Origin of the sequence: Legionella spiritensis (assembly GCF_900186965.1) — a bacterium.
Lineage (GTDB): Bacteria > Pseudomonadota > Gammaproteobacteria > Legionellales > Legionellaceae > Legionella_C > Legionella_C spiritensis.
Genome location: NZ_LT906457.1, coordinates 3,060,050 through 3,117,720, shown reverse-complemented (window position 1 = coordinate 3,117,720; position 57,671 = coordinate 3,060,050). Strand labels below are relative to the sequence as shown.

Here is a 57,671-nt window from a genome sequence, read left to right as displayed (position 1 = left end):
TAAAACATCAAGGAACACCTTTATATAAATACGCGCGCGCCGGCATCGACATTGAGCGCGAGCCCCGAACTATTTTTATTAAAGAACTTCAGTTGTTATCCTTTGACGGCCTGCGTTTCAAGATCAGGGTGACGTGCAGCAAAGGCACTTATATACGCAACCTGGTGGAGGATATTGGCGAACTTTTGGGTGTCGGAGCCCATGTTATCCAATTGCACAGACTCCATACGTCCGATTATGCCAGGCACGAAATGTATAGTCCGGAAGAACTTCAGGGAAAAACGCCTGAGGAACTTCATCGCTATCTTTTACCTATGGACACGGCGGTTGCTTCTTTGCCTCATGTGAGTCTGGAAGATCCCGAACTGGTACGGTTAAGGCAGGGAAAATCGGTTGATTTTTCAAATGTGGGGACAGACGATAATTCGAGTTGCTTACGGTTATATGATCGAGCCGGTCGTTTCGTGGGTTTGGGATGGCTGGAACAATCCGGAGAACTACGAGTAAAACGTTTACTCAGTGAACAGGCACTTTCGGTTGGAAGTGTTTGATGGCAAGGATATTGCCTGTGTTCACGCGCCCAAGAATTATTGCACAAATTATTAACTAATACTTGTGTATGGGAAGTTGCCTTGGTAGAATGCTCCCCTTTATAAAAAAACACTTGGCTTATTTTCAGGAGTGAACAATGTCGCTAACGAGCGCACAAAAAGCAGAAATCGTGAATGATTACCAACGAGCTGATAAAGATACCGGCTCTCCGGAAGTTCAGGTTTCATTGATGACCGGCAGAATTCAATATCTTACGGAACATTTTAAAACGAACAAAAAGGATTTTCATTCGCGCCGTGGTTTGCAGGAGTTGGTAAACAAGCGCCGAAAACTGTTAAAATACCTGAAAAGAAAAGATCAGGAACGCTATCAGACATTGATCAAGAAACTTGGTCTGCGGGATTCCTATTGATTGGTAGACTATTTCCTATGACTGGAAACTTCTTAACTATCTAATTAAAAGTATAAGGCGCAGTTTTCTGCGCCTTTTTTTTTGTTAATGCACGAATGAGGTGAATTAGTGACTAAAATCACAAAAGAAATACGGTTGGGTGAACAAACCCTGATCCTGGAAACAGGTGAAATAGCCAGACAGGCAGACGGAGCGGTTTTTGCCCGCATGGGCGGTACACAGGTGCTGGTTACCGTTGTTGGAAGGAAGGAAGGCGGTGAAAAAAATGACTTTTTTCCTTTAACTGTTAATTATCAGGAAAAAACCTATGCGGTCGGAAAAATCCCGGGTGGGTTTAACAAGCGCGAAGGCCGGCCAAGCGAAAACGAAACGCTGATTTCACGATTGATGGATAGACCGATTAGGCCGTTATTTCCCAAAGGATTTCGCAATGAAGTGCAAATTATTGCTACCGTTATGTCTCTGGATCCGGAAGCGCCTTCCGATATCATTGCCATGATAGGTGCGTCCGCAGCATTGGCGATTTCCGGCATGCCATTTCTGGAGCCGATTGGCGCGGCCAGAGTCGGTTATAAAGATGGTATTTATATTCTGAATCCGGGATACAAGGCCATTCAGGAGTCAGAACTGGATTTGGTTGTTGCAGGCACCCAGGACGCTATTTTGATGGTGGAGTCGGAGGCTCGTGAGCTGACGGAAGAAATCATGCTGGGCGCGGTGCTTTTTGGCCATGAAATGATGAAAGGTGTTATCAAGGCCATTAAAGAGCTGGCAGCGGAGGCTGGAAAACCGGCCTGGGGCTGGACCGCTCCGGCAACCGATGAATCGCTTAAAGAGCGTATCAGGGAACTGGCAACAGAACCATTTACCGATGCTTATCAGATTAAGGACAAACAACAACGTTATCAACGACTGGATGAAGTAAGACAATCGATTCTCGACAAACTGACTGCAGAGCAGGAAGAGCTTGACGCCGATGTGGCCGTCGATATGATGTCCTCTCTGGAAAAAAGCATTGTTCGTCATCGAATTTTAGACGGGGAACCCCGTATTGATGGTCGGGATAACAAAACAGTTCGCCCTATCTCTATTCGTACGAAATGTCTGGAACGTACGCATGGTTCCGTTTTGTTCACACGAGGCGAGACACAAGCCATTGTTGTCGCGACATTGGGTAATGATCGTGATGCGCAAATACTGGATGGTTTAAGTGGCGAGTCGAAAGACCGATTTATGCTGCACTATAATTTTCCTCCTTATTCCGTGGGCGAAACCGGTATGGTCGGCAGCCCGAAACGCCGTGAAATTGGCCATGGCCGATTGGCAAAGCGAAGCTTAATGGCTGTGTTGCCGAGCACTACGGATTTCCCATACGTGTTGCGGGTCGTTTCCGAGATTACAGAGTCGAATGGATCGAGTTCCATGGCTACTGTTTGCGGAAGCAGTCTGGCATTGATGGACGCCGGTGTTCCCTTGAAAGCGCCGGTTGCGGGTGTTGCAATGGGTCTTATCAAGGAAGAGGATCGTTTTGCGGTGCTGACCGATATTCTGGGTGATGAGGATCATCTGGGTGATATGGATTTCAAAGTGGCCGGTACCGAAAAAGGTGTTACCGCCTTGCAAATGGATATTAAAATTACCGGTATTACCAGGGAAATTATGGAGCAAGCCCTGGAGCAGGCTCTGGCAGGAAGAATGCATATCCTTGGGGTTATGAACAACGCCTTGTCCGAACATCGCGAGGAATTGTCCCAGCATGCCCCGCGTATCATGACCATGAAGGTCGCGGAAGATAAAATCCGTACCATTATCGGAAAGGGTGGTGCCACCATCAAAGGATTGATTGAAAGCACGGGTGTTTCCATTGATATTGATGACAGCGGTGTTGTGCAGCTTTTTTCCCCCGATATGGTGGCGCTGGAAGAAGCGCAGCGTCAAATCAAGGCGTTGATTGCAGAAGTTGAAGTTGGCCAAACCTATTCCGGTAAAGTCAGTAAAATTGTTGATTTCGGAGCGTTTATCAATTTACTGCCCGGTAAAGACGGTTTGCTGCATATTTCTCAAATCTGTAGCGATCGCAGTCAAAAAGTCGAATCCGTACTAAGCGAAGGTGTGGAGATTGAAGTATTCGTTGCTGGTGTGGACAAGCAGGGCCGCGTCAAGCTGGAATGGAAAGACAAGCCGCAGCAGCCTGCCGCAGAAGGCAAAACGGAGAACGTAAAGCAACGGGAAGGCGGTGAAGAGGAAGAGGCCGTGGTGGTCGATCTTGCTGATGAGAAGGTGCTCGAGGACGAGAAGCCGGTTGGTAGCAAAGAAGATTAACTTTCCCGCACATGCCTGGCTATGCCAGGCATGTTTCCGATTTTGTTGTAGTTCACCCGTTGTTCCCAACTCCCAAAAGCTGCTGGTATCGTTCCCATTCCAGGCTCTGTGCACAAAATGTTATTTGGCACCCCTTTTTGTAAAAGAATAGTAGCCCGTAAGGAGGCCTGCGACCGTATTGCGGGTTTCATGGTTCAATATTGTTCCATGTGAACCAGTGAGCGCCTAAATGAGCGTTATCCCGCATTTCGGCTTCGCCTTCATGACGGGCTACAGGGAGCTATTGATTGTTGTACAACAATAATCGCCTCGTTTTCGCTCGGAAAAAATTTTGGTTCACGGAACCTAGCGAATCAGTCGTAAAAATTCGTTACGACTACCTGGATTATCACGCATTTCCCCTAACATGACGGACGTGGTCATGGTTGAGTTTTGTTTTTCTACTCCGCGCATCATCATACATAAATGCTTGGCTTCAATGACAACGGCAACGCCGCGCGCATTGGTTATGGATTCCAGACATTTCGCAATTTCTGTGGTCAGGCGCTCCTGTATTTGCAACCGGCGTGCAAAAAAGTCAACGATTCTGGCAATTTTTGATAATCCCAGTACTTTGCCGTTGGGCAGGTAGCCCACATAACATTTTCCCAGAAAAGGCAAGAGGTGATGTTCACACATGGAGTACATTTCAATGTCTTTCACAATGACCATTTCACTCATGTCTGATTCGAACAGGGCGTTATTGATAATGTCATAAAGATTTTCATGATAGCCCTTGGTCAGATAACGCAGAGCATTCGCAGCCCGTTCCGGCGTATCGCGCAAACCTTCCCGACTGGGATCTTCACCAATTTCAGTCAGAATTTTTTTATATAGTTCTTGCATGAAAACAATCCTAACCCGGGGGCCATGTCATCTGACGGCCGCCAAGGATATGTAAATGAATGTGGTGAACTTCCTGCCCGCCACCGGCGTTAACATTGAAAACCAACCGATAACCAAAATCACTGATGTGTTCGGACTCCGCCATTTTTTTTGCCGTCAGCACCATGCGCCCTAATAATTGTTCATCGCTGCTATCGGCATCGTTAATCGTAGCGATGTGCTTTTTGGGTAGTACCAGGAGATGGGATGGCGCCTGCGGTCTTATATCGCGGATAACCATGATCTCCGGATCTTCAAACAGAATCGTGGCCGGTATTTCCCCATTGATAATTTTGCAAAACAAGCAGTCCATTATTATCCCGTTGGTCTCTGTTTTTTGGTGAATTATACTCTTAGTCTTGGTAGATTATAACCCTTACAGGTATAAGATGATGATCTTGATACGTAGCGGCAACGGAAAGCGATATGGCGGAGTCAGGGAACGATTATCAACCGCTTCCGGTTAGTTTTGCCTTTTGAGGGAGGATTGCGCATAATACGGCCTCTTTTTACTAATTCATGGATTATTCAAATGGGTTTAATGCAAATTACCAGTGGCCGTAATGTGCCCGATGAAATTAATGTGATTATTGAAATTCCAATGCATGGGGAGCCTGTTAAATACGAAGTGGATAAAGAATCGGGCGCGTTGTTTGTCGATCGTTTTCTGACGACCGCCATGTTTTATCCAACCAATTATGGTTATATTCCCCATACGTTGTCGGAAGACGGCGATCCAGTTGATGTTCTGGTCGTTTCTCCGGTTCCGTTAATCAGCGGTTCCGCAATACCATGCCGTGTTGTCGGCATGCTTAAAATGACCGATGAATCAGGTGTTGATGCCAAGCTTTTGGCTGTGCCAATCAGCAAATTGACAAAAATGTATGATGCGGTCAAAACTTATGCGGATTTACCTCGCCATCTTCTGTTATCTCTGGAACATTTTTTTCAGCATTACAAGGATTTGGAAGAAGGGAAATGGGTAAAAGTCGATGGCTGGGAAGGTCCGGAAGAAGCGCGCAAGGAAGTTCTGGCAAGCGTGGAGCGTTTCAGTAACAAATAGGGCTTGCTGACACGTTATTCCAGGGCCGCAAAAAGCGGTGTGGATGGATTTATTTTTTGCAGGTTAGACTGCCCATTTGGCAACCCAACCGCATGCGCCGGGGTTATTTGGTTCACAGAGCCTAGAGGCTGTCGTCATGAGATGATTTGGCTGTAAATTGAGGCTGAATCATCTCATGACGACAGCCTCTAGTATTCCCCTTTCAGATCACTTTGTAAAATACGTTCCAGTTCTCCGGCGACCTGACGGGATAAATTGATCAACTCCGCTTCTTTCTCAAAAAATTCAAACGATTTTTTCAGCGACTCTTCGTCTAATTGCAGAAAAGCTTTTGCCTTGCGGCGCAAGCTTTCGGCGTTATACCCCAGAGCGATCATAATTTCCTGGGCCATGGTTAGAGATGAATCGAACAATTCTCGTTTGAAATAATCCACCCCCGCCTTGTGCAGCTCATAGGCATGACTGCGATTACGTGCCCGTGAATAAATTTTCAGATGCGGGAAATGTTGTTTGGCCAGTTTGACAATTTCAAGACTTATTTCCGGACTGCTGACGGCAATAACCAGCAATTTTGCATGATGGGCGCCGGCATTTTTCAGTAAATCCAGACGAGACGCGTCCCCAAAATAACCTGGAAATCCAAACTTTCGTAATAATTTAATTTGTTCCGGGTCTTTTTCCAGAATGGTTGTCGGGATTTTATGCCCTGCGAGAAATCGTCCGATAATCTGGCCAAAGCGGCCGTAGCCAACCAGAATGACATTGCGGCGCTCATTAATCGTGTCGAACGGTTGGGTGGGTAACAGGCTCAGGTAACGCGGCACAATAAAACGATAATAAAGCATCATGAGGAGCGGGGTGGTTGCCATGGACAAGGCGACGACCAACGTGTAATAAGCCGCCGTTTCACTCCGGATAACATGGCTGGTATGCGCATATTGAAACAATACAAAGGCAAATTCCCCGCCCTGCGACAGCCCGAGTGCGAAGCCGAGAGTCTGGATCCTGGTTAATCCGAACTTGAGCCCCAATCCTGTCAGGATCAGGCCTTTGATGAGGATCAGCAATACAACCGTACCTGACAATTGCATGGGATGCAGGCTTAGCAGGGTGAAATTCATACCCATACCAACGGAGATGAAAAATAAACCGAGCAATAATCCCTTGAAGGGTTCGATATCGGTTTTCAGGGTTCGCTTGTATTCAGAATGAGCCAGCACCACACCGGCGATAAACGCACCCAGGGCCGGTGAGACACCGACGGCGTGCATCAACAGGGTAATGCCCACGATGAGCGCCAGAGACGTTGCTGTGAAAACTTCCCTGCGGTTGGTTTTTGCGACGATAAAAAACAGGTGATGGGAGAAATAACGGCCAATAGCGATCATCGAGCTGATGACGACGGCAATGATCAGCGGATGCGTCCAGAACGGGAACAAAGCCAACAGGCTGTCACTATGAGACTGTGTCCTTGCAACGCCGTTTATCGAGAGTAACGGCATGACAACCAGGATGGGAATAACGGCGATATCCTGAAAGAGCAGGACGGCAAACGAGGTTTCGCCTTCGGCTGTGCGCAGAAGATTTTTTTCTTCCAGCATTTGCAATACCAGGGCAGTGGAAGACAGTGCCAGAGCCATGCCGATAGCCAGGCTGGCCTGCCAGCGGTGCCCGATTAAAACACCAAGCAGACATAAAACAATGGCGGTGAGCAAGACCTGTAATCCTCCAAGTCCGATAATAGCCTTGCGCATGCGCCATAATCGGGCTGGCTCCAGTTCCAGGCCAATCAAAAACAGCATCATAATCACGCCAAATTCAGCAAATTGCATGATTTGGTGAGAGTTACCGATAAGCTTGAAGCCATAAGGACCAATCAAAATACCAATAACCAGATACCCCAGGATGGAACCCAACTTGAAGCGGTTGGCCAAGGGTACAATAATGGCCGCAGACGCCAGGAAAATAAATATATGGGTCAGCAAGTGGTTATCCATGAAACATACCCTGGTACTCCCTCAAATTCCGGCACCATCCCGGTTGGGTTGTCAATTGGGCAACCCAACTAAAAAAATGAACCAATAACAAAACTCTCGTAGGCAAAAAAACAGTTTTAGAGACGCCCTGGATAGCACGGTCTAAGGCTTATCATGCGTAGGTGTATCATTTTCCGTCGTCGTTTTCAAATGCAAGCGGCCTCGTGATATGGTGCCCAGTATTTTAATGGCGGCTATGTTATCGCCCTTTAAGGGGTTTTTATTCAATACGGTCATATCGGCAAGCTTGCCGGGCTTAAGGCTCCCTTTGTCGCCTTCAAGGCGATAGAGTCTGGCGGCATCGATAGTCAGGGCGCGCAGGGCGTCTTCAACACTTATTTTTTCAGCGGCGGAAAAATATTGGGGGCAGCGCTGGCTTATCGGATAATTCCAGGTTTGTACCTGACGACTATGGCTGTTGGCTATTATTTGCAGCGGCGAGGGCGGGGTGGCCGGTGAATCGGCATGTAAGGACGTTGTGCCGAGAATGTTGCGGGCAGTGGCCAGGGGACTGTCTTTCAAGGCCCGCTTGGGACCCAGGTATTCGTGGCACATACTTTGCCCCCAGTAATACACATGGTTCGGGAACCAATCCACTTTTACTCCCAGCAGATTCATCCGGTGTAATTGATCTTGCCGGGCGATGTGCGCATTTTTCAATATGGGTTTAAAGGATGGGTCGTTTTGCTGCTGTTGAATTTTTTGAATTAAATTAAGAGCCATATCGATGGCCGCGTCACCATTGCAATTGAGAGCCAGAGGGGTTTTGGTTTCACAGGCATTCAAAAATACGGCTTCCAGGGCTTGGGGATGCCTATGCGGCTGGCCTCGCCAGGCGGGCGCATGGTCACTGGATTCCTGGAAATAGGGGGAATTTAGATACGCGTTGAAATCACGAATGGCGCCGTCAATCGTCAGGATGACCGGTCCGCTGTGAAGACGCGGATTATCTTTTTCAGACAGGGCGAAGCGCTTGCTGTCGGCAATATTGTCCGGGCTTAAAATGACATCCACGGGAAAATCAGATCGGGCGGTGAGTTGATTATAGGTATTGAGCCAGCTTTGGTGAGCCCGGGTTTCCGTGACGGTGGTATAACCTTGCGCCGCGTAACGGGCGGCTGCAGATTGAATGGCTTGCCGCAGTGCCTGCGGAGGAATCAATGCGACGATCACCGCTTGCAACGCATCGTCTTGCACAATTCCGTCTGATTGGACAGGGACGGATTGTTGTATCTCAAGTTCTGTGATTTTATTGATGGCCGCTTGATTCAGTAAGGCTTTTTGTCCGGTGGAGTACAAGACAAGAATCGGTTTTTCCGCACTGATCTTGTCGAGCATGGTACGGTTGAGCGCTTCTCCTTTGATACGGGCGTGGTCATAACCGTTGATGATCAACCACGGTTCGCTGGTTTTTACGTTATTTTTCAGGGCGGTCAGGAATTCGTCCGTTGTTTTAACGGGTTGCCAGTTTTCACGCTGAAAAGCATTGGTTGTCGATAAATCCACGGCATGATTGGCCAGCCAGCCATAAAGCGCGAATTGGGAATTGGTATCTATAAATCCCGGGATAACGGTAGCACCTTTCATATCAATAATACGGGTGTTCTGATCCCGGCAATGAGTCATTATAAGTTTTTCACGGCCTGCGGCTACTATACGATGATGACGCACCGCTACAGACTGGGCAAGCGGTTGATCCGGATTCAGGGTGATGAATGTTGCGTTGGTGAAAATTTTATTGGCGTGGCGGCAGAGTTGATAAGAGTCCCCGGCAACGGCGGACAAGGGAATGAACAAACTGAACAGCCAGAGAGCCACTTGCATGAGCGGAGATTTCATGACACACATCCTGTGTGATGAGAATAATGATTATCCTAGCTTAAGATGCAAAGTTCAGGCAAAGGTTTTATACTGGCGAGGTGACCGGTTGTGTGCAAATAAAATAATTATCAGCAATATTTGCTGCAACCTGTTCTAATTTACAATTGTGTTGATTTCAAGTAGAGTGAATTTCATAAAGCCTGTAGCCCGTGATGGCGGCAAAGCCGCAATGCGGGATGACGATCAATCATGTATATTCATCCCCTCCGAGTGATGACATTATGGGCATAAACCCGTATGCGGCCTTCTTGCGAGCTACACATTTTATGAAAGATTGCTCTGCGCAAGGGTTTTGTTTATTTTTTAAACGATTATTAAGTTTGTCTTAAGCTTGTGTATTTATAATGTACTTTTGCCCATGACTGGAACTCACCAAGACAGAAGGACTGTAATGACGACTAGAAAGCATGCGTTAACCATTTTCAGCCTTACGATGATAACGGTAGGCTCGGTAGACAGTATTCGCAATTTGCCGGCCACCGCGTTGTTTGGCAGCCAGTTGATTGCCTTTTTTGTACTGGGTGCCTTGTTTTTTTTAATCCCGACCGCCCTGGTATCCGCGGAGCTGGCTTCAGGCTGGGCAAAGCAAGGCGGGATCTACATATGGGTAAAGGAAGCGTTTGGCAAGCGCACCGGTTTCCTGGCCATTTGGTTGCAGTGGATTGAGAATGTCATCTGGTACCCCACCATTCTTTCTTTTGTTGCCGGTACGGTCGGTTATCTGATTGATCCGACCATGGCCGATAACCCTTATTTCCTATGGTTTGTGATTGTCGCGTCGTTCTGGGGGGCTACGCTTGTCAATCTGCGCGGCATGAGTTCGTCGGCCTTGTTTAGTAATATCTGCGCCATTTCCGGCTTGCTGCTGCCCATGGCACTGATTATAGGACTTGGTTCCCTGTGGATAGCGGGAGGGAACCCCCTGCAGGTTCACTTTGATTCGCAAAGCATCGTTCCCCATCTGCACGATAAATCCATGTGGGTGTCGTTGACGGCCATTATGATGTCTTTTTGCGGTATTGAAATCGCTACGGTACACGCCAATGATGTTGAGAACCCGCAACACGCTTTCCCGCGCGCTTTGATCTACTCCGTCGTCATTATCTTAAGTACCCTGATTCTGGGTTCCCTGGCTATTGCGGTGGTGCTGCCGCAGCAGGATATCAATCTGGTGGCCGGCATTATGCAGGCCTTTGACGCCTTTTTCTCCCGTTATCACCTGGGATGGATGATGCCTGTTGTCGCCGTGATGTTGGTTATGGGCGGTCTTGGCGGGGTAAGCAATTGGATTATCGCACCAACCAAAGGCATGCTGGTTGCCGCGGAGGATGGCAATTTGCCTGATGCTTTCCAGGTAACCAACCGCAAAGGCGCGCCTCGTGTCATGTTGATTATTCAGGCGGTTATTGTGACATTACTGTCTACCCTGTTTTTGTTTATGCCCAGTGTGAATGGTTCCTACTGGTTATTAACCGCCCTGGCCGCTCAGCTTTATATGCTGATGTATCTGTTGATGTTTATTGCGGCCATTAAACTGCGGTTCAGCGCACCTGACAAACCTCGCCTGTTTCGAATTCCCGGCGGCATGGCGGGCATGTTTTTCGTTGCCGGTATTGGTATCGTAGGTGTTTTGGCGACGCTGGTCGTCAGTTTCATGCCGCCGTCTGAAATTAACGTAGGCAGTGTGACGCGTTATGAATTAACGCTTGTTCTGGGGCTGTTTTTGATGTGCTCTCCGCCCTTTATCAGTGCCTGGCTGCAGGATCGTAAAGACAGTACTGACAAACTGGATGTTGAGCCGGCTTTATGATGGGTGTTGCGTCATGAGCATCAAAAAACTGCTGGATGAATTATCGGAACGCTTGCCGGAACTGGAGTGGCAACTTGGCCATCTGGATCAATGGGTGATAAACACCTTACCCAAAGGTTTGTTTAAAAGAGTCCAGGGTGATGTTCAGAACTGCATTGATGAAATCCGAAGTGATATTCAGGCATTGGTCGAGCGAGGCGACTCGCACAGCGCGGTTTTCCTGGCAGAGCGCATCAAGCAAAAAATCAATGTCCTGGTCGTGATTTGTCATCTTCATCGCAAGACGGCGGCAGCGGACGTTGCTATCAGTTATAACGTTGATCGCCTGGCTAGCCGCCAGCAATGGCTGCAGTCACTGGGTGAGGAGATTGAACGACTCACGGCGCAACAACAGGCATTGCTGCGTGTTTTGCATCACAAAGAGCTTGGCAGCGATTCCTCCGGACAATTACAGTTGCAAAAAGAGCTTGGCCTTATTGCAAAACGCCTGACCATTGCCCGGGAAACCTACGATAAGTCAACACAATGGTAAATATCCTGTGTCATTGTTCCATTCTGTTAATTCATTGAACAGGCAAGTGTAAAATATTATTAATGAATACCCCTGTTTAATAAAAACTTAATCTTGCTCTCATATGATGACAGCAACAGTATCGTTGAGCGAGAACAGGTATTATGTCCAGACGTCCCACTACTTCATTACCGCAAGAGGCCTTGTCAGCCATCGACTGCGTGACCAGGAAAATTAACCGGCATATCGAAGATTTAAAATCAGATTTACACGCCCTGCCTAATCAAGTTGCCGTGACGGTCAATGCGTTGCAGTTGCTGACAAGAGCATTCAGGGAAATCGAGTTTGCAGACCATACGCTGTCTGATGTGTTCGATCGGTGGGCGGCTGATATACGATTCAGGAAAATACAATCGGAAACGCCGCGGTTATCCGAAGCGATTTCACAACACAGTACGATATTCAGTAAAGATTCTCCTTCCCAATTATCTAAAAATAATACGCGCGATTTTCTCAGGCAGTTACGGGATGAATATGGCGACGTATCCTGCGCAAGGGAAATACCGGTCCGTCATGCCAAACTGCCGTAATGCGCGTGAGGGTTGCCACTGACATAAGCCCAATAGCGATCGCCGTAAGACCAATGCCAGTATTCGGTAGGATAATTGATGAATCCGGCTTGAAGCAAGGCCTGACTCATCAGCCGGCGGTTGGCTTTTGCGTCGCTCGAAATGAAGGAACTGTCGGTTGGTGAAAGAATGACATCGGTATCCGTCATCCAGTCTTTAGGATGAATCCCCATATCAATGGCCCGTCCACGCTCGTCGACCAGATAGACATCAATCGCCGCTCCGGTTGCGTGGGGCGGAATATTACGGCTTCCATCCAGGTTTGTCACCGGCGATATTAATTTGGTGGTTTCCTGAAAAAGACGTTCGTGGGTCCAGGTTTGATATTTTTCAGTAAGTTGTTGATAACGCTCGTCAAACAACGCCTTTTGCAAGGACAGGCTGCGATAGCCTTCATAAAGACAAAAGCGCAGAGGAGACGGCAGCAGCCGTTGCGCGGTCAGCAAGCGTTGATAGACTTCACGCCGCATCCGGGTGTAGTCGCGATTGTCCGGTATTTCCGGCGACGGGCCGATCATAATCCTCGTGCAACCCGTAACATCAATAAGGGGATCCTGGTTTTCGTGAATCGGTATTGCGATTATCTCTTTAGAAGCGATTAATACGACGTCTGTTGTAGTGGGCATGAGACATATCAAAGGAATGACAAAGGTAACAAAATTATAGAGGCATTGATTTAATTTGTCACAGCATCCCCGGAAAGCGGAAACGAGGGATCCGGCCATTGCGGTAGTCCCTGCGGGCATCGTAGCCAATTACTGTCCGGGTAGGGGTTGTCGGCGTCGATGGCGTGAAGGGTATAAGCGTGCCGGGATTTATCCGACAGGTTGGCGTGGCTTTTATGAGGCAGGTGGCCATGCAATAGAACAAGGCTGCCTTGTTTGACTTCAAGAGAGATGCAATGTTCTTCGCTCCATGGAGTGGCGTCATACTCTTCAAAAGAAATCACATCGTCAGGAGAGCGAAACATTTTCTTTTTAAGGGGGGTGGTATGCGGAGTTGGTAAAACCTGTAAGCAGCCGTTTTCCGTTGTGGCATCCTCCAGCGCCAGCCAGAAGCCGATTACAGGGCTGTTCCGGGCGTGCAGAAACGTCGCGTCCTGATGGCAGCGGACTTCCGCCCCAATCCTGGGTTGCTTGAAGATATACATGGATTGTAACAGACATGTTTTTTTAAAGCCCAGCTGCCGGCAGATGGTTTTTATACGGGGATCGTAGGAATATTGCCGAAATACGCTGTCTTTTTCATGCAAGGCGTGGCCGACTTTGTTTAACGACTTCTCAAGCGGATGAATCAGGGTGTTGGCATTGTCAAATGCACCAGGCTCAAAGAAAAAATGAATCCTGTCACCCGAATTTAAAAAATAATCGGTCAGAGCATGTTCGTTAGTCCGGGTAGAAAAAACGGTGGCGGGTATGGTTTCTTTATGGCCGGCAATAATGTGTTCCATACGCTTCATTAACGTTTCACAGACATCACGGCTGAAAAAATTCTCTATGACGAGGTAGCCTTCCCTCAGAAAACGGTCAATTTGTGCCGGGGATAAATCCATTTTTTTCTCCTTTCTACCCGGTTTGGGGCGGAATTAGCGTCCATAAAACGCTTGCATGGTATTGTTTTTAATTGAATTTAGCAAGATTTTTGCACTTGAATAAAACCAGTTGGTTGATTATTATGTAACTAATGTCTGAAAAGGGATTATTCATGACGCCTTCTCTTTCGTTTATTACGCTGTATTCTCTGATGCCTGCTGTTTTTATGCTGGTTGGCGGTGCGATTGCCAGTATTTACCGACCCGGTAGCCAGTTAACCAGCGCCACCCAGCATTTTGCTGCCGGGGTTGTTTTTGCCGCGGTTGCCAAGGAGTTATTACCTAAAATCAGTGCCTATCATTCACCCGCCGCGCTTTTTATCGGTTTTTCAGTGGGTATTGCGGCCATGTTGCTGTTGAAATGGCTTGCAGGTACCCTGGAAGATCGGGAGCAGGAAAAAACCGGAATATCCTGGGGATTGGTGAGTGCGGTTGGCATTGATGTGTTTGTGGACGGCGTTTTAATCGGAGTCGCTTTTCTGGCCGGTGCCGAGGGCGGTATTCTCATTGCCGTGGCTCTTGCCATTGAAATATTTTTTTTGGGATTGTCAACGACATCGACGCTGGGTGTTCGCCAGGTCAGTCCGCAAAGCCGTTTTGCGGTGAGTTTCATTCTGGCCCTGTTGATTCCTGCGGGGGCGCTGCTGGGCGCCAGCTTATTAATTCACTTGCCGGTGAGTATTACGGACGGGGTTTTGTCCTTTGGTGTTGCCGCTTTGCTATATCTGGTTACTGAAGAGTTGTTGCTGGAAGCTCATGAAGTACGGGAAACTCCATGGATTACCCTGTGCTTTTTCATTGGATTTCTGCTGATTTTAATGCTGGAAGGACTGTCTGCGTAATGCGGGGATTCAAACCGGAGAGTATTATGTTGTGTTTCAAGGTTGTTTCGTGGTTTGCCAAAGCGGTTTTATTCCTTATGGCAGGGATCCGGTATGTTTAAAAAAATTCTGGTCAGTAACCGTGGGGAAATCGCTTTGCGGATTGTGCGAGCCTGCAAGGAAATGGGGATCGCTGCGGTAACCATACATAGCGAAGCGGATCGTTATGCCTTGCATGTCAAACGGGCGTCCCATTCCCATTGCCTGAGTAAAAAACCACTGGACACTTATTTAAACGGGCGTCGTATTATTGAGTGTGCCAAAGCCGCCGGCTGTGAGGCAATACACCCGGGGTATGGTTTTCTTTCGGAAAATCCGGCTTTTGCGCGGGATTGTGAGCAGGCCGGACTGGTTTTTATTGGACCTCGCGCGGATGTCATAGCGGCTATGGGCTCCAAAATTGCGGCCCGGGAAACCATGAAAAAAGCCGGTATTCCTGTCATTCCCGGTAGTGAGGGGAGTTTAAAGACCATTGACGAAGCCGTAGCTTGTGCACGGAAACTAGGCTATCCGGTCATGCTCAAGGCGACTTTCGGCGGCGGGGGGCGAGGGATCCGTCTATGTCAGGATGCCGAGCAGATCCGTCACCAGTTTGCCCGGGTTCAGTCCGAGGCGGTCAAGGCTTTTGGAGACGGCCAGGTGTTTATGGAAAAAGTCATTGTCAATCCTCGTCATATTGAAGTGCAGATCCTGGCTGACCATCATGGCCATGTTGTGCATCTGTTCGAGCGGGATTGCTCGGTACAACGCCGCCATCAGAAACTGGTGGAAGTTGCGCCTTCTGTTCATCTCGATGACGAAATCCGGAAAGCGCTTTACGATTACGCTGTGAAAGCGGCGACTACCGTGGGCTATACCAATGCGGGAACCGTCGAATTCATGGTCGATGAGAACAACCGGGCCTATTTTCTGGAAATGAATACCCGTCTGCAGGTTGAGCATCCGGTGACGGAACAAATAACCGGCATCGATTTGGTTCAGGAACAAATCAGAATCGCGTCCGGTGAGTCGCTGTCAATGCGGCAAGACCAAATCATGCGTCGGGGCTATGCGATTGAGTTTCGTATCAACGCCGAGGATCCGCAAAATGATTTCCTGCCCAGTTATGGACGTATTACTCGCTATTATGCCCCGGGAGGCCCGGGGGTTCGCATGGACAGTGCGATTTATACCGGGTACTCCATTCCGCCGGATTATGACTCGCTTTGTGCGAAATTAACGGTATGGGGGCTGGATTGGCCCGCCACCATACGCCGTGCCCGCCGTGCTCTCGATGAAATGCGTTTGTTCGGGGTAAAAACAACGATACCCTATTATCTGGAGATGCTGAAATCGGAAGAATTTCAGCAAGGTTACTGGACGACCAATCTGGTTGACGAGCATCCGGAATGGTTGCATTATTCCAATAAATCGTTGCCGCAACACAAAGCGGCGGTGATTGCCGCCGCTCTGACCATGCTTGCTCAGGGTACGGAATGATGAGGCGTCGATTCGATGAGGGCATAATTATCAATCAGACGGATCTCGTCGATCATGACCGCTACAAACCGCCTGCCGTTCTGTTCCGTCAGGTATTCGACCATGATTCCGGCCGCCTGTAATTCCGCAAGCAGATCCTCGCAGGATTTATGCGGTTGATGGAACAACCGGGCGAACGATTCCGCTCTTGTCCGTTGCGCGTGGTTTAATCGGTTGTTGCGGGAACTATAAGCCAGACCGCTGGCTTCACGTATGGTTGGACAGGCTTTGATACTGGTGGGCAGGAAGAAGGCGGCGGCCATGTCACGAATAAGCAGGTATTGCTGATAATCTTTTTCGCCAAAATAAGCCTGGTGAGGTCTTGTCAGATTAAGCAGTTTTAAAACAATGGTCAAAACACCGGTAAAATGTCCGGGACGATGTTGGCCCTCCATGATCCGGGTCAGTTCGTTTTCATGCACCTGATAGCGATAACCATCCTGGTAGATATCCTGCTCCCGAGGCAGCAGGCAATAATCCGTGCCTGTTTTTTCGAGCAGATGCAAATCATCATCTAATGTACGTGGATAATGGGTGAAATCATCCGGACGGTTGAACTGGGTCGGATTGATAAAAATACTGGCCGCGGTACGGGTATTGTCACGAATGCTTGTGGCCAGCAAAGACGTATGACCGGCATGCAAGTTACCCATGGTGGGGACAAATCCCAGGGTTACGTCAGCAGGCAGTGAATGACGAACTATCTGCCACTCATTGATATTTTGAAAAATGCGCATGGTTTATTCTTCTGAAAAATTTACTTTACTACCGTATCCATTTTGTTTTGATAGTCTGCTGTCCTTCCCGTGAAGGCGGGAAACCATCCTTGATTTGGCTTTAAGTTTGATTCATTATGGTTCCCCGCCTTCGCGGGGATGACAACATGTCAAGCATTCTGTACAACCAAACCTGTCAAAACGAAATGGAAGAGGTATTCACCTGAGGCTTCCTGAATCAAACTAGAATACGTGGTCTTCTGTTGGAAACTGAACTTGCCTTACCTGTTTTACGTAGTCGTTGATGGCGCCAAGCAGCACGTTTTTACCCTGTGCGTATTGTTTTAAAAATCTGGGCTTGAATTCGCTTTGCAAACCCAGCATGTCATGCCAGACCAATACCTGGCCATCCGTGTCAGGGCCGGCCCCGATGCCAATGGTCGGGATGGTCAGGGAGCAGGTGATGTCGGCCGCGAGTGTCGCAGGCACGCACTCAATGACCAGTGCCGTGCAACCCGCGTCTTCCAGACGTTTGGCCTGTTGTTGCAAACCGGTGGCTTGCGTTTCATCCTTGCCCTGAATTTTATAGCCGCCCAACTGATGTACGGACTGTGGCGTTAATCCGATATGGCCAATAACAGGAATGCCGGCGTTGACCAGAAAAGCAATGGTTTGACAGGTGTCGCTGTCGCCGCCCTCTATTTTAACGGCGTGAGCCCCTGCCTGCATGAGTCGTCTGACATTATCGATGGTGTCCGCCTGGGATGCCCGATGGCAGAGAAACGGCAGATCAGTGACTAAAAATTGCTGAGTGAGCCCGCGGGCAACGGCCTGGGTGTGCAGGATCATCATGTCCATGGTCGCCATAATGGTCGTGTCATAACCATGAACGGCCATGGCAACGGAATCGCCAACCAGAACGCAATCCAGATCGGATTCCGCAACGATTTTTGCACAAGGGTAATCGTAGCAAGTTAGCATGGTAATTTTTTCATGCAACCGCTTTTTTCTCTTGAAATCCGCTATTTTCATGCCAACCCTCCGATTATCCGCAAGGTTGTGTGCCGTAATACAGGTACCTGTCTCATGGATCAAGTCCTCCGAAAAATATTATTAATAACAGAGCGTGTCGCCGCCGGTTACGGGAAGTGCCTGGTTTCCTGCCGGTAGACGCTTTTCTTATCTTAATGAACGCAGGACAAATTGCAAGAAGTAAGTCGGTTTGTGGCAGGGTTTCAGAAATTAGCCGTAGTTGTCCTGAGGGTGCAACCTAATATTCCTTTAATCTTTATGTGCAATAATGTCTCAATATTGTATTGCAAAAGCAATGAACGATTAATTTTTATAGGGTGCTCTCATCATGTTATCGTTACAATCCATTCGTACTCTTATTCAAACCAGCAAAACGTCTTCGTCCGTAAGCGGGGCCCGTTTTTTTTCGAATCATCGAGCAATGTCTCATTGGTCTCATGGGCCGAGAGTGGCATCCTCACCGCAGGTAGAAAAATTATATCGGGTTGATAATGTCTGTATTTCCTCGCAGATAAACCGGCCTGCCAAGTTACATTTCAATTTTCTTGAGCTTCTTTACTTTCGCATGGCTGGGATACAGGGTACGGTTATGTCCCGGGATGTGATTCATCATCAGGGAAGTACGCGATTAATCGGTACAACATCCAGACATGAGAGTGCTTTAAAGCTGGCAAAATCGTGGTCTTCACGTAATGCTATCCTGCTCCTTAATCCACGTTTGGTACAAAAACAGTTAATTGATGTGGATGCTACAGTCAAACAAACCGGTACCGGCTTTTTTACAAAAATTCCTGAGTTCGAGCACGCATTAACTGTATTGCCTGTTTCTGCCATCAAGGAAGTGACATTGATTCAAAACGGGCAAACAATAGCTAATCCCTTGTATATTGAACCAACACACGATGTGGTCGAGGAATTTCAGACAATATTCATGACGCAAATGAAATTTCTTGAGCGGCTTTACCTGGAAGGCAAAATCATGACCGCAAGCCAGCGTCAGCGTGAACTTAAGACGGTCATTGAGCAAACGGCAGAGTTTTTTCAGGCAAGACTGGGCGGAGAAAATCCTTTTGCCATGACATTGGCGCAATATTATGAGCGTTATGGTCACGGCGATCGGTCTGATACTCCATCGAGCAAATATTCATCAGCTACTACGGTACTGGAGATGCTCCGGGTTGATGGTGATGAGTTATTTATGCAAAACGGGCATTATCGTCAGTTGCTGGGCCAGAAAGAAATTCGTGAAGCCATTGAGCGCGCCAATGAAGAAAATGGTTATGGCTCAGCCAGACACAGTTATTCTTTTGATTGAGCATTTTTTTACATCCGGTGTATTCAATTCGATGATGTTGCCGGCTTCAAAATAATTAGAACCGGGTGTATATTCTTGCACAGTCGGACAACGTCTGGCATGTTGTGGCTCCAGCACGATTTTTATATCGCGGTCGGGAACGCATCGAGACCGGATTTTTATTCGCAGTCAAACGATTATAGTTGAAAAGTACCATACTTAAGGTATTGAACGAGCGTTTTTTGGCAACTCCATTCAATGAAAGAGGTATTCATGTTATTTACGGAGCCGTTAAGCATCACGGGTGAACACCCTTTTGTGTTTCCCGGGCAAGCCGGTCAACTGGAGGGGGTTTTGACGGTTCCTTCCAACTTAAACCGGGATTACATTGCGGTATTAGGGCACCCAAATTCCCTGCAGGGCGGCAGTATGACGAATAAAGTGGTCACGACCATGGCGCGCGCTTTCCGTGAGGCAGGCATACCCAGCTTGCGCTTTAATTTTCGCGGTGTCGGCCGCTCCGAAGGGCAATACGACAACGGTTTGGGTGAGAGTGAGGATATGCTGCTGTTGAGCCGTTTGTGGGAACAGGAATTTCCCGACAGCCGTTTTCTGTACGCCGGATTTTCATTCGGTTCTTATGTGACCTATCGTACCGCCGCGCAACACCCTCATGATATGTTGATTTCGGTAGCCCCCCCTGTCCACCTTTATGATTATCAGGCGTTTAAACCGGCGCCTAAGCATTGGCATATCCTGCAAGGCGATAGCGACGAGGTGGTTCCGGCGCAATCGGTCCTGGATTTTGCAACGGAGGTGTCTTTGCCGGTGACTCGTTTTGCGGATACCGGACATTTTTTTCATGGGCGATTGCTGGAATTGAGAGCGGAGCTGATTAAAATCATTACGGAACGAGTATCCTGACTATGAGCATTATGGCGGCTTATGAGGCGGCAATTACCAGGGGTGACATTGAGGATGACGTCTTGCAGCGTCCAGTTATCACAACCATGGATAATCTGGCCGCCAGCCTGGTGAAGTCCTGTAAATCACGATTTATCTGGCGGCGTCCGCAAGCGGTTCAGGGTATTTACCTTTATGGGCCGGTTGGGGTCGGAAAAACCTTTCTAATGGATTTGTTTTTTGAGCATGTAGGCGTACGTCAGAAAATCCGGTTTCATTTTCATCATTTCATGCAGCAAATTGATGCGCAATTGCGTCGCTTGCAGGGCCATAAGGATCCTGTGCAGGTTATTGCCCGCGGACTCACCAAAACGACCCGGTTACTTTGTTTTGACGAATTTCTTGTTCATGATGTCGCTCACGCGATGATGCTCGCCGAATTACTAAAGGCGCTGTTTGCCCATGGCATCACGCTGGTCGCCACGTCCAATATCTGTCCTGACGACCTGTATCTCAACGGCATACACCGCGCCCGTTTTTTACCGGCTATCGCCTTGATAAAATCCCGTTGTGACGTAATGAGCCTGCATAACAAGCGGGATTACAGACTGGGACGAACTCCGGATCTGGAGACCTTTTTATTTCCTTTGAATGAGACGACTCGTGCCCGGTTTGCCGGACAGTTTGCACAACTTGTACCGCAGCCGGAATTACAGGGCTCTCTGACGGTTCAAAATCGGAAAATTCCCTATGTACAATGCGGGGAGCGGGCTATCTGGTTTGATTTTAATGTCTTATGCAATTTGCCGCGCAGTCAACTGGATTATCTGGAAATAGCCGATCGCTTTGATACGGTGTTTGTCAGTGATATTCCGGTTCTGGGCGAACGTGACACGGCCAGGGTTATTTTACTTATTCATTTTATTGACGTCATGTATGATCGCGGTATCCGATTGATCCTTTCAGCGGCGGTTTCTTTGCCGGAGTTATATGGCGGCGGGGAGATGAGCCAATCGTTTAAACGCACGTTAAGTCGTTTACAGGAAATGCAGTCGGAAGACTATCTGCGGCGTCATCCTCGCCGGGCTGTGCAAACCATGCCTGAATTTCCGCTGAAATGATTTTTTGTCATCCTGGAATGAGAATGATTATCGATTCGATTTATGCTAAAATTAAACAATTCTTGGCCTGTTTGAGGAAATAATGCGTCTGAATGAGTTGAATAAAGGGGATAGAGTGCGTCTGGTTGACTTCGGAGACACCCAACCGCAATACCGGCGTCGCCTGCTTTCCCTGGGGGTAACTCGCGGTACGGAAGTGTCCGTGGTGAGAATGGCTCCTTTAGGTTGTCCTGTTCAGGTTGAAGTTCGCGGTACTTCCCTGACGCTGCGTAAAGAAGAGGCTATTCATCTTGACTGGGAGCTGGTATGACACGTGTTTTGCTGGCAGGAAATCCCAATTGTGGTAAAACCACGCTCTTTAATGCGCTGACCGGTGATAATCAGCGGGTTGGTAATTGGCCCGGTGTGACGGTCGCCAAAAAAACAGGTCAATTTTTGCTGGATCAGGACGTGGTCGATGTCACGGATTTACCCGGTGTGTATTCCCTGTCCTTTTCATCCGGCAGCGGTAGTCAGGACGAACTTATTGCCGCAAGGGCGATTGTGGCTCTGGATGTGGATGTGATAGTCAATGTGATTGACGCCTGTCATCTGGAGCGGCATTTGTATTTAACCAGTCAATTACTGGAACTCGGTAAACCGGTGATTGTCGCGTTGAATATGATGGATATTGCCGAACAGAGGGGTATAACTATTGATATGGCGGCTTTGTCCAGCCAGTTAAATTGTTCGGTTTTACCCTTGCAGGCCCATAAAAAAATAGGACTCGACGCGTTACGACAGGCTATCTGTAACCTGTCGCATGCGACAGAACCTCTGGCCCTTAATCTGCCATCGTCCGCGGTATCGGTGTTTACGGCACTCAGCCGGACATTGATGGGCGACGGCCAGCTCTGTGAGCGAATCGCGCAATATTACGCATGGCGCGTACTGGAAGGTGATACCTCGCTTCCTGATGCTTTGGATGTCGACGTTACGGCCTTGCTTCATGATGCAGACGAGGATATGGATGTGTTGTTGGCGGATGCCCGTTACCGGGAAATACACCGGATTGTTTCAGTAACCCAGACAAGGCGTAGTGATGCCAGTGAGCATGTCACCGCAAAAATAGATCGGGTGGTACTGCACCGCTTCTGGGCGTTACCCATTTTTTTCGGAATGATGTATATGATGTTCCTGTTTGCCATTAATATCGGCGGGGCATTCCAGGATTTTTTTGATATTTCCACCGATACGATTTTTGTGCAAGGCAGTGCCTGGCTGTTGCAGCAATGGCATGCTCCCCAATGGTCAATAGCGTTGATTGCCAATGGCATTGGCAAGGGCATTAATACGACACTGACTTTTATTCCGGTTATGGCCGGCATGTTTTTCTTTTTATCGCTGCTGGAAGCCTCCGGTTATATGGCCAGGGCGGCTTTTGTGGTGGACAAGGTCATGCGGGCCATGGGCTTGCCCGGCAAATCCTTTGTGCCGATGATTGTAGGGTTTGGTTGCAACGTACCGGCGATTATGGCAGCCAGAACCCTGGATTCCGAGCGTGATCGATTGTTGACGGTATTGATGAGTCCCTTCATGTCCTGCAGTGCCAGATTGGCTATTTATGCGGTTTTTGTGGCCGCATTTTTTCCGACCGGCGGGCAGAATGTGGTGTTTGCCTTGTATCTGATTGGTATTTTGATGGCGGTTTTCACGGGATTTATTCTTCGTAAAACCACGCTCCAGGGCGAATCTTCGCCGTTAATTCTCGAGCTTCCGGCTTACCATAAGCCGTCCTTTAAACGCTTGTGGCGGGAAATGGGGTTGCGGTTGCGTTATTTTATCGTCCGGGCAGGTCGTCTGATTATACCGGTTTGCATTATTCTCGGTGGATTGAATGCCTTGACCATTGATGGTGGATTAAGCAGTGATGAAGCCAGTGCCAACTCGGTGCTTTCACTATTGGGTCAATGGTTGACGCCGGTGTTTTCCCCCATGGGATTGCATCAGGACAACTGGCCGGCAACCGTGGGGTTGTTAACCGGGATGCTGGCGAAAGAAGTGGTTGTCGGTTCCCTGAATTCCCTTTACGCGCAGTTAGGCCAGATAGGGCAAATGCAGGGGGCGCATTTTGATTTCCTTGGATCGCTGGCGCAGGCGGTATGGTCCGTTCCGCAAAACCTTGCCGCGTTAGGCAGCGCCTTGTTTAATCCTGTCATGGCCAGCGCGCCGGACAGCGAACTATCCCAGTCGGTTTACGGTATGATGGCGCGGCGTTTTGACGGCCAGGCCGGTGCGTTTGCCTACCTGTTGTTTATTTTATTATATATTCCCTGCGTCTCGACCATGGCTGCCATTCGTCAGGAAGCCAATCGGAGCCTGATGTGGTTTTCCGTGATCTGGTCTTTCATTATCGCCTACGTTGCGGCGGTGATTTTTTATCAAGCGGCCACCTTTTCGCTCCATCCGCAACAATCCGCAGCCTGGATTGGAGGCGCGTTGGCAGGGATTCTGTTCTTTATCGGCTTGCTACGATATCGAGGGTTACGATTGGGAGGCACGCGTGTTATTGCAAATTCTTGATTTTATCCGCCAGCAAAAAATAGCCAGTAGCCAGCAGCTTGCCCGGGAGTTTCACCTGGACAACCAGGCGTTGCAGCCCATGCTGGAGATCTGGTTGCGCAAGGGAAGGATCCGGGTCTGTGAGCAGAAAGGCGCATGTAAAAGCCGCTGTTTTAAATGCCGGACCGGGGAGCCGCCGGTTTTTTATCGTTATCTGACCGGATAGTTCCATCGGGCGCGCAAGGCGGTTGATAAAACGACAAATCCCGGGATTTATTGACGTATTTACTTTATTTTTGCTATTTTTCGCGTCTCACCGGCTGGGATCGATGGCTTAAATTGAGCTAAGATACTTATATAAGTACAAGAACAGGTTGAGGACATGGCCGAATATTCTGAAGAAGAGTTGGTGAGATTAGCTGAGGATTCGCGTCAAAGTATCATGCAGGATGATGCGGAGGATCCTGTTCTTCTTGTGGAACGTGTTTATAAACTCTGGTGGCACTGGGCGGATTTTTCATTGTTTATCGTGACGCCGACGATTGAAGCCATCACGCCGCCGGTTATCATTCCGCCGGCATTGATCCCGGGTACGGAGGATTATGAATTCGTTTATCCTATCCATGACTATGGTTACAAACTAACAACATCGAAAGCGGAAGATATGTTTGTTGCCGGTGATTCCATGTGCAAGCTTTATTATACGATTGAAAAAATGATTTATCTTCTGATTGAGCGTTTGAAATCGGGAGGCATTGATCAGGAAGCCGAGGTTCAGGTCGCTTTTGGCGGGCATGAATTATCACAACGCAAGGCATTTGAGTCGATTATTAATTTAAGTTACAACGTTGTGGTGACCAATTTTGATCCGGGCATGTGGGGGGAGCGTTTTCTGGAAGTTATCAAGAGGCTGGCTGAAAAGGGGTATGGTTATCCTTCGGAAGCGCCCAGAGAGAGTTTCCGCCAGGTTCATGGCCCTTCAACGACTATGAAACGCTAGTGCCCCAATTGTTTCCGATCGCAAACAAGGCAACTATTGTTGCCACCAAATAATAATTTCCTGTAGCCCGTCATGAAGGCTTCACTGTAATGCGGGAAAACACTCCTAATTGGCACATTAAACCCGCAATACGGCCGCAGGCTGCCTTTTCGCTTCATGTTATGGCCTGTCAACAAGCCCCAGTTTTGTGTTTGTCCATTGAAGCAGAAGCAATTGCGGGTTTTTCCACCGTATTACGGCGAACAGCCAGGCCGGCAAGGTTAATGTCAGCCGCCCTGTAATCGCGATAAAGCCCGGTCGCTGGTTTTTACCGTCGAGGATTTGAAGTTTCCAGGCCCGCATTCCTATTGTTTGTCCCCCGGCTTTGATGGATAAAGCATAATAGCTGGCCAGGGTAAGCAACATACATCCCTGGTACCAGCGTGACGCGGGCGGAATGGCATGATGACCGTTGGCCCATACGCACAGGGCGGTGACGGCCATAAGCAGGCTCAGAGCAATTAACAGGTCATAAAACAAGGCCGCAACATAGCGAAACCACATAATTTCCTCGACTATTTTCGTAAGGGCAGGATTCTACTCCGAATTCGGAAACGGACTACGATTGGAGCCGAACAAACAGTGTGTGATCCCTGGTCCGTTTTGTCAAACAGGCTGTGCGCACAGTATCCTTTACATGCCGGTCATGGCTTTTTTGCCGAAACTCACTTGCTCCAGACACGCGATATAAACCTGGCTTAAATCCATGCCGCAATACTCGTCGCCGTTTAACGCTTCCCAATGCCCTTCCTCGTAAGCGATCACAGTTGACAATAATTCACCAAGAGCGCCCTCGCGGGAAAGCAATGCCATTTTAATTTCATCGGCCAGGGTAATTTTGTCGATTAAAACGCTCATGGGACTATCCAGTAAACTGTCCAGAACGGATAACAGGCCTGTCGTATAGGCACTTTGTTCACACAGATTTTGGTTGGCGTGGGCCAGCTTTTGAGCCATCTGTGCCCGTATCAGGCCGGATTCCACAATTTCAACGGGCTTGTCCGACACATTTTTCATAGACAAAACCATCACCCAGTTTTTTAAATGGATAATGCCTAGCCGGGTGACAGCCTGCTGGATGGATTTTACAGCCTGGTAACCGGAAAACGCGGCTGAATTGGCAATTTTTAATAATTGATAACTCAATAGCGGATCCGTTTGTATCAATTCTATAATGTCATCAAGATTGACCTGGCTGTGTTGCAACTTGTCGATAAGCGTCAGCAAATTAAGTTTGTTCGCGGCAATTTCCCGGGTATCCTGTTTATGGGGCTGAAAAAGAAAATCACCGCAATAGTAATCCATGGTGAGCCCCTTGCACTGGTCAAAGCAGTTGATGTTGGCTATACCATAAGCAATGACTTTGCGTTGTTTCGCCTGACTGTATTTGACCACCCTGGTGACGTCCGCCATTGCCATCAAATGTTCGCTTAAGGCAATGTATTCCGCAAAATTCAGCCAGGCCAGTTGTTTCGGATCATCAATCATGAGTGCTATGGAATAGAGCGAGTTCTGTAACTCATCAATGGGATAAAGTTGATTAATATCGGCAGCATGCAATTTTAGAATAATAGGATTTTCAAGAGGCGGCTCAGGCAGTTCTACCAAGGTACGAAGCGCGTAGGGTACAAAAAGAGGCAAACTGGCATCGGCGTTACGAATAATGGTGGTGAAAGGTTGCAGTAGCTCCTGGGGTTCCTTCTCTTGATCATTGGCTATAATCTCTAATGCGACACATTTAAGTTGTTGATTATAAATAGGTCTTTTGATTAGCATTAGCAAGATCCTTCTACGCGCTGATACTATCTAGCATAGTACGGGAAAGATTGTGTTGCCAAAATTTTTGTTTTTTTAGCATGCAAAATGCTTAAAATATTGAAGACTGGTGTTGATGATAAATGATAGACTGCCACTCAGGCTGCTTTGCGCAAAAAATACAGAGTGGTATACTTCGCCGGTTTTCTACCGACTTGGCTATGGTGATGCCGCCAGAGGCTTGTAGGGTTTGTAGTTTTTTATGGTAGTAAACTTTTGTTTGGCCAAGGGCGTGTCGACACGTCCTGGATGTACTATATTAATATCATTTCATTAAGGGATACTTGATACCGTGAATAAAAAAAGGCCGGTGAATCTTGATTTAACGACAATAAAGTTTCCGCCTATGGCGATTGCATCCATACTCCATCGTATATCAGGCGTGGTTTTATTCCTTTTGCTTCCAGTTATAATCTATTTTCTGGACTTGTCATTACGAAACGCGGGCACTTTTTCCAACCTGCAGATGTTGTTGGAGCAGTTCCATTGGAAATTGCTGTTGTGGGTATTTTTAGCCGCGTTGATTTATCATGTGCTGGCCGGAATTCGCCATGTATTAATGGATATAGGTTATGGTGAGCATCTTAAAGCCGGTCGCCTGAGTGCGTTGGCGGTCATAATCCTTGCGGTTATTTTAACAATCTTTGCAGGAATCTGGATATGGTGAGTAATGTCACAAGTTTAACGGGAAATGGTCTCAAGGACTGGTTGATACAACGGGTTACAGCCGTTTATTTTGCTGCGTACTCCTTGTTTTTGCTGGGGTTTTTGCTGTGGCATCCCCATTTGGCCTATCATCAGTGGCAAGCCTTGTTTGCCTGTAACTGGTTTAAGGTAGCCAGTCTTATCGCGGTACTGGCCCTTTCTTTACATGCCTGGGTAGGGATCTGGACAGTTACCACCGATTACATGAAATGTACCGTACTGAGACTGGCTGTTCAAATGGCCGTTGTAACCTGGTTACTGGCTCAGTTTATCTGGGTCTTGATGATTGTGTGGGGGCAATAAGCATGGTATGTGCACGAAACAAATTTGACGCGGTAATTATCGGAGCAGGCGGCGCAGGTATGCGCGCCGCACTGCAATTGGCCAACTCCGGATTGAAGGTTGCCTTGCTGTCCAAGGTATTTCCTACCCGCTCACACACGGTATCCGCTCAGGGAGGGATCACGGCTGCTTTGGGGAATGCGGATGAAGACGATTGGCGCTGGCATATGTATGACACCGTCAAGGGAGCCGATTACATCGGGGATCAGGATTGCATCGAATACCTGTGCAAAACGGGCCCGGAAGCGGTTTATGAACTGGAACACATGGGATTGCCTTTTTCCCGTATGGACAACGGCAAGATTTATCAGCGTCAGTTCGGCGGCCAATCAAAAAATTTTGGCGGTGAACAGGCTGCGCGTACCTGCGCTGCCGCAGACCGAACCGGCCATGCCTTGCTGCATACCCTGTACCAGCAAAACCTGAAAGCCAAAACGCACGTATTCAGCGAGTGGCTGGCGCTTGATTTGGTAAAAGACAGCCATGGCCGCATTGCCGGGGTGACGGCAATGTGCATTGAAACGGGCAACATCGTATTTTACCAGACACGTATTTGCATTCTCGCCACAGGTGGGGCCGGTCGTATTTACCAGTCCACTACCAACGCCCACATCAATACCGGTGATGGATTCGGCATGGCCTTGCGGGCCGGTATTCCCTTGCAGGATATGGAAATGTGGCAGTTTCACCCTACCGGCATCGCCGGTGCCGGTACGCTGGTCACCGAAGGCTGCCGTGGCGAAGGCGGTTATTTAATCAATAAGGATGGTGAACGCTTTATGGAGCGTTACGCGCCGCGTGTGAAAGATTTGGCGTCACGAGACGTGGTCGCGCGTGCCATGGCTCTGGAACTGCGGGCCGGAAAAGGCTTTGACCCCAATGGGGTGGATCATGTGAAACTGAAGCTGGACCATCTTGGTGCCGACCTGATTATGTCCCGTTTGCCCGGCATTCGTGAATTGTCTTTAAAATTTGCCGGTGTGGATCCGATAGTAGAGCCTATCCCTGTCGTTCCCACCTGCCATTACAGCATGGGGGGCATTCCTACGAACGTACATGGCCAGGTGTTGCATCATAAAGACGGGAAAGATTCGGTTGTCGAGGGTTTATACGCCGTTGGTGAGTGTGCCTGCGTATCCGTTCACGGCGCTAATCGTCTGGGCGGTAACTCCTTGCTTGATCTGGTCGTGTTCGGGCGTGCCGCCGGTCTGCATGTGGAGGAGTTGTGGCAATCCGGTCAAATGCCGGAAATGCCTTACGTGTCTGATGAAGACATTGCGGCTGCCCTGGCCCGTTACAATCGCTGGGAGAATTCCGGTGAAGGGGAGAGTCCCGCTAAAATTCGTGACGAGATGCAACGGGTTATGCAGGAAGACTTTGGAGTATTTCGTACCGGTGAGGTTATGGAAAAAGGTCTGCATCGCCTCCAGGCACTTCGTGATCGTTTAAAGGACGCCCAATTGATAGATAAATCGAATGTATTTAATACCGAACGGGTCAGTGCTCTGGAACTGGATAATTTAATGGCGAGCGCTTATGCTTCAGCCAAATCCGCCCTGGCACGAACGGAAAGCCGGGGAGCTCACAGTCGGGAAGATTACCCGAAACGTGATGATGTAAACTGGATAAAACACACACTGTACCTTGAGGAGGGTGATACCATTAATTACCGTCCGGTTAATGAATCACCTAAATACATCAAGCCTTTTGAGCCGAAAGAACGCGTTTATTAGAAGGGGATAAGCTGTGGCTGATACTAAAAATTTGAGCCTGTCCATATATCGTTATAATCCTGATGTGGATGAAAAGCCTTATATGAAGGATTATGAGATAGCGATTCCTGAGAAAAGCGATCCTATGGTGTTGACCTTACTGGAGCGGCTGAAAGCGGAACAGGATGCAACCATTGCCTACCGCCGTTCCTGTCGCGAAGGGGTGTGTGGTTCGGATGGCATGAATATCAATGGCACAAACGGCCTTGCTTGCATCACCCACCTGTCACAATTGAAAACGGATCGTATCGTTATCAGACCTTTGCCGGGATTTCCTGTCGTGCGTGATTTGGTCGTGGATATGAGCCAGTTCTATCAACAATACGAGCGTATTGAACCGTATTTGCAAAATGATGAGGTGGCTCCCGCGCGTGAACGATTACAGACTCCCGAAGAGCGGGCGCAGCTCGATGGATTGTATGAATGTATTTTATGTGCCTGTTGTACCAGTTCCTGTCCTTCTTTCTGGTGGAATCCCGACAAGTTTGTTGGTCCGGCGGGATTGTTGCAAGCCAGACGATTTCTGGCCGATAGCCGCGACACCGCCAAGTTGCACCGATTGGAGCAATTACAGGATCCATTCAGTGTGTTTCGCTGCCGTTCCATTATGAACTGCGCGAACGTCTGCCCGAAGGGACTCAATCCTACGCAAGCGATATCGGATATTCGCAAGCAAATGTTGACTCAGGAAACCTGATAGCAATTTTCTAGCGTCCCGTAATCGGGACGTATCCCTTTGGAGAATAATGATGAGTAGCGACGACTTACAGAATCAATGGGCATCTTCCTATTTATCCGGTGGAAGCATGGCTTATGTTGATGGTCTGTATGAAGATTATCTGAATGATCCCGATTCCGTACCGGACGATTGGCGCGAGGCGTTCAATGCCTTGCCCAAGCCGGATAATGTCGCCAGGGATGTGCCTCATCGCGAGATTCGCGATTATTTTCTGAAAAATGCCGATAAAAAGCGTCTCGTTGCCAAGCAAACGGAAGACAGCAAGCAATTTCAGGTGGCTCATCTGATGAATGCCTACCGCTCATTTGGTCATCATGCAGCCAAACTTGATCCGCTCGATATGGCGGAACGGGTTCATGTTCCAAACCTTGAACTGGCTTACCATCATCTGTCGCAAGAAGACCTCAACCGGACTTTTTACGCCGGAAAAAATTTCAATGGCCCGGAAATGACCCTGGCCGATATCTACAAGGCGTTGCGGGCCACCTATTGCGGCAGTATCGGAATTGAATACATGCATATTTCCAATAGTGAGGAAACCGATTGGTTGCAGCACCGCCTGGAATCCATGCATGGCCGTCCTGATTACGAAACCGATAAAAAACTCAACATTCTCAAGGATCTGATTGCAGCAGATGGTCTGGAGCGTTATCTGGGCACGCGTTACGTAGGCCAGAAACGTTTTTCTCTGGAAGGTGGGGATTCCTTTATTCCCATGATGAAGGAAATCATCCATAAAAGCGGCAAAAATGGTGTGCAGGAAGTGGTTATAGGCATGGCTCACCGCGGACGCCTCAATATTCTGGTTAACGTCCTCGGCAAAGAGCCGGATCAGTTGTTCCAGGAGTTTGAGGGCAAGATAAAATCGGAAGAGCGGACCGGCGATGTGAAATACCATATGGGTTTTTCATCCGATATTCGTACCGAATCAGGCGCTGTTGTGCATCTGGCTTTGGCTTTTAATCCCTCTCACCTGGAAATCATTGGCCCGGTGGTGGAAGGATCCGTGCGATCCAGGCTGGGCCGCCGCAATGATTTGGTAAAAAAAGACAAGGTCATACCGGTGGTTGTCCACGGCGACGCCGCGTTTGCAGGTCAGGGCGTGGTCATGGAAACGTTTAATTTCTCTCAGGCTCGCGGCTATTGCACCGGGGGAACGGTTCATATCGTCATCAATAACCAGATCGGCTTTACCACCAGTAATCCGCTGGATTCCCGCTCAACACTTTATTGCACTGACGTGGCCAAAATGGTTCAGGCTCCGGTTATCCATGTGAATGGTGATGATCCCGAGGCGGTAATTTTTGCGACGGAAATCGCTTTTGATTTCCGTATGAAATTTAAACGGGATGTGGTGATTGATCTGGTTTGTTACCGTCGACATGGGCACAACGAGGCGGACGAGCCTTCCGTGACCCAGCCCGGGATGTATCAAAAAATTAAATCCATGCGGCCATTGCGTGAAAAATACGCGGAACAATTGATTAATGACAAATTAACAACCTCCGGTGACGTCGACAAGCTCATAGAAGAATACCGTAACAAACTGGATAAAGGACAAGCGGTTGTGGATCTGGTACAGGGCGATTACGAAGGCAAACGAGCTATTGACTGGACGCCATATAGGAATGCCAAATGGACTGATCAGGTCGATACAACCATCAGTAAGGAAACCTTGCAGAAATTATCAGGACTTCTACATAAATTGCCTGATGATTTCAAGCTGCATCCGGTGGTCAAACGTCTGCTGGCCGAACGTGAAAAAATGAGTGCCGGTGAACAACCCCTGAACTGGGGATACGCCGAAACCATGGCTTATGCCAGCCTTCTGGATGAAGGGTATGGTGTTCGTTTATCCGGTCAGGATTCCGGACGGGGAACGTTTGCACATCGTCATGCGGTCCTTCATGATGCGGAAACGGCCGAAACGTTTGTGCCCTTGACCCAAACGGCATCCAATCCGGCAAAGCCTTTTGTCGTTATTGATTCCATCCTGTCGGAAGAGGCGGTGCTGGCTTTTGAATACGGGTTTGCTTCCTCGGAGCCCTCCACCCTCGTGCTGTGGGAAGCGCAATTCGGCGATTTTGCCAATGGTGCCCAGGTGGTTATCGATCAGTTTATCAGCTCGGGAGAGCAAAAATGGGGGCGTTTGTGCGGATTGGTCATGTTGTTGCCGCACGGTTACGAGGGTCAGGGGCCGGAGCATTCCTCCGCTCGCCTGGAACGTTATATGCAGCTTTGTGCCCAGCATAATATACAGGTTTGTACGCCTACCACGCCGGCCCAGATTTTTCATTTGTTACGTCGGCAAATGATACGGAATTTTCGCAAGCCGCTAATAGTGATGACACCGAAAAGTCTTTTGCGCCATAAATTAGCGGTATCGCCCCTGGAGGCGCTGTGTAAAGGCAAGTTTCATGAGGTGATTCCGGAAATGGACAAACTGGATGCCGCGAAAGTCACGAAAGTAGTGTTATGTTGTGGAAAAGTTTACTATGATCTTTTACAAAAACGTCGTGAGGACGAGTTAAACAATATTGCCATTGTTCGTATAGAACAATTATATCCTTTTCCTAAAAAAGCGCTGGAAAAGGAGTTGGCGAAGTACGGAAAGGCGAAACAAGTGGTGTGGTGTCAGGAAGAACCGCAGAATCAGGGCGTCTGGTTTTCTTCGCAACACAACATCAAAAGCTGTTTGCGTCCCGATCAGGAATTGACATACGCCGGACGAGGCTTTGCCGCGGCTCCCGCGGTTGGAAGTCCCTTGCTGCACGCGAAACAGCAGGAAGAACTGGTCGAGCAGGCCTTGAGTAAACAATAACCGAATAAATAATATATAACCAAAGAAGGACTAACCATGTCTATTGAAGTTAAAGTTCCTGCTCTGCCCGAATCTGTGGCAGATGCTACCATCGCTGCCTGGCATAAAAAAGTTGGCGACAGGGTAACCCGTGATGAAAATCTTGTGGATCTTGAGACGGATAAAGTGGTTCTGGAAGTACCGGCGCCGGCTGATGGTATTTTAAAAGAAATTTGTTTTGCAGAAGGTGATACGGTAGAAGCCAGCCAGGTGCTGGCTCGCCTTGAAAAAAGTTCCGCAGCGGATGATGCTTCCGGGAACGATGAAAACAAATCGGATGAGGACAAAAAGAAAGAGAAATCCGACAAGGACGAGGATAAAAGCGAGCGGAATAAAGAATCAGAATCCTCTGAGGAAACAAAGGCAACCAGTCCCGCGGTGCGCAGAATGCTGGCTGAAAACGATCTGAGTGCGGAAGAAATTTCAGGATCAGGCAAGGATGGACGGCTGACTAAGGAAGATGTTCTGGCCTTTATTAAAACCAATCGTGAAAAATCAACTACGAAATCCGCCAGTGCCCAGGCAAAGCCTCAGAGTTTTGCTGCCATGGGCGAACGTGAAGAGCGTCGAGTTCCCATGACCCGTCTGCGCGCCAGAATCGCCGAACGTCTGCTGGAAGCTCAGCATAACGCGGCCATGCTGACCACCTTTAATGAGGTGAATCTCAAGGCGGTTATGGATTTAAGAGCACAATACAAGGACAGTTTTGAGAAAAAGCATGGTGTTAAGCTGGGGTTTATGTCCTTTTTTACCAAAGCCGTTGTCGAATCCCTGAAGCGTTTTCCCGCCGTTAACGCGTCCATTGATGGGCAGGATATCGTTTATCATGGTTACTACGATATCGGTATAGCCGTCTCTACAGAGAGGGGTTTGGTGGTGCCGGTTGTCCGCGATGCGGATCAAATGTCCATGGCCGATGTGGAAAAAGCCATTAATGACGCGGCTACCCGTGCCAGACAAGGCAAGCTGGCCATGGAGGAAATGCAGGGAGGGACATTTACGATTACCAATGGGGGCGTATTCGGTTCATTGCTGGCGACCCCGATTATTAATCCGCCGCAAACAGGTATTTTGGGGATGCACAAAATTGAGGACAGGCCGATAGTTGAAAAAGGACAAATTGTTATTCGTCCGATGATGTACGTTGCTTTATCTTATGACCATCGCTTGATTGACGGTAAAGAGTCTGTACAATTTTTAGTGAGTGTGAAGGAATTACTGGAAGATCCGTCTCGCCTGCTTTTAAATATTTGAAACTGATGTTTAACCGCGAGACCCGCTTGGCCGGGTCTCGCTATTTTTAAAGGTACCAACGATGAATTTACATGAATACCAGGCCAAACAACTGTTTGCCAGCTATGGTTTGCCAACTCCCAGGGGTGAAGTAGCCTACAATGTTGAAGACGCTCTGCAGGTTGCGGCGCAATTATCCACGCCCAAACTGGTTGTAAAGGCTCAGGTACATGCCGGTGGTCGCGGCAAGGCAGGTGGTGTCAAACTCGTTTCCTCCAAGGATGAATTGGCCGCCGTGACCAAATCACTTCTGGGAACTCGCCTGGTTACTTATCAAACCGATGCCAGGGGTCAACCTGTCAATGCGGTATTGGTTGAGGAAACCTGTGATATCGATCGTGAATTATACCTGGGGGCGGTGGTTGATCGTGCCAGTCGTCGTGTGGTTATCATGGCGTCTACGGAAGGTGGTGTGGAAATAGAAAAAGTGGCCCATGAAACACCTGAAAAGATTTTTAAAGTGACGGTCGATCCATTGGTTGGCGTCATGCCTTATCAATGCCGGGAAACCGGTTTTAATCTGGGCCTTGATAATGATCAGATTAAGTCATTCACCCAACTGATGATAGGACTTGGCAAGATGTTTATGGAATGTGATCTGAGTTTACTTGAGATCAATCCTCTGGTTGTTACCAAATCCGGCCAACTGCTTTGTCTGGATGGAAAAATTAATATTGATGGCAACGCCCTGTATCGCCAGCCGCATTTAAAGAGTATGCGTGATTCGACCCAGGAAGACGAGCGTGAAAACCGGGCGACGGATTGGGAATTGAATTATATCCCTCTGGATGGCGCCATCGGATGTATGGTCAACGGCGCCGGATTGGCGATGGCGACCATGGATGTGATCAAGCTGCATGGCGGCGAGCCGGCCAACTTCCTGGATGTCGGTGGCGGCGCGACCAAAGAACGGGTTAGCGAGGCGTTCAAGATCATTTTGTCTGATGAGCATGTCAAAGGTATTCTGGTCAATATTTTTGGCGGTATCGTCCGCTGTGATTTGATTGCGGAAGGTATTCTGGCTGCCGTGAAGGAAGTGGATGTGAAAGTCCCGGTTGTGGTACGTCTGGAGGGCAACAACGCACAGCTGGGCGCGGACATTTTAAACAAGAGCGACTTGAATGTGATCGCGGCGAACAGTCTGACGGATGCGGCAAGGAAAATTGTGGCGGAAGTGTCTTGAAAGCGGGTTTAAACCGCCACTTTAAAGAGCGCTTTTGTCGCTCCAAACTAATTTTTGAGGTTAGCAATGAGTGTATTAGTCAATAAAAATACCAAAGTCATTTGCCAGGGGTTTACCGGCAAACAAGGTACCTTCCATTCCGAGCAAGCCATTGCCTACGGTACTCGTATGGTTGGCGGAGTGACTCCAGGCAAGGGAGGCCAGCAACATTTAAATCTGCCGGTTTTTAACACGGTACGGGACGCGGTGAAAGAAACCGGTGCACAAGCCTCCGTGATTTATGTTCCGGCTCCTTTTTGCAAGGACTCCATTCTGGAAGCGGCTGATGCCGGGATTAAGTTGATTGTCTGTATTACGGAGGGTGTACCTGTTCTGGATATGCTGGATGTCAAGGTGTATCTTGAGAACAACACCGACGCCAGACTTATAGGACCTAACTGTCCGGGTATTATCACACCCGGGGAATGTAAAATAGGTATTATGCCGGGAGCTATTCATTTGCCGGGTAAGGTTGGTATTGTGTCGCGTTCCGGCACCCTGACGTATGAAGCCGTCAAGCAAACCACCGACAAGGGATTTGGACAAAGTACCTGTATCGGTATCGGTGGTGATCCGATTCCCGGAACCAGTTTTATTGACGCATTGTCTCTCTTTGAAAAGGATGAGCAGACCAAAGCCATTATTATGGTTGGTGAAATCGGTGGTTCTGCGGAAGAGGAAGCGGCGGATTACATCAAATCCAACGTCAGTAAGCCCGTTGTATCTTATATCGCGGGTGTGACGGCACCGGCTGGTAAACGTATGGGACACGCCGGCGCCATTATTTCAGGTGGTAAAGGCACGGCTGCGGAAAAATTTGCCGCGCTGGAGGCCGCTGGCGTTAAAACGGTTCGTTCACCGGCCGATTTGGGTGATGCGATTGCTGAAGTCACAGGCTGGTAAATTTGCGTCTGTTCGATTTTTGATAAAAATAGTTTTACCTGGTCATCCCCGCGAAGGTGGAACCATGCCGGAAGCCGCACTGCGGCTCGATTCAAGCTGGATTTCCGCCTTCGCGGGCATGACGACATCATCTTTTTATCCCACAAAAGGTGTAAAAAAAATACATAATATGTTATTTTATTACGCTATTAAATTTGCCTATGACGAATAACATTTTATGGTTTTCAATCTAACGCCGTCCTACCCTGCCAATGGAAACGTACGTTTGTATAATATGTTTCCTTACCGTCATTATGAATCCGGAGAGTTAGGGATTGATGGCATGATTCGCTACATTCCTGAAGTGGCGTCGATGAATTACAATGCGATCTGGATTAATCCCTTACAGTTACCGGGCACGCTCAAGCACCCGCATCCTGATGGTAAAAGCGTGGTCAGCGGCAGCTTGTATGCGATGGCGGACGAACACGCGTTTAATCCCCTCATTTTTCCTGGTTGCCAGACACAGAAAGAGTGTGAAGGCAAGTTAAGACAATGGACGGCCACGGCGCGCTTTCATGGTTTGTTTCCCTTGTTTGATCTGGTATTAAATCATGTGGGTATAAATGATCCTCAATCGCCGTTGCAGAAAAAACTGGCGTCCGAGGGGTTATTGCTTGATGAAGTCAATGAGCGCTGGCCTGATATTCAAGGCATTAATTATTACAGGGAAGGCAGTAAAAGCCGCGGTCTGAATACGGAGCCGCAGGATTTGGATTATAAGAAAATAGACCGGGTTTTCACTTTGTTGTGGGAACCCATGATTCGGCGCTATATCTGTGATTACGGATTTATGGGCGTCAGGGTCGATGCCTTGACTCATATCCCGGTTCCGGTTCAGCAACGTGCTTATAACCTGATCAAACAATTGGTAAGGGATGTTTACCATACCGACGCCTTGATAGTCGGGGAGCTCATGGTAAGCAATCCTGTCTCTTTTCACGAATCGTTAAGCGTTTGCGGACTCACCCACTGTTTGAATCCGAACAGTTTTTTTTGGAGCCAGGAGACGGAAGGCGGCTATACCAACGATACGGAGTATTCCCCCTTCTACAAGCAAAGCCGGCAATTGGCAGAAGTGGTTTTATCACGTGAGGACAGAAAACTGGCGGATTTCAAGAATCTGCTTATTTTAAATCAGGAGATTGATGCTTTAAAAAAGCATCAGAAGGATACTATTTATATATACAAGCAGGGAGGAATTTTTTATCTGGCTTTGAATGAACGATCGCGTGATATCTGTTTTAATGCCGCCATAACCCTGCCCGTGTCCTCAATGGCAGGTTTGGAGGAAAAGATAGGGGCCTATCATCAAGCCAAAGACAGCCAAGCCAAAAGGGCAATCAAAAAAGAGATGGCAGGATTGATTTATAGTTCTCAATTATTACAAACGTTGTACGATAACAATACGCCCCAGGCGAATAAGGGTGGCTTGGTCGGGGTGGTTGGCAATCACGATGTCGGGACATTGAAAGCGAAGGTGATGCTGGATCTTGCTTATGGTCTCGCCCTGGCTCGAGTTAACGATAGCAAGAATGAAAAAGATCATCTGGACAAAGAATACAGGGAATTTAAGAATGTCATCAAGGGAGTCCGTGATACGGATCATTTATTTCATTTGCTTCAACGGCATTTTGCCTTAAGCGTGGAAGATAAAAGAACATTTCTGGCTACGCTTGAAATGCGTATGCGGGAAAAATTATTTATCCAAAGTCTGGCGTGCACAGGTGGGTGGTATTCCCTGGCTGGTGATGAATTTGGGGTGTGCCGCAAACCGGAAGTATTTCGCGAGTTTGCGCTTGGCGGGAACAGGACGGGTTTTGCCTTGTCGCAACCGGAGGGCTCCGAACATGATTTGAGGGCATTCATCGCTGGCATTAATGCCGTATTAAGCGGCTTGCCCCCGGCTTCTTATCACGATAAGACAACCCTTCACTATACCTTGTTGCAACCTGAGGAAGCGCATGGTGAACCGGATTTGTTATTCATGGTGCTTCGTTTTAATGCCGGGACGCAACGTTATTATCTTATAGGGTATTGCAACCGATTTATACAAGAGCACGTCTTGTCGGAAAAAATTTCCACAGCGTTCGCGCCACAGCTCAAACAATTGGTAAATAACTGTGATATCTATATTCTTGATGCGCAGGGAGAGGTGTACCAAAGTATTTTTAACCCTGATTGGCAGCAAACGTACGGTATTGGGAAAAATGAACAAACCGATGTTGACAGGGACAAGACAGGGAGCAGCAGGCAAAACAACGCATCGCTGACGCAGACGGGATTCTTCGCGCGGCAAGGAAAAAATACCCGTGACTTTTATCTGGATCATGTTGCCATGCCAAAAAATGACACGGAAACAGATCCGAAAGACAGCCCAACAAAATAATTTAGGTTGCCAATGTAGCAAGCTGATCATCAAAAAATGAACAAATCACGCACTTTACAGCGATAAAATGGTGTGTCAACACATATGCTCAATTCGGTGTTCGTTATTTTTTACAAAAAATAAGCATAATGGGTAATTTTATTAATATTGCATTAATAAATATGCAATAAACTACGTGTCCTAAAGCAAAACCAGATGAATAACAGGTAGATTATGAGTTCAAGCTTAACCCCGAGTTATCCGGCCAATGGTATCTTAAAATTATATAATATGTTTCCTTATCGCCTTTATGAATCCGGAGAGTCCGGGATTGACGACATGATCCGCTACATCCCTGAAGTGGCGTCGATGAATTACAATGCGATCTGGATTAATCCCTTACAGTTACCGGGCACGCTCAAGCACCCGCATCCCGATGGTAAAAGCGAGGTCAGCGGCAGTCTGTACGCGATGGCGGACGAACACGCCTTTAATCCCCTCATTTTTCCTGGTTGCCAGACACAGAAAGAATGTGAAGGCAAGTTAAGACAATGGACGGCCACGGCGCGCTTTCATGGTTTGTTTCCCTTGTTTGATCTGGTATTAAATCATGTGGGTATTGATGGTTCTCAATCGCCGTTGCAGAAAAAACTGGCGGACGCGGGATTATTGCTTGATGAAGTCAATGAGCGCTGGCCTGATATTCAAGGCATTGATTATTACAGGAAAGGCAGCAAAAGCCGTGGCCTGAATACGGAGCCGCAGGATTTGGATTATGAGAAAATAGATCGGGCGTTCACCCTGTTATGGGAACCCTTGATTCGGCGTTACATCTGTGATTACGGATTTATGGGCGTCAGGGTCGATGCCTTGACCCATATCCCAGCCCCGGTTCAACAACGCGCTTACCGGCTGGTTAAGGAACTGGTACGGGATATTTATGGTACGGACGCCATCCTCATTGGTGAATTAATGGTTGCCAACCCGGAAGTGTATCTGCAGTCCTTAAGTATCTGTGGTTTAACGCATAGCCTCAATCCTTGCGCGTTCTATTGGGGACATAATATGGAAGGCGGCTATGCCAACACGCCGGATCAATCCGCTTTCTGTCGTCAGAACGAACAGTTGGCTGAGGTGGTATTGTCCAGATCCACCAGGAAGTTAAGTGATTTGAAAGAGATAGTGATTTCCGGACAGACGCTCGATCATACAAAAAAACAACAGAAAAATACCATTTATATTTATAAATATCATTCTACGGATTATCTGGCTCTGAATACGGCGTCGACAGATATCTGTTTTGGTACGGCCGTTATGATGCGGGTTATTGATATCAAGGGGTTGACCGCCAGGGTAGATGAATACAACAAAAGCAATGATAAATATAGAAAAAGAGCCCTTAAAAAAGAAATAGCACAATTGATTTATCAGTCTGAATTAGTGCAAAGATTATACGAAGATTCGACACCTCAAGCCGATCAGGGAGGGTTGGTTGGTGTCGTGGGGAACCATGATGTTGGAACCTTGAAAGCAAAAATGATGCTGGATATCGCCTACAGCAGAGCGAGAAGCAATGCAGGGAGCGATGAAGATGAGAAAAACCGGTTAGACGGAATTTTTAAAGAGTTTAAAAATATTATCAAGGGCATTACCTGCACCAATCATTTAATGGAATTGCTGCAGCAGGCATTTCACTTGACCGAACAGGAAAAAATCCAGCTTTTTCTTGATCTGAATATGCGTATGAGGGAGAAAATTTTTATTGAAAGTATGATGTGTATGGGCGGCTGGTATTCCTTAGGTGGCGATGAATTTGGTGTGTGCCATAAGCCGGAAGTGTTTGCCGAGTTCGCCATGCAGGCCCACAAAGTAGGTTCCTCTCTTGCCGAACGTCGTGATTCACCCTGTCAACAACACGATTTCAGATCATTTATCTCCGGTATCAATACCGTGTTAGGTTATTTACCCCAACCTTCTTACGATGATAAGGCAATCATGAATTATGCGGTGTTGGACAATGAGGCGTTCGGAGAAAAGCCGGCTGATCTGCTCTTTATGGTGCTGCGTTACAACAGTAAAACACAGCAATATCATCTCGTAGGTCACTGCAGACAGATGATAGGAGAAGACCTGTTATCTCAAAAAATTAAAGAACGGTTTGTATCACAATGGCCATCCCTGAATGGATGCTGCCGGATTTATATGCTTGGAGAACATGGGGAACTTCGTAGCGGGATATGGGCCAATGATCGGGTGACAGGGTTGCAGGGTATGAGCGAGAACAGAAATTCTTGCTCCGGCAAACCTGAAAAACCAACAACCAGTGAATCCGTGTCGATTTGGTCGTTGTTCAGGCATAAGCCGGTAGAAAAAGCGTCCGATCTTCAGGTTATGGATCCGGCAACCAATCCTAAAGATGCGCAAGAGTTGCTAAAGTATCTTCAAAATAATCATATAAAGGGTTTTTTATGATAATTGCGGCCAAGCGCAGTATATAATGTCTGCTCCAATCAATAACAACAATAAGGTGGTTTGATAATGAGAAAATGGATGTTAGTGGTAGTCGGCACTTTGTTCATGGTGGATGCCCAGGCCGGGGAATTGTTCTGTGGTTATAAAGATTATTTTCATTTAAGCGACAAAACACATCCGGGTATTTATGTGGTTGGTGGTTATAGTGACAGTGATGTTATTCTGCAAATTGTAGGCCCCCGCAGTTTTGTGATCCGGGATACGCCTCAGTGCCAAACCGGTTATGCCCATGTCACTGCTGCTTACGATGCGATGCACTGGTGTGTGCTGAATATTAAGGATGGTCCCTACATGAACCATCCGACCGTCTCTGCATCCTGTAGCGGTATGCGCTATCGCGGCATCAGTTATGATGGTTTCGGCAGTTATTCCTATACCGTCAAGCTGGATTAGAATGGGGGAGGCAAGGCGGCGGAAGCCGCATTGCCTTGCTTCTCTTCCTCTCAAGACGCCAATGCTTCACGTCGTCTTGATTTTCGCTGTGTCAGGTAACCAATCAAGAGGATCAGACCGGCCCCTGTGAGAGCTCCGTAAGGAATAATCTGTAAGGATGCGGTATACGCATCCGATGAATAGAGTCGTAGACCATCCGTATCGAGCGTTCCTGACCAGAATTTATCCATGGCGCCTCCTATCAGGGTATGAAACAGGGAGCCGCCCAGCATATTTACACAATTAAGGAATGCGACGGTCACGCCAAGCAACCGCGGACTCACCAGTTCGGAACCGGCAGCAAATACAATCACCTGATAACAGCAAAGGATGCCGATGATCGAAAATAGCACGGCATAGCGGTACCAATGGTAGGAAGAACTGTTTAATAACAACAGAAAGATTACGGCCATCCCCACGCCGCATAAGGCAATTACTGGATAATTACCCATTTTTTTACTCAGCATAGCCAGCAGAGGCCCTCCAAACAGCATTCCTATGAAAATGAAGGAAATCAGCTGGGCGGCTTCGCTTTTGGGAATATGGTTGGTTGTCATGAGGTAAGGTACGCCCCACACGTCGGCAAATCCTTCCAGCGACCCAACCATCAAGGCATTGGCCAAGGCCAGTATCCAGATCCAGGGGGAGGAGAGAAGCATTTTAAACTGCGACCATTGCAAGGCGTCCTGTTTAACTGGTTGCTCCGGTGAATATCCGGGCGAGCGTAAAAAACATAACGTGCAAAATCCGGCTGCTATCGCGACTATGCCAAACGTCAGCGCCACGTTCTGCCAGGGATAGCTGGCTATCAACAGACTGACCGGTTTGCCCCCGTAGATGGCGCCCATAAGCCCCACCGTGAATGAAAACCCTACCATGCGTGCGTAATGCCGTGAAGGAAACCATTCGGAAATGACTTTTGATACACCGAGAAACCCCGCCGCAGAACCGGCTCCCACCAGAAAACGGCTTAAACAGGCAACAAACCAATGATTGGTATAACTGAAAACTATGGTGGCCAAACCACAGATCACCGCGAATACGAAAATAATACGACGGGGTCCATAGCGCTCCAGTAACATAGCGACTGGAATTTGCATGCCGGCGTAACCATAATAATACACTGCGGCGAGCAAACCGAAATGGCTCGCATCAATGCCAAATTGATTCATAATCGGGTGCATCATAAGTCCCGGCCAAAGGCGCAGGATGAATTGATAGGCGAAAAAAAACAGGGGAAAAAACCACATCAACAATGGCATAGCGTATTGATTGGAAGAACGAAACATAATCGGCCTCATGATTACGGTAGATGTTTAAAAAGTAGATAGATTGGATGTGTGTAGATAGTAATTTCGGCTTTTCAGCCGATAATAATAGCGGGGATTGAGATGAGTGTATGTAATTCGACCAATTTCATGGCATGTATTCTTAATCTATATTTAATCACAAAGTACACTATTTTCTCATGAATGACAATAGCTAGCCATTATAAATTTGGCGGGGATCATGAGAAATGACTTTTATTTATTGCCAAGCAGTAAAAAATTGTTAAGACTGGGAGCCATTGTTTTTTATCCCGTTAATTACCAGAAAGAACACCTATGGAATATAAAGATTATTATAAAATTATGGGCCTGGATCGTAATGCCAGCCAGGATGATATTAAACGAGCTTACCGCAAACTGGCGCGTAAATATCATCCTGACGTCAGTAAGGAAGCCGGGGCTGAGGAACATTTTAAAGAATTGGGTGAAGCCTACGAAGTCCTTAAAGATCCGGAAAAGCGCGCCAAATATGATCAATACGGACAGTACTGGAAGCAGCAGGAGCAAGGGTTCAGCCCTGGTGGCGAAGAGCACTTTTATGAACACTTTGATGAAGGTGATGTTTCGGGCTTCCAGGATTTTATCAACAGTATTTTTCGCCAGCGTCAGCAACAGGAGCGGGCTTCCTTTTATGATGTCGGTCAGGATATTCACGCCAAACTGGCGATAAGCCTTGATGACAGTTTTCATGGTGCGGAAAAAAATCTGCAATTACAGTTGCCTGCCATGGATAGTCACGGCCGGCTGGAATACCTTCAGCGGGTTGTGCGGGTAAAAATTCCGGCAGGTATTACAGACAAGCAGCAAATTCGCCTGAAAGGTCAGGGTGGTCAGAGAAGCGGTCAAAAACCGGGTGATTTGTATATTGAAATCAATGTGATGCCTCATCCGTGGTTTCGAGCGGATAAAAAGGATATTTACCTGCAATTGCCGATCGCACCCTGGGAAGCGGCGTTGGGTTCAACGATTCATGTCCCCACCCTGGGCGGGCCGGTCAAATTGAAAATTCCCAAATTATCGCAATCCGGAAAACAAATGCGCCTTAAAGGGCGTGGTTTGCCCGGGCATCCTCCCGGAGATCAATACGTCATTCTGGAAATAGTGATTCCTCATAAAGACAATGAGCAACTCAACGGATTATATGAGCAAATGGCTACGGTTGCCCATTTTAATCCCAGAGAGAAATTAGGAGTGAAGCATGACTGATAACAAGGGCAAGCGGGTGATTACGGAATGCGAGGAATGGTATAGCCTGTCGTTACATGAAGTCACTTATTCCTTTGGGGTTTCGGAGCAAATAATTTACGACATCATTGATGAAGGTATTGTCACCGTGCGCAGGAATGAAAAAAATGAATTATCTTTTGACAATGAAGCGTTACGTCGTATACGAACCGCCTTGCAATTACACCGTGATTTGGGAGTGAATCTGGCCGGCGCGGCCCTTGCCCTTGAACTGCTCAATGAAATCGAGCGATTGCAGATTTTGGTAAACGATAAGCCTTAGGTTCCGTGAACAAAAATTTTCTTCGCACCATTTTTTGCGAAAAAACAGTAGCCCGTAAGGAGGCCTGCGGCCGTATTGCGGGTTTGATGTGCCACTTATGAACGTTTTTCCGCATTACGGCTTCGCCTTCATGACGGGCTACAAGACATTATTATTTGTTGCGCAACAATAGTTGCCTTGTTTTCGATCGGAAAAAATTGGTTCACAGAGCCTAGGCTCTGTGAAATTATGGTTGATGGTCGACCGAGGGCGACAATGTCATCGCGGACGGTAAATTATAAGAACGCTCCGGTGGGGCGAACAGGCTGTGGCGCTGAAGCGATGAAGTAACCGCAGGTTTTGTGTCGACCGATTTTATCAATGTCCGGTAGTGTTTTATATGGGCGGGTTGATAAAGATGAAGTGCTGAGAGCAAGCGCAGCAGACATTGACAAAGCCAGCCAAAATCGGAACGTTCAAATTTTCTATGCTTGAGCATGTTGGTTTTGAATAGTGTACTATTGCTGATTCTTTTCAATTCCTGCAGGCGATGATCAATGGAGAGTTCTTTGTTTAAGGCGAGATTTTCCAATGATTTTACTTCCGCTTTTTTATCTTTAATGGTCTTGTTCGATTCAAAGAGCGAAGTCTTGTCTCGAATAGTAATTCTAGCGTAGTGAAAATACACATTAAATTCCGCAAGTGCCGCCAGGGTGTTGTCGAGATGCAGATATTTTTGTAAATACTCCGTTTCAAACTGTCTGGTTTTAACCGTCAGTATATTCAGCATGGTCTGCCGGATATCTTGACTGGCCTGGCTTTGTGCCATGATTTCTTCCTGAAAGGAAGATAAATATTTTTCCAGAAACGAATTGTATTCATCCTTTGTGAACAGCAGTCCTATGTCTCGCTTCATGATGGATTCAACGCCTTGCAGAAACGTCTTGTGCAGGTAGTCTGACAGAAGTTGTTGATTCAGTTCCTGTTGCATTGCCGTAACTTGTTTGAGATGCCTTTGTTGTTCTTTGGCGGTTTCCATTTCAAACTGCCGGGTGGCAGACAAGCCCTGGTAGTAACTGCCCAGTGATTTGGTCAATCTTGCGATATTGGTTACTGTCACCGGCACACCGAATTGCGCGCTATTTAGTACCTGATCCACAAAAGGGGGCTGGCTGTTGGCTATGTGCGGAGGAACCTGGTCTAACCTCTGCCACTTGTAGAGAATGGGCAAGACCTTGCGATAATTGGCCAACAGTTTTTTTTCGGTTTGGGCAATAATATCATCGTTGGCCGGGAGATAGCCGGAGCGGAATTTCGCGTAATCATCAATATGGCCAAGCAGGTTACGCAATAAAACGCGTCTTGCGTGGATTTTGGACGATGCTTTCCGATTTTCGTAATACATCAGGGCCATTTTTGCCATGCCGGCGATATCATGGAAGACGGGTTTAAAAGAGGCATTACGCTTGTTTAGTACCTCATCAATTTCAGGATGCGGATTTTCTGTCGGTAACGATTGCAGTAACCACTTTGGCGCAGTCAGAAATAAAGGCAAGGCTTTTTCGTAGTGCTTTTTGAGATCCCCAAGAGCCAGAGTCAGCATGCCAGGCGGGGGAGGAAGCAAGCCAGTGGTAAGATGGATATAGCGATCTATCGCTTGTTGCAGATCCGCCAAAATAATCCTTTGCGGGTCGTATTGTTTTTTTTGCAATTCGGCCAGTGCCATACGTTTGTAAATGACGGCCTCGCGACATTTTAAGGGCGTCGGGGTTGTAAGCAGATCAAGATGTTTTTGAGAGACAAGACCCAATGGCTCAACAAGCCCTTGATAAAAATGATCCAGAATGGTTTTCATCGGATCGGACAATTTTCCCGGCTTGAGACTGAGTTTCGCTTCCCAAAGATCGGTTTCCTGTAAAATGCGAGTAAAGATATCCGTATTGATTGCTTCCAGATGAGTCATGAAAGCGGAATGGGATGACGTGGTAAATTCTTCCAGCTTGGCTCGTAATTCTTTAAATAAACCATACATCACCGGTGTCTCAAGAAATAGTTTGAAGTAATTGTTTGAGTTGGCAATGATGCGTTCAATAGCAATTACAATACGGGTACTGTTTTTCCGGATAGTTTTTATCTTGTTTTCCGGGAGGGACGCTTGTTCATCAAGCGCTTGAATATGTTCAGGAAAAAGCATAAAACCCTGCATGGCATACCAGAGGGCAGTGTATTGAATTACGTTTGTACAGGGTGGTGTTATTTCAGGACTTTCCAGGTAGGGGGCGCTTTCCTCGTTGAAACGTTTATAAAGCGCTCGAGCTCTGGTCATGATGTCTTGGACAAGGATTTTAATATAGGGATCGCCATATAAGTGCGTGGATAATTGATAGATATCATTAAGATGGTTATACGCCTGGACAAGATGGTACACATAGACGCTTTCGCTGCTTTTGTCGGAGAGCTGTTCCAGCTCGATTATCACTTGCTCAAGGTGGTAGAAACCGTTCGCAATTCGTTTGACGGGCAGGCACTGCGCACTTTGTGCCAGAACCAGATCAGGGGTTTCCACTTCCGGATAGGGAAGGCCTTGACGTTGGGGATTTAATTTATTTTGCATTGGCAGATTAAACGCGGCGGTCAGTTGCATGAGTGCATTTCTGAAAAGTCTTGTTTCCCGTGAGAACCGCGTGTGTTTAAGTATATGGTGCGCTCTGTTGCCATCACGGTAGTTTGGTTTTAAATCTCTCGTCTCCGTTTCAAGTTGGTACGCTTCTCCCGCTTTTTTAAACAGGATCCAGCGCCGTTGTTCCCAACATTCCGAAGTCCTGCGGAAATGGTCGTCCAAATGAGGTTTCAGGCGCATAAACTGATCAATTGAGATCAGGGACTCTGTTTGAGCATGAACGGCGCTCCCCTGTCCCGACAAACCGAATATGATCGCCCTGTCTAGTTCCCTGATCTTTTTTTTTCTGGAAAACAGGCTGATTAAGTACGGCTGGAACAAATAGTACTGTTGTTTCAGATGAGATTTGATCGGTTCGGGCAGTTCGTTTAACGTGGTTGTGGATTCTGTTCCAAGCAATGTCGCTATGAATTGATCATAGGCTTCCCGTGCTTTATCAAGTTTTGTCTGTTTGCTGTTGTAATACTGATAAAGTTTGAAAGCCTGGTGACTGTTCAACGCCTCATAATTTATGACAATCCGGTTACCATGTTCATCAGACGGTGAAAATTCAAGGGTGGTTTTTGTATCGTTAGCGGACCGTAATGCTTTTTTTTCGTTCACCGAGAACATGTGGTAATCCGGACAGGACGTTACGATCAAAGGCGTTGTGGTTTCTGCCTTGTGAATTATGTTTTTATTAATTTGGATATGGAAAGTCGACGTATTAATTCGTTTGTCAAACTGCGCCCCCAGGGCTTTTTTTTCAGAGAGAAGATGACTGACTTTATCCGTGTCGCGGTAACCGTAATACCAGTTCAGTGGTGCTTTGAAGCGATCTGTCCAACTGCTTGATTCCGTTAATCCACGAATAATCGCGTTATTCAAATCCACATTGTATTGTTCAATAACAGGCTGGAGATAACGGTAATGGATCGCTAGTTCCGTTTTGAGGGCGAGGGGTAAATCAATCAGGGATTTATGCTTGTAATCCTCGTGTTCAAGCAGGGCAAAAAATCGGGAAAAAGCCTGTTTATTTCTCCTGGCAATGAGCAGCTCACTCCTCGCCTTGTTGATTCGTTGATACGTTTCCTCAAGTCTTAAGGCAAGAAAGCGAGCGTCTTCTATGGTGAGCAGTTCTTCCCCTTTTGAGGCAAAACTCACAATTTTTTTCGTGTAAAAAATCAGGGTTTCGTAATAAATTTTTATCTTATCCATTAAAGGTTTTGACAACGTACCGGGCGTTAGCATGGCCTGGTCTTCAAGACGATCGGCAATGGCTAAAAGATTGGGGAGCAGTTCGTATTTTAATTTGGCAAGATGATCCCGTACGACATTTTGAGATTCATCATTCATCTGCATCATTTGTTTCAATGTGCTGGTTGACAGAATAATGATATGGCGGATGATACGAAGGTAATTGAGTACCTTGAACGAGAGAAACCAGGAGTCACCTTGCAGTTCTTCAATGGCTCCCAACAGCTTGAACGCGTTTTCTTCGAGTTCTTCCACCTGCTGTCTGGTCAACGTTGCTTCCGGCGTGGTAATCTCCGATGAGAATTGATGAATATACTGTGTCAACTGGTGGATATAGCCGGGGAGAACCGCGCTGAACCGGGTCAGGAAATTATAATCCACTTCGCCATGCGACGGCCGCATTTGATCCACTGCAATTCCGGCTGCAAATCCTGCCTGATGGCAAAGAGGATAGTCTTTCATCATGGTGCCGATTTCACTGGCCTGCTTCTGATACTTATGTGTGAGCCGGTCAACCGTTTTCGTATCAAAGCTTCGTATAATGTTAAGAATGGATTGCAATTGCAAAAGTTCGGAGTTGAAAATTTCAAGCAGATCCAGATCAATATGAGTCAATAGATAGCTGGCAAGGTATGCGTGTCTGGTTGTGTGATGGTATAATACGCTTAAATCCTGAATTTTATGTGAGCCTCCCCGTAGTTCCACGGATTCCAGATCCTTAAAGGCCTGTTCCCCATGATACAACGCGTTGATAAACTCCTTGATTTGCACAACTTGCCGGGGTTGTGACGAAAAATTGATATAAGGTTCGCCGCTTGTCTGAACGTCGAGAAATAAATGCCGGGCTAATTTACTGAAACAATCGTTCTGGAGTTTGGTGGTTATTTTTTCGCGAAGGTCATGAAGTAAGATTGAAAGCTGATGCTTTTTAAAGGAATCCAGTAGTTTCAGATACTTTTCAATCATATTAGCCTTCACTAAGGTAATATCAACGTGTATTATGTTGGCGATTCATTATGGTGTACGCGTAGAGAACGATACGTCACCATACCGCGTTGAAATAGTGTTTATTTTATCCTACACAAAATTGGCATCCGGCGATATAGAAATGAGCAAATGGCGTACCCTGGCGGATATAAGGCGTGATTACGGTGTCTTGAGTCTCAGTGAGGAGCAGGCACATCCTGATCCGGTCGCGCAGTTCAAAATGTGGTTTGAAGAAATTCTGACTGTTGAGAAAAATGATCCTACGGCAATGGTGCTTTCTACCGTAGATGAACAAGGTTTTCCGGATTCCCGTGTGGTGTTGCTGAAAGGGGTCGAAGACGGCGCGTTTGTTTTTTATACCAATTACAAGAGTTCCAAAGCGTTGCAGCTACGACATACTCCCTTCGCCGCGTTGAATTTTTACTGGCCCGAGATGGCTCGTCAGATCCGGGTGCGTGGTCGGGTAAAGAAAGCAAATAAAAAGCAGTCCGATACTTATTTTGCCAGCAGACCCATCGCCAGCCAGCTTAGCGCCATTGCTTCGCCCCAAAGCACGGAGATAGCCGGGCGTGAATCCATCGAAGCGGCATTCAATCGGTTAATAGCCGAACATGGCCAGGATTCTGTTTTACGTCCAAGCCACTGGGGCGGTTATGTTGTCATTCCTGTTGAAATGGAATTCTGGCAGGGAAGAGACAATCGTCTCCATGATCGGATCCATTATTTTAAGCAGAAAGGACACTGGTTACGTCGCCGTCTTGCTCCATAATTTTATAAAAAACAATGGGTTAACTAGCCATCTTAATGGCTTTGTCCAACTGTTTTTCTAAATATTGTCAAGAAAGAGTAAAAAAATCGGGAACCTCGGCAACCCTTTACGGTTCGTCGTAGAATAAACGTAAGTGTTTAGTAATCTGCTCCTCAACCGAACAGCTTATTCAGCATCGAAGTTGATTATCGGATACATACGAAAGGCACCAACAGGGGGTATCAACATGAAAGATACAACAGCTTTGTTACCATATGTCAAGTTACGTTTTAATATTGAGCATCCGAACTTTGAAGATTGTTACATGTATGGGTATGAATGTGCGCTTGCAGAGATTGGCGAGGACGACAACCCATTTCCTGCGAACACTCCGGAGTGTGAACAATGGCTGGAAGGATGGTGGGCCGGTTTTTATGGTGAAAAACCGCTCTATGATTGGGATAATGTAACAAGGGAAGAGCAAGTGGTGACGGGAGAAATTGCGTCCAATGATCAGGAGTTTTCCCTGACGAACCGCAAGTTTCTTGCCAATGTTATAAAAATTACAGGCGCCCTAGCCGCTTCAGCACTGGTTGGCTATCAGATCATTGATCTTGTGGCTTGAAGCCCCGGGTTTCATACGCTTGCCTCATCGGAATTTGCAGGTTAGGATTATTCATAGATAATCCAACCTGTAAAAAATTGAAACAGAATTAGGGCGCGCCCTAATGACGCCATCCCGACTTACTTGAACAGTTTGAGTACCATACTGCGCATTCTGGCTAACTCATCCGGATTAAATTCCTTATAAATCGGACTGCCTATATTTAAGCAAACCGTTACGTGTTCCCCGATTCCCTTTAATAGATCAACTCCGGAAAGTCTTAGAACCTGAATGGCGTCGCTGATTTCCTCGGCCCAGTTCCGAAGATGGTTCTCGCTGGAGAACACCGGTAAAAAGGTGTTTTTTCCCTCTTCCAAAAAGAGTACTTCGGGATTTTCCGCAGAGGAAGTGCTGCGGATGGGAATTATAAAATTCGCTTTTATAAACTCCAGGTAAGCTTTGTTCGCTTTGTTATTATCACCTTGTGAATCCAGAGCGGTTTTGACCGCAAGCTCCAGGCTATTCATGGTATCTATCTCAATGAAATTATCAGGGTTGTCCGGCTATTCGTTTTATATTGCGACCGTTTGAAATGGCACGGATCAACTTCTTTCGCAGCCGTAAGACACAAAGCTGACTAATTCCATTATAACGGATTATGACGGTACAATCCCAATGAAAATAGACGCTACATGAATTGAAATTTGCAAAAATGAGGATTTAAATAAATCTATGTTCTTGATTTGAGCAATCATGCCTGTATAATGAAACGTTAGACTGTTAATTATTTGGTCTCTCTCGACTTTGGAAATCAGGGATGTCAACTATGACGAAGTCTATTCGGTTGAAACAGTGATTGAGTGTATCTCTAAATGAACAAGATAGCAGCGTCTCATGGCACAAAACCGCTAAGCCGCAGAGCACACCTTGGTTTCGCCTGGTTGGTTTGGGGATTGGCGGCCACTTTCTATTTTTCCGATTACCTGGCCCGGGTAGCACCCGGCGTGATGCATCGTAGTCTGCAAATTGACTTCGGCATCAACGAGGCGGGTTTTGGCATATTGACTGCGTCCTTTTATATTCCCTATATCCTGATGCAAATTCCGGTTGGCTTGATCGTTGATCGTTTTAGTATCCGAACTATTCTGACGGCGATGTCTCTGATGACTGCACTCGGTTGCTGCGTCTTTGGTTTGGCCAATGGTCTGATGGTAGGTTCGATAGGTCGGATGTTAATAGGTTTTAGTGCGGCGTTTGCTTTTGTCAGTGCCTTGCGTCTGGCCACGTCGTGGTTTCCGCCGGCTATGTTGGGGTTATTGGCCGGACTGACGCAGGCTTTGGGTATGTTAGGCGCTGCCGCCGGAGAGGCGCCGGTATCCTTGCTGGTGGCAATGGTAGGCTGGCGGCACAGTATGCTTATCATAGCCTTTTTGTTTATTGCTTTGGCCGGACTGTTGTATCAGTTTATCCAGGATAATCCCAACTGCAAGTTTCGCGAAAGAAAGGTACGGCCTCATGTCCCGATTTTTGAAAGCTTGCGAATTATTCTGACACATCGCCAAACCTGGATAAACGCGCTGTATGCCGGATTTTTATTTGCTCCGACCGCAGTGATTGGTGAAGCAATCGGCCCGGCCTATTTGCAATATGGCCGGGGATTGACGGCTCATGCGGCAGCATTTGCCACAGGCTTGATATTTATTGGCTGGGGTCTCAGCGGACCGCTTTCAGGCTGGGTGTCCGACAGGATAGGCCGTCGTAAGCCGTTATTAATTATCTCTGCGCTGTCTGGTATTATATTGACGTCTTTGTTTGTTTTTCTTCCTAATTTGGATCAAAAAACGGCATATCTTATCTTTTTTATGTTTGGCTTTACCAATACCGGTGTGGCTATCGCTTATGCCGTGTCCACGGAAATTCAGGACAGAAAAGTTATTGGAACGGCGATTGCCTTTACAAATATGATTTCCATCTTTGTCGGAGCGTTAATGCAACCTCTGGTAGGTCGCCTGGTTGATTTGGTATCAGGAGCAAGAGCTTTTCATGTTGAAACGTTATTGCTGTCTGATTTTCAAGCCGGTTTGAAGGTGCTGCCTGTTTGTTCGTTGATTGCCCTTGTTCTGGCAATGATGGTTCGGGAAACGTACTGCAAACCACTGCAGCCGCCCGAATAAACTGGTGTCGATAAAGACATGGTCATTGTTAATTAATAACCGGAAAAGCGGGTATTCTACCGTTTCGGGTTATGATTTTATTTTATTTCTTTGCTAGTTAGCGCATCTCGTGCTTTAATTACAGCGGTACCTCTCACTGTGTTTTGTATACCTGTTTATAAAGAGAGAGGGATGTCACTAACACGGAGATAATAATGAAAAAAATCACAGGATTAGTGGTTATCCTGGCCGTTCTAGTCCTTGGCGGATATTATGGAATGGGGGTTATTACTGAGCGCACCGTTAAAAATAATCTCGATGTTGTCAACAAAACCAATGGCTTGTTTGCAGATGTTGTAGAATACGACCGTGGCTGGTTTAAGTCCCAGGCGTCGCTGGACTGGCGTTTGCATGTGCCTGAGCATATGGCTAAAACCCCTGATGGACAGAACAAAATGGAGCCTGCACAAAATTATCAGATGCAGATGCCGTTGACGATTTATCATGGTCCATTTATTTTTGCTGATAACGGATTGAAGTTTGGCCTTGGCTATGCGCAAACGAATTTCGATTTACCGGCCAAGTACTCCGAGCAATTCAACGCCTTGTTTACTGCTGAGTCAACCAAGCCGACACTTGATGTCAGCTTGCTGGTTAATTATTTCAACACCAGTAAAATCACTATGTCCGTACCGCAATTCAAATTGATTGCCAAGCAAGGAGGTCAGTTTGACTGGATGGGGATGGACAGTCATGTGAATGTTTCATCATCCATGAATGAAATCAGCGGGAATTTTACTATTGATGGCATGCGTTTTGCCAAAGATCAACAAACCGCTGATATTGGCTCGATTTCCAGTAACTATAATATGCACCGAACGGATAAAGGATTATATCTCGGTGATGCCAGCATTTCGCTTCCGTCCATAATGATAAAGAAACAGGATCAGGTTCTCTTTGAACTCCAGGATTTTAACGCCCAGACGGACAGCGATATCAGCGGCGGATTATTAAATTCCAATTTCAAAAGTTCGATAGATAAAATCGTGGTTAATGGTAAAACCTATGGGCCGGGAATGTTTGCCATGTCGATTCGAAACCTGGATGCGGATGCCCTGGTGCGTATTAATGAATTGGCTTCCAAGGCTCAGCAAGGCACTGATATCGAAAAACAACAGGCGATGCTCGCTATTATGCCTGAGTTGCCCAAGCTCCTTAGCCGGGGTGCGGTGTTTGAAGTTTCTGATATGAATTTCAATATGCCGGAAGGAACGATTGAAGGTAATGTAAAAATTTCCTTGCCCGAAAGTAATGTCTCTAATCCGTTTGAGATGATGCAAAAGATTCAGGGTAACGGCAAATTAAAAGTTCCCGCACCTGTTTTAAAACAGATTATTGCGGAATCAGTGAAGCAAAAAGTGATGAAAACTGCCATGCAACAAGCTATGCAGGCAAGCAGTGATCCATCTAACGCTCAACCGGTTACGCTGGATCAGAATCTTGCTTCACAAGTGGCGGAGCAGACCGATAAGCAAATCAATGCCATGGTTCAATCCGGTGTCCTGGTAGAGAATGGTAAGGACTATGTTGTTGAAATTACTCTTAATCAAGGAAAGTTGACGGTTAATGGCCAGGCATTCAATCCTGCAATGTTAAAGTTCTAATCACGTTGTTTTTTGTGCCGAATACCGAGCGGATCTGTTGTTTGGAATCCGCTCAATAATTCCTGATTAATAAATGAAATTTTCAGGAGTGATACTTGTCAGGAATTGTTCAATTCGGTAAGATGCAAGATTTTAAAGGAGGAGTTAATAAGAATGACAACAATCAGTAATGAAGCCGGGGATACAACTGCGTCACTGGCAGAGAGTGTAACTCAATCAGTGCAAAAATATTTCTCCGAGCTGAAGGGAACTGATCCTGTTGACTTGTACCAGTTTGTTCTAGAAGAAGTAGAGGTTCCACTATTTAGAGCAGTCATGGAGCACTGCAAATACAATCAATCACGAGCAGCAGTCATGCTCGGAATCAGCAGAGGAACGTTAAGAACAAAATTGCGTCGCTATTTTGATGATAAATATGTTGGAACACGCGATTAATATTCTGTAGCAGGAATCAATAAGAGAACCCACAAAAAAGGGAAGCGTTGGCTTCCCTTTTTTGTGGGGTTTGTGCGCTTGTCCCCTGCAACAACTCCCGGTTCGGGTTGTCTATAGGGTAGCCGGCAAAATAATCCCGGCACCTTCGTGCCGGGTTGTTAAATTGACAACCCAATCTACAAATTAAACACCTTTTGCAGTCTGGAATAGATAGGGATGAATATCACTCCGCAAACATGGAACTGACGGATTCTTCCACATTCACGCGCTTAATCGCTTGCGCCAGCATATCCCCCAGGCTGACCACCCGGATCTTGGGGCATTGCCTTGCAACGTCTGAAAGAGGAATGGTGTCGGTGACAACCACTTCATCAAGAGAGGAATGAGTAATGTTTTTCACAGCCGGGCCGGATAGAACCGGATGCGTGATATAGGCGCGGACACTAATGGCACCATTGTTTTTCAGTTGCTGCGCCGCGGAGCAAAGGGTTCCGGCCGTATCAACAATGTCATCAATAATAACGCAGTGTCGCCCGGCGGGTTCTCCGATGATATGCATGACTTCGGATTTGTTAGGGCCACTACGGCGCTTATCGATAATAGACAGTTCCGTATCATTCAGACGTTTGGCAATGGCTCTGGCCCGTACGACACCGCCCACATCGGGGGAGACGACCATTAAATTGGCCAGGTTCTGCCGTTTAATATCTTCGAGTAAAACGGGTGTTGAGTACACATTATCAACGGGCATATAAAAGAAACCCTGGATTTGATCGGCGTGTAAATCAACGGTTAACACTCGGCAAATTCCAACGGAAGCCATCATGTCGGCAACTACCTTGGCCGTAATCGGAACCCTTGCCGAACGCACCCGTCTGTCTTGACGGGCATAGCCAAAATAAGGTACGACGGCAGTGATCCGTCCGGCAGAGGAACGTCTCAACGCGTCGGCCATGATGAGTAATTCCATCAGATTATTATTGGACGGTGCGCAGGTTGACTGGATGATGAAAACATCGCGCCCGCGAACGTTTTCAAGAATTTCAACCATGGTTTCGCCATCACTGAATGTTCCCACATTGGCCTGGCCAATAGGGATCTGCAGATGTGACGCTATTTGAAGGGCAAGCTCTGGGTTTGCATTGCCCGTAAAGATCATCATTGTTGACATGTGTAAAAAGCCTTCGATTGGTTATAATCATGTAACTTAAACACATAGCAGAAGACAGCCAGAAAGATATAGTTATTATTTGAGCGATCCGGTGAACGCATCCTTCCCGGGTATCTTCTGCCGTCTGTTTACTTGAATCAACAAGAAAATGGCTGGGGTGCTAGGATTCGAACCTAGGTATGCAGGGATCAAAACCCTGTGCCTTACCACTTGGCGACACCCCAAATAAGCTGTAGATTCTTAAATCATCCCTGTCGTAACTGCAGTTCTCGCTGCAATGTGCTGCGTATTTTGCAGAGAAATTTATACAATGTCAACGATGGCCTGTAAAATTTATTTTACAGGCCTGTTGTTTCACGAGATGTTATTAAACGCTCCACTTCTTGATGACCATTTTAATAAATACGCCTTTGCCCTGTAATTTGATGCGGCTGGGCAAGTCCGTGTTCTTGACGGATGTGTAGCCGGGATACTCTATGGTATAGCCGTCTTGTCGTAATAAAATCAGATGATTATAACGATCATGTTTTACCGACTGGACTTTGCCGGGTGCCGGCAGTCCCCTTACCCAATAATAGAGATTGTTAACAGGTAATCGTATTCCGGTTTGTTCCTGCAACAATTGATCAGGGTTGTTTGAGGTCACGGTTTTTGGACCATCACGATAAGTGACAACGCTGCCCTTTTTGTCAATCATGACCGTACCGCTGCCCAGCGGGCCAAAGAGGCGGATTTGATAATTGTTCGCACCACGCTGCAACCAGTTTATGGAAGCGGTCCATGCCTTGTTTTTATTTCGAGCCGCCATGGCGCCCGAGATTTCCCAGGAAGAAATGACCGTGGTTCGCTCGGTACGTTCGGTCAGGGGCAAGACTTCCGGTTGCGCGACTTCTTCGGCGGGTCTTGGCGGTGCGCAGGCTGTCAGAAGAGTGAGTAAGAGGATAGATAAACGTTTACAGGTATTCATCGCGATTTCCCATATCCATATGCAATATAGAATGATAGTTTTTTTAATCACAATACGCTAGACTTCAGGATGATGCAATCAATGGCTGATCGTATGGAGCACCGAGTTATTTATCCAGGTACATTTGACCCCGTGACCAATGGCCATGTGGATATCATTAAACGGGCTGCAACCATTTTTCCTGATATTGTGGTGGCAGTGGCAAGCAATGCCGCAAAACGACCGTTTCTTCCCTTGGAAACGCGAATCAGGTTAATCCGCGATGCGCTTGCGGATGTCAACGGTGTCCGTGTTCTCGGTTTTCAAAACCTCCTGATAGATTTTGTCCAGGAACAACACGCTAAAATAATTCTCCGGGGTTTACGGGCCGTGAATGATTTCGAGTACGAATTTCAACTGGCCGGTATGAATCGT

General features: G+C 47.3%; 50 protein-coding genes and 1 tRNA gene (2 of these 51 running past the window's edge). 35 read left to right on the top strand and 16 right to left on the bottom strand.

What is annotated here, in order from left to right; genetic code table 11:
• From truB to pnp, 3 genes are all read left to right on the top strand, one after another.
• Nucleotides 1-551 carry the 3' portion of a tRNA pseudouridine(55) synthase TruB gene (truB, locus tag CKW05_RS14235; RefSeq protein ID WP_058482822.1) on the top strand. Its footprint begins 385 nt before the window's first position, so only the last 551 of its 936 coding nucleotides appear in the window; the start codon falls outside the window, past its left edge; the stop codon is at nucleotides 549-551.
• Nucleotides 552-688: 137 nt separating this feature from the next.
• Nucleotides 689-964, top strand: a complete 276-nt coding sequence (gene rpsO / locus CKW05_RS14230; RefSeq protein ID WP_058482821.1) for a 30S ribosomal protein S15 — start codon at nucleotides 689-691, stop codon at nucleotides 962-964.
• A 108-nt stretch (nucleotides 965-1,072) separates the two neighbouring features.
• The gene (gene pnp / locus CKW05_RS14225; protein WP_058482820.1) at nucleotides 1,073-3,286 is read left to right on the top strand and encodes a polyribonucleotide nucleotidyltransferase; all 2,214 of its coding nucleotides are present in this window, start codon (nucleotides 1,073-1,075) and stop codon (nucleotides 3,284-3,286) included.
• A gap of 345 nt (nucleotides 3,287-3,631) precedes the next feature.
• On the opposite strand, the gene folE is transcribed toward pnp, so the two are convergent.
• Both folE and CKW05_RS14210 read right to left on the bottom strand, forming a co-directional pair.
• The gene (folE, locus tag CKW05_RS14215) at nucleotides 3,632-4,171 is read right to left on the bottom strand and encodes a GTP cyclohydrolase I FolE (RefSeq protein WP_058482818.1); all 540 of its coding nucleotides are present in this window, start codon (nucleotides 4,169-4,171) and stop codon (nucleotides 3,632-3,634) included.
• Nucleotides 4,172-4,181: 10 nt separating this feature from the next.
• Complete coding sequence (locus CKW05_RS14210; protein ID WP_058482817.1) at nucleotides 4,182-4,523, bottom strand: histidine triad nucleotide-binding protein; 342 nt, start codon at nucleotides 4,521-4,523, stop codon at nucleotides 4,182-4,184.
• Nucleotides 4,524-4,742: 219 nt separating this feature from the next.
• On the opposite strand from CKW05_RS14210, the gene ppa reads away from it, so the two are divergent.
• Nucleotides 4,743-5,273: an inorganic diphosphatase gene (gene ppa / locus CKW05_RS14205; protein ID WP_058482816.1), complete on the top strand. Its 531-nt coding sequence runs from the start codon at nucleotides 4,743-4,745 to the stop codon at nucleotides 5,271-5,273.
• A gap of 188 nt (nucleotides 5,274-5,461) precedes the next feature.
• On the opposite strand, the gene CKW05_RS14200 is transcribed toward ppa, so the two are convergent.
• Nucleotides 5,462-7,270: a monovalent cation:proton antiporter-2 (CPA2) family protein gene (locus tag CKW05_RS14200; protein WP_058482815.1), complete on the bottom strand. Its 1,809-nt coding sequence runs from the start codon at nucleotides 7,268-7,270 to the stop codon at nucleotides 5,462-5,464.
• 141 nt (nucleotides 7,271-7,411) lie between these two features.
• Entirely contained in the window at nucleotides 7,412-9,148 is a 1,737-nt protein-coding gene (locus CKW05_RS14195; RefSeq protein ID WP_058482814.1) for an amidohydrolase, read from the bottom strand.
• 433 nt (nucleotides 9,149-9,581) lie between these two features.
• Here CKW05_RS14195 and CKW05_RS14190 point away from each other — a divergent pair, with 433 nt between their 5' ends.
• The 3 genes from CKW05_RS14190 to CKW05_RS14180 all read left to right on the top strand — a co-directional run bounded on the left by CKW05_RS14190 (nucleotide 9,582) and on the right by CKW05_RS14180 (nucleotide 12,101).
• Nucleotides 9,582-11,000 carry an APC family permease gene (locus CKW05_RS14190; RefSeq protein ID WP_058482813.1) on the top strand — a complete coding sequence of 473 codons (1,419 nt, stop codon included), beginning with the start codon at nucleotides 9,582-9,584 and terminating at the stop codon, nucleotides 10,998-11,000.
• Nucleotides 11,001-11,013: 13 nt separating this feature from the next.
• On the top strand, nucleotides 11,014-11,532 hold the full coding sequence (locus CKW05_RS14185; protein WP_065238384.1) for a primosomal replication protein: 519 nt from the start codon (nucleotides 11,014-11,016) through the stop codon (nucleotides 11,530-11,532).
• 143 nt (nucleotides 11,533-11,675) lie between these two features.
• Nucleotides 11,676-12,101 carry a hypothetical protein gene (locus CKW05_RS14180; RefSeq protein ID WP_058482811.1) on the top strand — a complete coding sequence of 142 codons (426 nt, stop codon included), beginning with the start codon at nucleotides 11,676-11,678 and terminating at the stop codon, nucleotides 12,099-12,101.
• Here the strand turns inward: CKW05_RS14180 and CKW05_RS14175 are convergent.
• Nucleotides 12,083-12,766 carry a M15 family metallopeptidase gene (locus tag CKW05_RS14175; protein ID WP_058482810.1) on the bottom strand — a complete coding sequence of 228 codons (684 nt, stop codon included), beginning with the start codon at nucleotides 12,764-12,766 and terminating at the stop codon, nucleotides 12,083-12,085. The genes CKW05_RS14180 and CKW05_RS14175 overlap by 19 nt on opposite strands.
• Nucleotides 12,767-12,816: 50 nt before the next feature.
• The gene (locus CKW05_RS14170) at nucleotides 12,817-13,692 is read right to left on the bottom strand and encodes a phytanoyl-CoA dioxygenase family protein (protein ID WP_058482809.1); all 876 of its coding nucleotides are present in this window, start codon (nucleotides 13,690-13,692) and stop codon (nucleotides 12,817-12,819) included.
• A 152-nt stretch (nucleotides 13,693-13,844) separates the two neighbouring features.
• On the opposite strand from CKW05_RS14170, the gene CKW05_RS14165 reads away from it, so the two are divergent.
• The gene (locus CKW05_RS14165) at nucleotides 13,845-14,573 is read left to right on the top strand and encodes a ZIP family metal transporter (RefSeq protein ID WP_058482808.1); all 729 of its coding nucleotides are present in this window, start codon (nucleotides 13,845-13,847) and stop codon (nucleotides 14,571-14,573) included.
• 93 nt (nucleotides 14,574-14,666) lie between these two features.
• Complete coding sequence (locus CKW05_RS14160; RefSeq protein WP_058482807.1) at nucleotides 14,667-16,091, top strand: acetyl-CoA carboxylase biotin carboxylase subunit; 1,425 nt, start codon at nucleotides 14,667-14,669, stop codon at nucleotides 16,089-16,091.
• Here CKW05_RS14160 and panC read toward each other — a convergent pair.
• Together panC and panB are read right to left on the bottom strand one after the other, a co-directional pair.
• On the bottom strand, nucleotides 16,076-16,867 hold the full coding sequence (gene panC / locus CKW05_RS14155; protein WP_058482806.1) for a pantoate--beta-alanine ligase: 792 nt from the start codon (nucleotides 16,865-16,867) through the stop codon (nucleotides 16,076-16,078). The two genes, CKW05_RS14160 and panC, sit on opposite strands and share 16 nt — an antisense overlap.
• Nucleotides 16,868-17,089: 222 nt before the next feature.
• A complete protein-coding gene (gene panB / locus CKW05_RS14150) occupies nucleotides 17,090-17,878 on the bottom strand; it encodes a 3-methyl-2-oxobutanoate hydroxymethyltransferase (RefSeq protein ID WP_058482805.1) in 789 nt (262 codons plus the stop codon).
• 328 nt (nucleotides 17,879-18,206) lie between these two features.
• Here panB and CKW05_RS14145 point away from each other — a divergent pair, with 328 nt between their 5' ends.
• The 7 genes from CKW05_RS14145 (at nucleotide 18,207) to CKW05_RS14115 (ending at nucleotide 24,737) form a co-directional block, all read left to right on the top strand.
• Nucleotides 18,207-19,193, top strand: coding sequence for a hypothetical protein (locus tag CKW05_RS14145; protein WP_058482804.1), 987 nt, complete (start codon nucleotides 18,207-18,209; stop codon nucleotides 19,191-19,193).
• A 252-nt stretch (nucleotides 19,194-19,445) separates the two neighbouring features.
• Entirely contained in the window at nucleotides 19,446-20,096 is a 651-nt protein-coding gene (locus CKW05_RS14140; RefSeq protein ID WP_058482803.1) for an alpha/beta hydrolase, read from the top strand.
• A 2-nt stretch (nucleotides 20,097-20,098) separates the two neighbouring features.
• Nucleotides 20,099-21,196 carry a cell division protein ZapE gene (zapE, locus tag CKW05_RS14135; RefSeq protein WP_058482802.1) on the top strand — a complete coding sequence of 366 codons (1,098 nt, stop codon included), beginning with the start codon at nucleotides 20,099-20,101 and terminating at the stop codon, nucleotides 21,194-21,196.
• A gap of 82 nt (nucleotides 21,197-21,278) precedes the next feature.
• Complete coding sequence (locus tag CKW05_RS14130) at nucleotides 21,279-21,506, top strand: FeoA family protein (RefSeq protein ID WP_058482801.1); 228 nt, start codon at nucleotides 21,279-21,281, stop codon at nucleotides 21,504-21,506.
• The gene (gene feoB / locus CKW05_RS14125) at nucleotides 21,503-23,758 is read left to right on the top strand and encodes a Fe(2+) transporter permease subunit FeoB (RefSeq protein ID WP_058482800.1); all 2,256 of its coding nucleotides are present in this window, start codon (nucleotides 21,503-21,505) and stop codon (nucleotides 23,756-23,758) included. Before CKW05_RS14130 ends, feoB begins: the two co-directional genes overlap by 4 nt.
• On the top strand, nucleotides 23,739-23,963 hold the full coding sequence (locus CKW05_RS14120) for a FeoC-like transcriptional regulator (protein WP_082642731.1): 225 nt from the start codon (nucleotides 23,739-23,741) through the stop codon (nucleotides 23,961-23,963). Before feoB ends, CKW05_RS14120 begins: the two co-directional genes overlap by 20 nt.
• Before the next feature lie 156 nt (nucleotides 23,964-24,119).
• A complete protein-coding gene (locus tag CKW05_RS14115; protein ID WP_058482798.1) occupies nucleotides 24,120-24,737 on the top strand; it encodes a hypothetical protein in 618 nt (205 codons plus the stop codon).
• A gap of 159 nt (nucleotides 24,738-24,896) precedes the next feature.
• Here CKW05_RS14115 and CKW05_RS14110 read toward each other — a convergent pair whose 3' ends face one another.
• Nucleotides 24,897-25,280: an RDD family protein gene (locus CKW05_RS14110; protein WP_058482797.1), complete on the bottom strand. Its 384-nt coding sequence runs from the start codon at nucleotides 25,278-25,280 to the stop codon at nucleotides 24,897-24,899.
• Nucleotides 25,281-25,409: 129 nt separating this feature from the next.
• Nucleotides 25,410-26,552, bottom strand: a complete 1,143-nt coding sequence (locus tag CKW05_RS14105) for an EAL and HDOD domain-containing protein (protein WP_058482796.1) — start codon at nucleotides 26,550-26,552, stop codon at nucleotides 25,410-25,412.
• Between the two features lie 331 nt (nucleotides 26,553-26,883).
• On the opposite strand from CKW05_RS14105, the gene sdhC reads away from it, so the two are divergent.
• The 11 genes from sdhC (at nucleotide 26,884) to CKW05_RS14050 (ending at nucleotide 41,759) form a co-directional block, all read left to right on the top strand.
• Nucleotides 26,884-27,258 carry a succinate dehydrogenase, cytochrome b556 subunit gene (gene sdhC / locus CKW05_RS14100; RefSeq protein ID WP_058482795.1) on the top strand — a complete coding sequence of 125 codons (375 nt, stop codon included), beginning with the start codon at nucleotides 26,884-26,886 and terminating at the stop codon, nucleotides 27,256-27,258.
• A complete protein-coding gene (sdhD, locus tag CKW05_RS14095) occupies nucleotides 27,252-27,599 on the top strand; it encodes a succinate dehydrogenase, hydrophobic membrane anchor protein (RefSeq protein ID WP_058482794.1) in 348 nt (115 codons plus the stop codon). Before sdhC ends, sdhD begins: the two co-directional genes overlap by 7 nt.
• A 2-nt stretch (nucleotides 27,600-27,601) precedes the next feature.
• A complete protein-coding gene (gene sdhA / locus CKW05_RS14090) occupies nucleotides 27,602-29,371 on the top strand; it encodes a succinate dehydrogenase flavoprotein subunit (RefSeq protein ID WP_058482793.1) in 1,770 nt (589 codons plus the stop codon).
• A 13-nt stretch (nucleotides 29,372-29,384) separates the two neighbouring features.
• Nucleotides 29,385-30,107: a succinate dehydrogenase iron-sulfur subunit gene (locus tag CKW05_RS14085; protein WP_058482792.1), complete on the top strand. Its 723-nt coding sequence runs from the start codon at nucleotides 29,385-29,387 to the stop codon at nucleotides 30,105-30,107.
• Between the two features lie 52 nt (nucleotides 30,108-30,159).
• Entirely contained in the window at nucleotides 30,160-32,970 is a 2,811-nt protein-coding gene (locus CKW05_RS14080; RefSeq protein ID WP_058482791.1) for a 2-oxoglutarate dehydrogenase E1 component, read from the top strand.
• A 36-nt stretch (nucleotides 32,971-33,006) separates the two neighbouring features.
• On the top strand, nucleotides 33,007-34,263 hold the full coding sequence (gene odhB / locus CKW05_RS14075; protein ID WP_058482790.1) for a 2-oxoglutarate dehydrogenase complex dihydrolipoyllysine-residue succinyltransferase: 1,257 nt from the start codon (nucleotides 33,007-33,009) through the stop codon (nucleotides 34,261-34,263).
• Nucleotides 34,264-34,324: 61 nt separating this feature from the next.
• Nucleotides 34,325-35,485, top strand: coding sequence for an ADP-forming succinate--CoA ligase subunit beta (sucC, locus tag CKW05_RS14070; RefSeq protein WP_058482789.1), 1,161 nt, complete (start codon nucleotides 34,325-34,327; stop codon nucleotides 35,483-35,485).
• A gap of 66 nt (nucleotides 35,486-35,551) precedes the next feature.
• Nucleotides 35,552-36,427 carry a succinate--CoA ligase subunit alpha gene (gene sucD / locus CKW05_RS14065; RefSeq protein ID WP_058482788.1) on the top strand — a complete coding sequence of 292 codons (876 nt, stop codon included), beginning with the start codon at nucleotides 35,552-35,554 and terminating at the stop codon, nucleotides 36,425-36,427.
• A gap of 265 nt (nucleotides 36,428-36,692) precedes the next feature.
• Nucleotides 36,693-38,855 (top strand): hypothetical protein, encoded by a 2,163-nt coding sequence (locus CKW05_RS14060; protein WP_133141151.1) that lies wholly within the window; start codon nucleotides 36,693-36,695, stop codon nucleotides 38,853-38,855.
• Between the two features lie 213 nt (nucleotides 38,856-39,068).
• Nucleotides 39,069-41,306: a hypothetical protein gene (locus CKW05_RS14055; RefSeq protein ID WP_058482786.1), complete on the top strand. Its 2,238-nt coding sequence runs from the start codon at nucleotides 39,069-39,071 to the stop codon at nucleotides 41,304-41,306.
• A gap of 66 nt (nucleotides 41,307-41,372) precedes the next feature.
• Nucleotides 41,373-41,759, top strand: coding sequence for a hypothetical protein (locus CKW05_RS14050; RefSeq protein WP_058482785.1), 387 nt, complete (start codon nucleotides 41,373-41,375; stop codon nucleotides 41,757-41,759).
• A gap of 50 nt (nucleotides 41,760-41,809) precedes the next feature.
• Here CKW05_RS14050 and CKW05_RS14045 read toward each other — a convergent pair whose 3' ends face one another.
• Nucleotides 41,810-43,087 (bottom strand): MFS transporter, encoded by a 1,278-nt coding sequence (locus CKW05_RS14045; protein ID WP_193392649.1) that lies wholly within the window; start codon nucleotides 43,085-43,087, stop codon nucleotides 41,810-41,812.
• 315 nt (nucleotides 43,088-43,402) lie between these two features.
• Here CKW05_RS14045 and CKW05_RS14040 point away from each other — a divergent pair, with 315 nt between their 5' ends.
• Nucleotides 43,403-44,332 carry a DnaJ C-terminal domain-containing protein gene (locus tag CKW05_RS14040; RefSeq protein ID WP_058482783.1) on the top strand — a complete coding sequence of 310 codons (930 nt, stop codon included), beginning with the start codon at nucleotides 43,403-43,405 and terminating at the stop codon, nucleotides 44,330-44,332.
• On the top strand, nucleotides 44,325-44,633 hold the full coding sequence (locus tag CKW05_RS14035; RefSeq protein WP_058482782.1) for a chaperone modulator CbpM: 309 nt from the start codon (nucleotides 44,325-44,327) through the stop codon (nucleotides 44,631-44,633). The genes CKW05_RS14040 and CKW05_RS14035 overlap by 8 nt, the downstream gene beginning before the upstream one ends.
• A 226-nt stretch (nucleotides 44,634-44,859) precedes the next feature.
• On the opposite strand, the gene CKW05_RS14030 is transcribed toward CKW05_RS14035, so the two are convergent.
• Nucleotides 44,860-49,494: a hypothetical protein gene (locus tag CKW05_RS14030; RefSeq protein ID WP_058482781.1), complete on the bottom strand. Its 4,635-nt coding sequence runs from the start codon at nucleotides 49,492-49,494 to the stop codon at nucleotides 44,860-44,862.
• A gap of 142 nt (nucleotides 49,495-49,636) precedes the next feature.
• On the opposite strand from CKW05_RS14030, the gene pdxH reads away from it, so the two are divergent.
• Nucleotides 49,637-50,284, top strand: a complete 648-nt coding sequence (gene pdxH, locus CKW05_RS14025; protein ID WP_058482998.1) for a pyridoxamine 5'-phosphate oxidase — start codon at nucleotides 49,637-49,639, stop codon at nucleotides 50,282-50,284.
• Between the two features lie 226 nt (nucleotides 50,285-50,510).
• Complete coding sequence (locus tag CKW05_RS14020) at nucleotides 50,511-50,888, top strand: hypothetical protein (RefSeq protein ID WP_058482780.1); 378 nt, start codon at nucleotides 50,511-50,513, stop codon at nucleotides 50,886-50,888.
• 119 nt (nucleotides 50,889-51,007) lie between these two features.
• On the opposite strand, the gene CKW05_RS14015 is transcribed toward CKW05_RS14020, so the two are convergent.
• Nucleotides 51,008-51,394, bottom strand: coding sequence for an SseB family protein (locus CKW05_RS14015; RefSeq protein ID WP_058482779.1), 387 nt, complete (start codon nucleotides 51,392-51,394; stop codon nucleotides 51,008-51,010).
• 345 nt (nucleotides 51,395-51,739) lie between these two features.
• On the opposite strand from CKW05_RS14015, the gene CKW05_RS14010 reads away from it, so the two are divergent.
• The 3 genes from CKW05_RS14010 (at nucleotide 51,740) to CKW05_RS14000 (ending at nucleotide 55,119) form a co-directional block, all read left to right on the top strand.
• Nucleotides 51,740-53,041, top strand: a complete 1,302-nt coding sequence (locus CKW05_RS14010) for an MFS transporter (RefSeq protein ID WP_058482778.1) — start codon at nucleotides 51,740-51,742, stop codon at nucleotides 53,039-53,041.
• Between the two features lie 194 nt (nucleotides 53,042-53,235).
• On the top strand, nucleotides 53,236-54,684 hold the full coding sequence (locus tag CKW05_RS14005; RefSeq protein ID WP_058482777.1) for a YdgA family protein: 1,449 nt from the start codon (nucleotides 53,236-53,238) through the stop codon (nucleotides 54,682-54,684).
• A gap of 153 nt (nucleotides 54,685-54,837) precedes the next feature.
• Entirely contained in the window at nucleotides 54,838-55,119 is a 282-nt protein-coding gene (locus CKW05_RS14000; protein WP_058482776.1) for a helix-turn-helix domain-containing protein, read from the top strand.
• A gap of 223 nt (nucleotides 55,120-55,342) precedes the next feature.
• On the opposite strand, the gene CKW05_RS13995 is transcribed toward CKW05_RS14000, so the two are convergent.
• From CKW05_RS13995 to lolB, 3 genes are all read right to left on the bottom strand, one after another.
• Complete coding sequence (locus CKW05_RS13995; RefSeq protein WP_058482775.1) at nucleotides 55,343-56,290, bottom strand: ribose-phosphate pyrophosphokinase; 948 nt, start codon at nucleotides 56,288-56,290, stop codon at nucleotides 55,343-55,345.
• Nucleotides 56,291-56,439: 149 nt separating this feature from the next.
• Nucleotides 56,440-56,514 (bottom strand) — tRNA-Gln (locus CKW05_RS13985).
• Nucleotides 56,515-56,657: 143 nt separating this feature from the next.
• A complete protein-coding gene (gene lolB, locus CKW05_RS13980) occupies nucleotides 56,658-57,257 on the bottom strand; it encodes a lipoprotein insertase outer membrane protein LolB (protein ID WP_058482774.1) in 600 nt (199 codons plus the stop codon).
• 93 nt (nucleotides 57,258-57,350) lie between these two features.
• On the opposite strand from lolB, the gene coaD reads away from it, so the two are divergent.
• A protein-coding gene (gene coaD / locus CKW05_RS13975) for a pantetheine-phosphate adenylyltransferase (protein ID WP_408607014.1) crosses the window boundary here: on the top strand, nucleotides 57,351-57,671 show its 5' portion. Its footprint extends 165 nt past the window's final position; the window shows 321 of its 486 coding nt (coding positions 1-321); it begins with the start codon at nucleotides 57,351-57,353; the stop codon falls past the right edge of the window.

Bases quoted from the DNA above. Each gene is read 5' to 3' on its own strand.
- rpsO (WP_058482821.1), top strand. From the start codon at position 689: ATGTCGCTAACGAGCGCACAAAAAGCAGAAATCGTGAATGATTACCAA.
- folE (WP_058482818.1), bottom strand. From the start codon at position 4,171: ATGCAAGAACTATATAAAAAAATTCTGACTGAAATTGGTGAAGATCCC.
- CKW05_RS14210 (WP_058482817.1), bottom strand. From the start codon at position 4,523: ATGGACTGCTTGTTTTGCAAAATTATCAATGGGGAAATACCGGCCACG.
- ppa (WP_058482816.1), top strand. From the start codon at position 4,743: ATGGGTTTAATGCAAATTACCAGTGGCCGTAATGTGCCCGATGAAATT.
- CKW05_RS14200 (WP_058482815.1), bottom strand. From the start codon at position 7,270: ATGGATAACCACTTGCTGACCCATATATTTATTTTCCTGGCGTCTGCG.
- CKW05_RS14195 (WP_058482814.1), bottom strand. From the start codon at position 9,148: ATGAAATCTCCGCTCATGCAAGTGGCTCTCTGGCTGTTCAGTTTGTTC.
- CKW05_RS14190 (WP_058482813.1), top strand. From the start codon at position 9,582: ATGACGACTAGAAAGCATGCGTTAACCATTTTCAGCCTTACGATGATA.
- CKW05_RS14185 (WP_065238384.1), top strand. From the start codon at position 11,014: ATGAGCATCAAAAAACTGCTGGATGAATTATCGGAACGCTTGCCGGAA.
- CKW05_RS14180 (WP_058482811.1), top strand. From the start codon at position 11,676: ATGTCCAGACGTCCCACTACTTCATTACCGCAAGAGGCCTTGTCAGCC.
- CKW05_RS14175 (WP_058482810.1), bottom strand. From the start codon at position 12,766: ATGCCCACTACAACAGACGTCGTATTAATCGCTTCTAAAGAGATAATC.
- CKW05_RS14170 (WP_058482809.1), bottom strand. From the start codon at position 13,692: ATGGATTTATCCCCGGCACAAATTGACCGTTTTCTGAGGGAAGGCTAC.
- CKW05_RS14165 (WP_058482808.1), top strand. From the start codon at position 13,845: ATGACGCCTTCTCTTTCGTTTATTACGCTGTATTCTCTGATGCCTGCT.
- CKW05_RS14160 (WP_058482807.1), top strand. From the start codon at position 14,667: ATGTTTAAAAAAATTCTGGTCAGTAACCGTGGGGAAATCGCTTTGCGG.
- panC (WP_058482806.1), bottom strand. From the start codon at position 16,867: ATGCGCATTTTTCAAAATATCAATGAGTGGCAGATAGTTCGTCATTCA.
- panB (WP_058482805.1), bottom strand. From the start codon at position 17,878: ATGAAAATAGCGGATTTCAAGAGAAAAAAGCGGTTGCATGAAAAAATT.
- CKW05_RS14145 (WP_058482804.1), top strand. From the start codon at position 18,207: ATGTTATCGTTACAATCCATTCGTACTCTTATTCAAACCAGCAAAACG.
- CKW05_RS14140 (WP_058482803.1), top strand. From the start codon at position 19,446: ATGTTATTTACGGAGCCGTTAAGCATCACGGGTGAACACCCTTTTGTG.
- zapE (WP_058482802.1), top strand. From the start codon at position 20,099: ATGAGCATTATGGCGGCTTATGAGGCGGCAATTACCAGGGGTGACATT.
- CKW05_RS14130 (WP_058482801.1), top strand. From the start codon at position 21,279: ATGCGTCTGAATGAGTTGAATAAAGGGGATAGAGTGCGTCTGGTTGAC.
- feoB (WP_058482800.1), top strand. From the start codon at position 21,503: ATGACACGTGTTTTGCTGGCAGGAAATCCCAATTGTGGTAAAACCACG.
- CKW05_RS14115 (WP_058482798.1), top strand. From the start codon at position 24,120: ATGGCCGAATATTCTGAAGAAGAGTTGGTGAGATTAGCTGAGGATTCG.
- CKW05_RS14110 (WP_058482797.1), bottom strand. From the start codon at position 25,280: ATGTGGTTTCGCTATGTTGCGGCCTTGTTTTATGACCTGTTAATTGCT.
- CKW05_RS14105 (WP_058482796.1), bottom strand. From the start codon at position 26,552: ATGCTAATCAAAAGACCTATTTATAATCAACAACTTAAATGTGTCGCA.
- sdhD (WP_058482794.1), top strand. From the start codon at position 27,252: ATGGTGAGTAATGTCACAAGTTTAACGGGAAATGGTCTCAAGGACTGG.
- sdhA (WP_058482793.1), top strand. From the start codon at position 27,602: ATGGTATGTGCACGAAACAAATTTGACGCGGTAATTATCGGAGCAGGC.
- CKW05_RS14080 (WP_058482791.1), top strand. From the start codon at position 30,160: ATGAGTAGCGACGACTTACAGAATCAATGGGCATCTTCCTATTTATCC.
- odhB (WP_058482790.1), top strand. From the start codon at position 33,007: ATGTCTATTGAAGTTAAAGTTCCTGCTCTGCCCGAATCTGTGGCAGAT.
- sucC (WP_058482789.1), top strand. From the start codon at position 34,325: ATGAATTTACATGAATACCAGGCCAAACAACTGTTTGCCAGCTATGGT.
- sucD (WP_058482788.1), top strand. From the start codon at position 35,552: ATGAGTGTATTAGTCAATAAAAATACCAAAGTCATTTGCCAGGGGTTT.
- CKW05_RS14055 (WP_058482786.1), top strand. From the start codon at position 39,069: ATGAGTTCAAGCTTAACCCCGAGTTATCCGGCCAATGGTATCTTAAAA.
- CKW05_RS14050 (WP_058482785.1), top strand. From the start codon at position 41,373: ATGAGAAAATGGATGTTAGTGGTAGTCGGCACTTTGTTCATGGTGGAT.
- CKW05_RS14045 (WP_193392649.1), bottom strand. From the start codon at position 43,087: ATGTTTCGTTCTTCCAATCAATACGCTATGCCATTGTTGATGTGGTTT.
- CKW05_RS14040 (WP_058482783.1), top strand. From the start codon at position 43,403: ATGGAATATAAAGATTATTATAAAATTATGGGCCTGGATCGTAATGCC.
- CKW05_RS14035 (WP_058482782.1), top strand. From the start codon at position 44,325: ATGACTGATAACAAGGGCAAGCGGGTGATTACGGAATGCGAGGAATGG.
- CKW05_RS14030 (WP_058482781.1), bottom strand. From the start codon at position 49,494: ATGATTGAAAAGTATCTGAAACTACTGGATTCCTTTAAAAAGCATCAG.
- pdxH (WP_058482998.1), top strand. From the start codon at position 49,637: ATGAGCAAATGGCGTACCCTGGCGGATATAAGGCGTGATTACGGTGTC.
- CKW05_RS14020 (WP_058482780.1), top strand. From the start codon at position 50,511: ATGAAAGATACAACAGCTTTGTTACCATATGTCAAGTTACGTTTTAAT.
- CKW05_RS14015 (WP_058482779.1), bottom strand. From the start codon at position 51,394: ATGAATAGCCTGGAGCTTGCGGTCAAAACCGCTCTGGATTCACAAGGT.
- CKW05_RS14010 (WP_058482778.1), top strand. From the start codon at position 51,740: ATGAACAAGATAGCAGCGTCTCATGGCACAAAACCGCTAAGCCGCAGA.
- CKW05_RS14005 (WP_058482777.1), top strand. From the start codon at position 53,236: ATGAAAAAAATCACAGGATTAGTGGTTATCCTGGCCGTTCTAGTCCTT.
- CKW05_RS14000 (WP_058482776.1), top strand. From the start codon at position 54,838: ATGACAACAATCAGTAATGAAGCCGGGGATACAACTGCGTCACTGGCA.
- CKW05_RS13995 (WP_058482775.1), bottom strand. From the start codon at position 56,290: ATGTCAACAATGATGATCTTTACGGGCAATGCAAACCCAGAGCTTGCC.
- lolB (WP_058482774.1), bottom strand. From the start codon at position 57,257: ATGAATACCTGTAAACGTTTATCTATCCTCTTACTCACTCTTCTGACA.